This is a genomic window from Streptomyces sp. NPDC054932 (genome assembly GCF_053610205.1).
This window is the reverse complement of record NZ_JBSGXU010000012.1, coordinates 1-56383: the sequence shown is the minus strand read 5'-3', so window position 1 is coordinate 56383 and position 56383 is coordinate 1. Positions and strand designations below refer to the sequence as shown.

Sequence of the window (56383 nt, the reverse complement as noted above, 5' to 3'; positions counted from 1 at the left end):
CGCACGGCGCCGTGCGCTGCTCGCCGGGCTGAAGGAGCTGCGCGGCGAGCTGCGTTCCTCGCGGTGGGAGCGCTGGCAGGACGGGAACCTGTCGAGCCCGGCCCTCGTGGTCGCCGGAGCCGTCTGCAATACGGGGGCGGCGGCCGCGGCCGCCTGGATCGGCGCCTCCGATCTGCGCCGCTGGAGACCGCAGCCGCCCACCGCCGTGCTGCTCGACGTCCTGGCCGGACGGGATCCGAAGTGGCTCGGGGACCTCGCCCACCGGCTGGCCGCCCGGCCCGCCACGGCCCAGCAGGACTACCCGCTGATCAGGGAGCTCGTCGGGCTCGCCGGCTGTCCGATGCCCACCACCGACGGCTGCGTCGAGGGCTGGGCGACGGCCATGGGGGCGTCCCGTTCCGCTCTCGTGGCCGCCCTGCGCGGCGACCCCCACCTCACCACCCTCGTCCCGCGGCTCTTCGAGACGGCCGAACCGGTCCGTGCCTTCACCTGGCGCTGGGAATCGGACGACCCCCGCAACTGGCCGACCGCGCTGGCCGCCCTGGCCGACGAGGGTCGCCTGGACCGTGCCGTCCTGCTCGACGGGTGCACCGCGAGGCTGCTGCGCGGTGGCAAGCCCGCCCAGCTGAGGCCCTACCAGGAGATCCTGGCGGCCCTCGGCCCGACGGCCGAGGAGGAGCGGGAGCGGGCGGCCGACTGGATCGCGCTGGCCGCCGACGCCCCGTCCGCCGTTGCCGGGAGCGCCCAGCAGACCCTCGCCCGGCTCGCCGCGGCGGGTCACCTGACCCCCCGCCAGGTCGCCGAGATGTCGGCCGCCGTCCTCTTCCGCCCCGAGAAGAAGCTGGTCCGCTCGCAACTCGTCCTGGTCGGCAAGGAGCTCGGCCGCAACCCGGCCGCCGCCCCCGAGCTGCTGCCGGAGATCGCCGAGGCATTCGGGCACGCGGACACCGACATCCAGGAGCGGGCGCTCAAGCTGGTCGCCGCCCACCTCACCGACGATCCCGGCCTGCGCGCCGAACTCGCCGACCGGGCCCAGTTGTTGAGTCCGGTGCACCGGGCCCGGGCGGTCGAACTCCTCGGACCGGACGCCGCCCCCGCCGGGGAGTCCGGCCCCTACCGGGAGATCCTGCCGCCGCTCCCGCTCCCGGCTCCGCTCACCCCCGCCCCGGAGACGGTCGCCGAGACCGTGGAGCTCGTCGCGGCGGTCGTCAACTCGCGCGCCGCCACCGTCGAGGAGTTCGAGCGCGCCCTGGACGGGCTGGTGCGGCACGCGTACCGGGACCGCGCGGCCCTCGCCTGGGCGCTGCGTCCCGCGCTGGCGGACCGCTGGTGGCTCGATCCCGAGCAGTTCCGCTACTACACGCACGAGTTGCCCGGTCTCGAGCACGTGGCCGCCTGCGTCCTGGACGCGCTGCCGACCGGCACACCGCAGCCGGCGCTGGTGTCCTGGCGCAGCGACTGTCACCACACCGCGATCGGCTCCGCCGTCCATGCGCGCGTGACGGAGGCCGCGCGGTGCATCACGTCCCGGCCGCTGCCCTTCCTGCTCGCCACGCCCACCGTGGAGACCGGCTCGCTGGATCCCCGTGTGCTGGTCGCACGCCTGGTCGAGTACGGCCGTCTCGGTGCGGAGCCCGCGCCCGCGGACTTCGCCCAGGCCCTGCTGCGGGTCCGCCGCGACGGCTCCGTCGCCCCCGAGGCCGCCGCCCTCGGCACGCCCGCGGGCGACCGGCTGGCCGCCTGGCTCGGCGATGCCGGACAGCCCGTGGCCGTCACCCGCCGTACCGCGCCGGCGGTGACGCACCCGTACGGAGGCGGCACCCCCGAGCGGCTCGTGATGGACACCGGTGACCGTACGACGGTACTGCGCGGCTTCCCGGACGCCTTCCACGAGCTGGCGGGGGCCCGCAAGGCGGCCGACCGCTGCTGGGACAGCCGCGACGACGCTTCGCTGCTCGCGGTCCTGCCCGAGGACCGGGAGACCCTGGCCGCCTGGTGCCTCCCGGTGGTCACGGCCTGCGCCGTCCACGAGGCACGCGAGGGGGCCGCCGCGCTGCCCCTGCTCGCCGCGGCCGGTGGACCGGCCGGCCCGGCCCTGCACCTGGCGGTCGCCACCGGACTCGGCGCCCGGCACCCCGAGGACCGACTGAGGGCCGTGGACGCACTCCTCACCCTCGCCGCCCAGGGGGAGCTGGATGCCGTACGCCTCGGCGCCGACCTGGCCGAGCTGATCGCCCTGGGCACGGTCAAGCCCACCCGGCTCGCCGATTCGATGCGCACCCTGGCCGCGACGGGCGCGTACGCGACTTCCTGGGCCGTGCTGGCGGCCGCGCTGCCCGCCCTGCTCACGGGAACGGCGGATCCCCGCGGCGCCGGGGACCTGCTGGCGACGGCGGCCGAGTGCGTGGAGCAGTGCGGGGCTGCGGCGCCCGAACCGGCCGCGCTCGCCGCCACCGCGGCCCGGGGCGGCAAGTCGCGCACGGTGACCCAGGCCACCCGGCTGCGTGACGCCCTGCGCCGCAACGAGCGGAATCTTCCGGACCGCAAAAACTGTTGAATTTGATCGCACTGGCCGGAAATACTCGGCCAATTTGGTGATTAGTGGACTGATGTTTCATCATCATGACTGCACGTCAGCTTTCGGCGTGCAGTGAGGGAGGCGGGGGCGCCGGGGGGTCCCCCGTTGACACCGGCTCGATCCCGCAGGCGAGTTCCCGTTCTCGCCGCGCCCCGCCGTGACTCCCGTCCCCGTTCCCGTCACCCAGGCAAAGGCTCATGTCCGCCCAGCAGCTCTCGGACCTCATACGTTTCGCCCGCCACAATTCGCCCTACTACCGCGACCTCTACGCGTCCCTGCCGCCGCACGTCGACCGCCTCACCGACCTGCCGGTGGTCGACCAGCAGGACTTCTGGGCGGCCAACGCCCTTCACGACAGCCGTGTACTGACCGGCCCGCTCAGCGAGGCCACGGTCTACAAGACCGGCGGCACCACCGGGTCCCCCAAGTTCTCCGTCTACACCCGCGACGAGTGGCGCACGTTCGTCACCGCCTTCGGCCAGGGGCTCGTGGACACGGGTCTGCGCCCGGGTCACCGCGTCGCCGACCTCTTCTACGCCGGGGAGCTGTACGCCAGCTTCCTCTTCGTCCTCGACTCGCTCGCCCACGCACCCGTGGACAACGTCCGCCTGCCCATCGGCGGCGGCGCGCCGCTGGAGTCGACGATCCCCACGCTGCGCGATCTCGCCGCCCAGGTACTGGCGGGCACGCCCACCACCCTGTGCCGGCTCGCCGAACAGGTCGTCTCCTGCGGTGTCCGGCTCGATTCGGTGGAGCTGCTCCTGTTCGGCGGCGAGGCCCTCTTCGACGACCAACGGCGGCTGCTGGCCTCCGCGTTCCCCGGCGCCGAGGTCCGTTCCGTCGGATACGCCAGCGTCGACGCCGGCCTGCTCGGCCGCCCGGTGCCCGGCTCCGACGCCCGGGTGCACCGGGCCTTCACCCCGTACGGGGTCGTCGAGATCCTCGACGACTCCACCGACGAACCCATCACCGAACCGGGGCGGCCCGGACGGGTCGTCGTCACCAGCCTCTTCCGCCGCCTGATGCCGATCATCCGCTACCCGGCCGGCGACCGGGCCGAGTGGACCGGAACCGGGCCAGGCCACTTCAGGATCCTCGGGCGCGCCGACGAGGGCGTGCGCGTGGGCCCCGTCTCCCTCTACACGCAGGACGCCCAGGACGCCGTGGCCGCGGCGGACACCGCGGGCCGCGTGGTCGGCATGCAGCTCGTCGTCCGCCGCTGGGACGGCCGCGACGGACTCGTCCTGCGGCTGGCGACGGCCCCCGGCGACGAGGCCGGCGGCCGGGTCGCGGACGGCCGTGCGTCGCTGGCCGACGCGGTCGTCGCGGAACTGGAGTCCGTACGGCCGCTGTATCCGGACAGCGTGCGTGCCGGGTTCGTGCACCCGCTGTCCGTGGAGTGGGCACGTCACCGCGACCTCGCCGTCAACCCGCGCTCGGGCAAGCTCGTCCGGGTCCTCGACGAGAGGCCGACCGCATGACCGCCCCACCCGAGGCCACACCCGGGACGAACGCCGGGACCGGGGCCGGGACCGGGACCGGAGCCGGGGCCGGCACCCCTGAACGGGCCGTTGCCCGGCGCCGTCCGCTGGTCCTGCGCAACCGCGCCTTCGGCGCCGTGTGGCTCGGCCAGATCCTCACCCAGGCCGCCGTGCGCATGTTCCAGGTCGGTGTGGCCTGGTGGATCGTCGCCCACGCCGTGCCCGAGGCCCCCGGGCTGGCCTCCGGGCTGTTCCTCGCGGCCTGCACGGTGCCCGCCGTGGCGCTGGCGCCCGTCGTGGCCGGGACCATCTCCCGGTTCGCCCACCGCAGCGTGCTGCGGACCGCCGCCGGGCTGGCCGGGGCCGCCGCGGGCGCCCTCGCGCTGTGGGCCCACGGCGACGGCCCGCCGCTCGCCGGCGTGTACGGCGCCGCCCTCGCCCTGGCGACCTGCCAGGCGTTCTTCGACCCCTGCCTGACCACCTCGGTACCCGAACTCGTCGACGACGCCGACATCGAGACGGCCACCGGCTTCGAGCTGTCCACCCAGTCCCTGGCCGGCCTCGCGGGCGCGCTGCTCGGCGCCCTGACCGTCGACCGGGCGGGCGTGTCCGGGCTGGCCGCCGGCTGCGCGGCCGCCTACCTCGGCGCCGCCGTGCTCGTCGCGAGCGCCCGTTTCCGGACCGTCGCACCGGGTGACGCGGACGGCGCCGCGGCCCCGCCCCGGCCGCGCCCGCTCCGCCGCATCCTGGCCGAACTGCCCTCCGTACGGCGGATCCTGATCTGCTTCACCGCGGCGAACCTGTTCACCGCCGCCGTGTTCGTCGTCATCCCCCTCTACACCCGCTCGGTCCTCTCCGGCGGAGGCGGCACCGTGGCCCTGCTGGAGGCCGCCCTGGGCACCGGAGCGCTCGTCGGCGCCTTCACCGGCACCCGTCTGCCGGGGCGGCCCACGGTCGCCGGTGCCTGGTGCCTGGGCCTGATGGCCCTCGCTCTGGCGCTGCCCGGGCTGTTCGCGCACCGCGCGGTCGTCGCGGGCTGCCTGGCCGTGGCCGGATGGTGTGCCGGGGCCGTCAGCGTCCGTTTCGTCGCCCTGTTCCAGCGGCTGGTGCCGGCGGCGGACAAGCCCGGCTTCTTCGCCGTGATGCAGGCCGTCCTGGGCGCCTCCCTGCCGGTGGCGTCCCTGGTGTTCGGCTCCGCCGGTGATTTCCTCTCCCCGCAGACGCTCTGCCTGGTGCAGGGCATCGGGCTGCTCCCGGCGGCCTGTGCGCTGGCCCTGCTCGGGTCCCGTACGCCCGACCCGACCGTCGCGGAACCCGCCGGAGGCGAGCGATGAGCCCCGTGATCACCCCGGCCGTCCGCGCGGACATCGCCGAACTGCGCCAGCTCTACTACGCCGTCTACGGGCCGCACTACCCCGTGGCCCTCGGCACCGACCCGGCCGAGATGGCCCGGCTCATCGCGGACCCGCACTCCCTGTGGCTCGTCACCCGCTGCGCCGGCACCGGGGCGCTGACCGCGTCCGCCGCCATCCACGGCGAGGCGGGCAGCCGCACCGGCCGCCTGGAGGGCATCGCCGTGCACCCCGAGCACCGCTCGGCGGGCCTGGCCTCCGCCCTCACCGAAGCCCTGTGCGCCGGGATGCTGGACACGGGCCGCCTGGACTCGGTGTACGCGACCGTACGCACCGTCAGTGCCGGTCCGCAGCGCGTCGTGGCCCGCAACGGCTTCCGCCCGCTGGGCATCCTGCCCAACGCGGTGGATCTCAGCAGCCGCGAGAGCCTCGCGCTCTACGCGCGTCACGCCGCCGGTGTGCTCGACCGCCGGATCCCCGTCACCGAAGTACCCGCCCCGCTGCTGCCGTTGCTGCGCACGGCCGAATCCGCGCTCGGCATCGGCTACCCCGGGGTCCGGGCCGCCACCGGCCCGCTCCCGGTCCCCGCGCCGGGAGCTGCGGCCGAACGGCTGGAGGTGATCGAGGCACCGGCCTTCGTCCGCCGCCGCTTCCGCGAGCGGTTCCCGGGCGCCGGGGGCTGGTTCTACCCGCTGCACACCCCGAACGTGCTGCTCACCCCAGAAGACGGCCGGTTCGAGGTCTACGCCTACCTCAACCGCGTCGGCGGGTACGCCTCCCTGCTGACGGCCCACCCCGACCCGGCCGCCGCGGCCGCCCACCTCGAACCCGTCACCCGGGCCCTGGCCCGCGCGGGCGCCGGCTACGTCGAAGCCCTGGTGCCGCTCGCACACCACGAGGCCCTCTCGGCCTTCCTCGCCCAGGGGTTCGTCGCCGGGGCCCTCTACCCGGCGATGCGCGCGGACGTCGACGGCTTCCACGACTACGCCGTCCTGTCCCGTTCCGGCGAGCGCATCGACTTCCGCGGCGTCGCCGTCGAACCACCCCTCCAGCCGTACCTGGACTGCTACGTGTCGGCCTGGGCGTCGGCACACCTGCCCACATCATCCGAGGTTGCCTCATGAGCCCCATGGACCCCATGAACCCCCATCTCGCGCCGGTCTCCGTACCCGACCCGGCCCTGCTGCCGCACGTACAGGAGCTGTGCGACCTGACCGACCCGTACGCCTTCGGGCCCGAGCAGGACGCCCTGTTCGCCGCGGCCATGGCGGAGACCAACGCCTGGCACGCCGAGCGCTCCCCGTTCTTCCGCTCCCTGTACGAGGCCACTCCCCCGGCCGAGCCCTACCGCACGCCTCTCGTCCACGCGAACTTCTTCAAGCGGCACGAGGTGCTCTCCGTCCCCCGCGAGGACGTCGAGCTGCACCTGACCTCCTCCGGGACCACCGGCCAGAAGTCGCAGATGTTCTTCGACCACTGGACCATCCGCTCCGCCCAGCGCATGGTCGCCCGGATCTTCGAGCGCAACGGCTGGATCACCCCCGACCAGGAGGTCAACTACCTCCTCTACAGCTACGAGCCGGCCCCCTCGCTGAACCTGGGGACCGCCTTCACCGACAACTACCTGTGCGACTTCGCCCCCGCGCGCAGCGTCGCGTACGCGCTGCGCAACACCGGCGGCGAGCACGAGTTCGACCCCTTCGGCTGCATCGCCGCGCTGCGCCGCTTCGAGCAGGAGGACGCCCCGGTCCGCATCCTCGGCTTCCCGGCCTTCCTCTTCTTCACCCTGCAGCGGATGCGGGCAATGGGGCTGCCCCCGCTGCGCCTGCCCGAGGGCTCCCTCGTCGTCCTCGGCGGCGGCTGGAAGGGGCACGCCGACCGGCGCATCGGCAAGGAGGAGCTGTACTCCCGCGTCACCGAGCAGCTCGGCATTCCGGGTGAGCGGATCCGCGACACCTTCGGGTCGGTCGAGCACTGCATCCCGTACATCGAGTGCGATCACCACCGGCTGCACGCCCCCGTCTGGTCCCGGGTGACGATCCGCTCCACGCGCACCCTCGAACCGCTGCCGTACGGCGAGCCGGGCTACCTGCACCTCGTGTCGCCGTACATCACCTCGGTGCCGGCGCAGAGCGTGGTCATGGGCGACCTCGCCTCCCTCCGGCCGGGCGACGCCTGCGGGTGCGAGCTCGCGACCCCATGGTTCACCGTCCACGGCCGTGCCGGAGTGAGCCGCAACCGCAGCTGCGCGGTGGCCGCAGCCGAACTGATGAAGGGAATGGCGTGACCGTGAGCGTGCACCACCACTACTGGCAGGGCGAGTTCATCGACGACGAGGAGGCGGGCCGCCGGCTCGCCGGCCTGCCGGCGGCCGTCGGGGCCGCGCTCGCGGAGGGCCTGGAGACCGAGACCGTCCTGGCCGCGTGCGACGCCCTCGCCACCGCCCTGTGCGACCCCGGCCACCCCGTACACGCCCGGCTCGCCGCCCACCTGCCCGAGGGCGAGGACCCGGCGGTCCTGGCCGAGCTCGGCGGCCTCCTCGGCCGGCGGGAGCTCACCCGCAAGCTGCGCCGGGAACTCGGCAGTGCGGCTCCCGGCCGGCTGAACCGGGCGGATCCGCGCGAGACGGTCTACGAGGCCTGGGCGCCCGTCGGCCTGGTCGCCCACATCGCGCCGGGCAATGCCGCGACGGTCGCACCGCTGAGCATCGTCGAGGGCCTGCTCGCCGGGAACGTCAACGTCCTCAGGACCAGCAGCGCCGACACGCTCCTGACCCAGCACCTGATGGCCGAGCTCGCCGCCCTGGACCCCAGTGGCGCCCTGGCCGCCCGGATCGTCGTCCTGCGCTTCCCCTCCTCCCGGCAGGAGTGGCTGCGGCTGATGTGCGCGCCCGCGGACGCCGTCGCCGTATGGGGCGGGGAGGCCGCCGTCGAGGGAGTCGCGGCCCATGTGCCCGCGGGTTGCCGGCTGGTGGAGTGGGGGCACCGGATCTCCTTCGCGTACCTGACGGCCGACGCCTGGTCGGACGCCGGCACGCTCGACGCGCTGGCGGACGACGTCTGCCTGTACGAGCAGGAGGCGTGCTCCAGCCCCCAGGTGGTCTATCTCGACACCGAGGACGAGGACGAGGTGTTCGGTTTCGCCGAGCGCTTCGCCGCGGTCCTCGCGGCCCGGCCGCCGGCCGTGGCAGGCGTACCGGCGGGCGGGCCGGACCCGGCGGAGGAGGCCGAGCTGACCACCACCGAGCTGGTGGCCCGGCTGGAGGAGCACCTGGGCCTGACCCGGGTGTTCGCCGCTGCCGACGGCTCGTGGCGGGTCATGGCCGACACCCGGTCCCCGCTGACCGCCTCGCCGCTGCACCGCAGCGTGTGGGTCAAGCCGCTGCCCCGCAAGCGGCTGGTCGCCACCCTGCGGCCGATGCGCCGCTATCTGCAGACGGCGGGCCTCGCGGGCAGCCGGGCGGACATCGCCGAGCTGTCCCGCACCGCCCTGGCCGCCGGCGTCACCCGGGTCACGCCGGTCGGCGCGATGCTGGAGAGCTACGCGGGTGAGCCGCACGACGGCGTCTACGCCCTGCAGCGCTACAGCCGCCGCGTCGCGGTCCAGGCCGATCCGGCCGCCTTCGCCACCACCGCCTGCCTGGACGACCTGGTACGGCCCGTGGTGCTGCCGCTTCCCGCGGGCCCGCTGCTCGGCAAGGAGGACGTGCAGGAGCCGGCCCGCCGGCTGACGCGGGCCGATGCCGAGCTGTACTTCCACAGCGGCGGCAGTACCGGCGCGCCGGCGCTGTCGGTGTTCAGCTACGACGACTACGACACGCAGATGCACGCCGCCGCCCGCGGCCTGCTGGCCGCGGGCTACGACCCGGCCACGGACCGGACCGCCAACCTCTTCTACTGCGGCGCCATGTACGGCAGCTTCATCAGCTTCTTCTCCGTGCTGGAACGGCTCGGCGGGGTGCAGCTGCCGCTTGCCGCGGGGCCGGACCACGCGGCGACGGCCCGGGCCATCGTCGACCACGGGGCCGACACCCTCTTCGGCATGCCCTCCTACCTGTGGCAGCTGCTGCACGCGGAGGCGGACGCGCTGCGCGCCTACGGGGGCCTGCGCAAGGTCTTCTACGGCGGCGAGCACTTCACCGAGGAGCAGCAGCGCACCCTGAAGGACACCTTCGGCATCGAGGTAGTCCGCTCGATCACCTACGGCAGCACCGACCTCGGCCCGCTGGGCTACCAGTGCACCGAGAGCTCCGGCGGCGTCCACCACCTGCACGCCGATCTGCACACGATGGAGATCGTGGACCTGGCCGAGGACCGTCCGGTGGCCCCGGGCGAGACGGGCCGGCTGGTCTTCACCACGCACGCCCGGCGCGGCCAGCACCTGGGCCGGTACGTGATCGGCGACCTCGGCCGGGAGGTCCCGGGCCGCTGCCCGTGCGGGCGGCACGCGCCCCGCTTCGAGCTGCGGGGGCGCACCGGCGACGTGATGCGGGTGGCGACGTACTCCCTGAGCCACCGCCGTTTCCTGGACCTGGCCGGGGAACGCGGCGGCCACCGCGGCGAGCTGCAGGTCCGGCTCGACTCCGCCGATGCGCGCGAGCGGCTGACCGTACGGGTGGAACGGGCCGCGGCGACGGATCCGGAGCGGCTGAGGGAGGTCTTCCTGGCCGGTTACCCGGAGCTGTGCTCGGCGGTGTCGGAGCGGCTGCTGGAGCTGGTGGTCGAGGCGGTGGACGGCGCGTCGCTGGACCGCAGCCCGACCAGCGGCAAACTCCTCGCGGTGGTGGACGCGCGCCGCTGAGCCGAAAGGGGGCGCGGGACAGCCGTCGGCCTGTCCCGCGCCCCCTTCTTCACGGGGCCGTCAGGTCACGGTGCGCCGAAGGTGAGCGTCAGCTGCGGTGTCCCTTCATTGGCCTGCGCCTCGGAGGACCACAGCCACAGGGCGTCCGTTCCGGTGCTGGTGAGCGCCAGGCCGTAGCTGCCGCCGAGCGCCGCCGCGATGCTCGCGGTGGTCAGCCCGGTGGTGTGCACCGCCGAACCGTCCGGGATCCCGGCGAAGGAGCCGAGCGCCGGACCACCCGGTGCGGGGCGGTTGTTGTACGTCGTCCCGCCCTCGCTCCACGACCCGGTGACCGGGAGGACGGAGACCGTGTCCGTCGTGCCGGCGCCGCTCATCGTGCTCGTCTTCACGCCGAGCACGGCCGATTTCAGCACCGTGCCCGCGGGCGCGGCGGGCAGGTCGAAGCGCAGGTAGCTCGCGTAGAACGAGGTGCCGCGCACCGCGAGCGATCCCGAGGTGCCGTAGTTGGTGGCGGGCGCCCCCGCATTGGCGTAGGTGTCCTCCGCGGCGGTCACCTGGACCACCGAGTCGGCCGGGGCGGTGGCGAGGGCGTAGTGGTTCTGAACCTGCGCCGCGCCGAGGACGGTCGGGTAGACGGCGGTCTCGTCGAGCCGGCCCGCCCAGTACTCGCTCGTGGGACGGTTGGGCCAGCCGCCGAGGCTGTCGCCGCCCGCGTGCCAGTAGCCCGAGAAGTTCTCGTGCGTGGTGACGGCCAGGGTGCCCTTCTGGGCGCCGTCCACGTAGAGGGTCATCCCGCCGGGGCCCTGGGTCGCGACGACGTGGTGCCACTGGTTGTCGTTGTAGGCGCCCGGGGTGGTGATGGTGCGGGTGGCCCCGGTGTAGACGCCGTAGACCAGCCGTCCGTCATTGGTCATGTAGATGTGCTTGTCGTACTGATTGCTGCCGCGTGCCTGGTTGTTCCCGAAGCCGAAGAGCTTGCCGCCCCGGGTGGTGTCCGTCCTGAACCAGGTCTCGATGGTGTAGGTGCTGCCGACCGTCTGTCGCGTGTCCCCGTACACCTGGGTGTCCGTGCCGTTGAAACCGATCGCCGTACTCGCGCCGGAGACCGCGCCGGGCGTCTGCCGCAGGGCGGGGGCGTTCAGGTGCACACCGCTCCGGTTGCCGCCGGCCGAGGAATCGGCGACGAAGGGAAGGGCCGATTCGTCGTAGCGCCAGTACTGCTGGGCCCCGTCGGCACGGACCTGGTTCGGGTAGCCGTCCACGCCGGTCGGGACGGTCACGCTCGCCGTCGCGGACAGGGCGCTGGTGTTGCCGGCCGCGTCGGTGGCCGTCACCCGGTAGGTGTACGACTGGCCGGCTGCGGCGGTGGTGTCGGTCCAGGAGGCCTGCGGCCGCTTGAAGAACAGCGAGTCGGCGGTGACCGTCGCGATCGGGGTGGCCGCGCCGTTCCGGTGGATCCGGTAGGTCAGGGCGCTGTCGTCGAGGTCGAGGCTGGTGCGCCAGCGCACCTGGACCTCGCCGGGCCGGAAGCTGACCGCGCTGACCACGGGCACGGTGGGCGCGCCGGTGTCCCCGGTGGAGGCGAAGCGCGTCAGGCTCTGCTGCGCCGCGCCGTTGACGGTGGTGAACTCGCCGCCGACCCACAGGTACTGGACGCCGCCCTTGGACCCGACCGTCATCACGCGCGGCCCGATGCCCTCGCCGATGCCGTCGTTGGTGTCGGGGGCCCAGCCCAGCTTGCCGGTGCCGCTGGTGGGCTGGGCGAGCAGGTGGTGGCGCTGGCCGTCGGGGAACTCCCCGACACTGGAGCAGTCGTGCGCGTGCGAGGCGCTGTAGAGGACGTCCTGGTGCGGCAGCACGGCCTGGGTGGCGCCCAGGCAGGTGTCGCGCCACCGCTGGCCGAAGTCGCCGAGGTTGAGCGCGATCCGGCCGTCGAAGACGCCGCCGCCCGTGCCCTCGTTGGCGGTGTAGAAGCCGGTCGCGTCGGTCGCGATGTCCTTGACGACGGAGTTCGTCTCGATGAATCCGGCGTACGACTTGGTGAGCGCGCCGCTGGTCGCATCGACGACGGCCAGTGCGTGCGTGTTCGCCCCGTTGACGGTGAAGAAGTCGCCGCCGAGGACCACCTTGCTGCCGTCCGGGGTGACCTCGACGGCACGCCCGGGCTCGTCGGCGTCGGCGGTGAAGGGCTTCAGGGCGCCGTCGGTCGCGCCGACCGCGGCGAAGCGCTGGCGCGGCTGGCCGGCGACGCTGAGGAAGTCGCCGCCCGCGTAGACGGTGTCGCCGGTGACGGCGAGGGCGCGGACGGTGGCCGCGAAGGCCGGGCGGAAGCCCTGCTTCACGGTGCAGCTCGCCACGTCGACGGCGGCCAGGCTGGAGACGGCCGTGCCGTTGACGGCGCCGAAGTAGCCGCCTGCGTAGAGGGTCGTCTTGTCCGGTGAGAGGGCGAGCGCGCGGACCGTGGCGGTCCCCGAGGCGACGGTGAAGGACAGTTTGCAGGACGTCGGGGCACCGGTCGCGGCGTCGAGCGCCACGAAGTTCACGGCCGACTGCTCGCTTCCGGAGCCTCCGGCGGGCGGGCGCACGGTGGAGAAGGTGCCGCCGGCGAAGACCTGCCCGCCGGCCTCGGCGAGCGCCCAGACGACGCCGTTGGGCTGCCAGGTGGACAGCGCGTCGGCGGTGAACGCGACGGGCGGGGTGAGCGCCGCCGCCTGCGGGACGAGGCCGAGGCCCACCCCCGCGCCGGTTCCGGCCAGGGACAGGGCGAGCGCGGCCGCCAGCCCTCGGGATCTACGCATGAATCCCCCAGTTCGGTGTGCGGTACGGCCGTAGGGTGCGGCCGGGCGAGTCATGGCCGAAAACCGCCGAACAGCAGTCCACAACCGTGCCTACGGGCGCACCCTAGAGCGATCTGCGGCTTGATTCATCCCACTTGACACATCGGATGCGAAATCGCGCCGGGCCCACGGCCCCCACAGGTGTTCCGCCGTCACTCCCGGGGCTTGGCGCGGACGTGCATGCGCTCCCCCTGTCTCCCGAAGAGGCTGAGGATCTCCACGGGCCGCCCGTCGGCACTGGTGAACCAGTGGGGCAGCCGGGTGTCGAACTCGGCGGCCTCGCCGGGGCCGAGGACCAGGTCGTGCTCGGCGAGGACGAGGCGCAGCCGGCCCTCCAGCACGTACAGCCACTCGTAGCCCTCGTGCGTGCGCGGGTCCGGCTCGCCGCCCCGGTCGGGGATGAGCATCTTGAAGGCCTGGAGGGGGCCGGGGCCCCGGGTCAGGGGTACGGCCGTGCCGCCGTTCGGCAGGGTGCGGGGGGTCAGCCGTACCCGGGGGTCCCCCACCTCCGGAGCGCCCACCAGGTCGTCCAGGGGTACTTGGTAGGCGGCCGCGAGCGGCAGCAGCAGTTCCAGACTGGGGCGGCGCTGCCCGGACTCCAGCCGGGAGAGGGTGCTCTTCGAGATGCCTGTCGTCTCGGAGAGCGCGGCCAGGGTGAGGCCGCGCCGGGCGCGCAGCCGTCTGAGCCGGGGGGCGACCTCGTCGAGGACCGCCCGGTGCGGCGATGGCTTGTCCATGCGGCCATTCCACTCGGCCGTCCCGGAAACGGCAACAAGGTTTGCCGCTCGCTCCCTGCCGGGTCCACCCTCCCGGCATGAGCCCACACAGTGATTCCAGAACCGGCCCCGGACAGCGCCGCACCTCCCGCCCGGGCGGGACGGCGGGCGGGGCCGCCGGGCGGACGGCCGCGGTCCGGTGGGCGCTCGCCGGTCTCTCGCTCTGCGTACTGCTGTCCGCGCTCGGCACGGGCATCGCCCACGTCGGCCTGCCGACGCTGGCGCAGGTGTTCTCCGCCTCCTTCCAGCAGGTCCAGTGGATCGTCCTCGCATATCTCCTCGCCGTCACCACCCTGGTCGTGGGCGCCGGACGGCTCGGTGACATCGTCGGCCGCAGGCGGCTGCTCCTGGCCGGGATCGCCCTGTTCACCGCGGCCTCGGTGCTGTGCGCCGCCGCGCCCACGCTCTGGCTGCTGATCGGCGCCCGGGCGGCGCAGGGCCTCGGAGCCGCCGTCATGATGGCCCTCACCATGGCCTTCGTCGGCGAGACGGTCCCGAAGGAGCGGACGGGCAGCGCCATGGGGCTGCTCGGCACGATGTCCGCGGTGGGCACCGCTCTGGGTCCGTCGCTGGGCGGGGCCCTGCTCGCCGGGTTCGGCTGGCGGGCGCTCTTCCTCGTCAACGTCCCGCTGGGCATCGTCGCGTTCCTGCTCGCCCACCGTCATCTGCCCGCCGACCGGCACCGGTCCGCCGGGGCGGACCGGGCCCGCTTCGACCACGTGGGCACGCTGCTGCTCGCGCTGACGCTCGCGGCCTACGGGCTCGCCATGACCCTCGGCCGCGGCCGCTTCGGTTCGCTCAACGCAGCACTGCTGCTGGCCGCCGCCTGCGGGGCCGCCCTCTTCGTGCGGGTCGGGGCGAGGGTGGCCGCGCCCCTGGTCGAGCGGGCGCTGTTGCGCGATCCGGTGATCGGTGCGGGTCTGGCCGCGAGCGCGCTCGTGTCGACGGTGATGATGGCGACGCTGGTGGTCGGGCCGTTCTACCTGTCCCGAACGCTCGGGCTCGACGAGGCCCCGGTCGGGCTCGTCCTGTCGGTCGGGCCGCTGGTCGCCGCGGTGACCGGGGTGCCGGCGGGCCGTCTCGCCGACCGGTTCGGGGCGCGGCGCATGACCCTCCTCGGGCTCCTCGCGATGGCGGCCGGCTCCTTCACCCTGGCCGGGACGCCGGCGCTCGGTGTGCTCGGGTACGTCACCCCCCTCGCCGTCGTGACCGCCGGTTACGCCGTGTTCCAGACGGCCAACAACACCGCCGTCATGGCGGACGTCGGCCCGGACCGGCGCGGTGTCGTCTCCGGCATGCTGGGCCTCTCGCGCAACCTCGGACTCGTCACCGGTGCGGCCGTCATGGGCGCCGTGTTCGCGCGGGCGTCGGGGACGGCCGACTTCGCCTCGGCGCCCCCCGGGGCGGTGGCGGGCGGGATGCGGTTCACCTTCCTGGTCGCGGCGGTCCTGATCCTGGTCGCGCTCGCCGCCGCCGCGGGCCGCCGCCGTAGCTAGGGGGCAAGACACCCCCTAGGGAGTGTCCGGCACGGGCAGCGGACGGCAGAGCAAGGCGGCCGGGGAGGGCCGGGTGGCGGCGCGGGTGGTGAAGGCGATGCCCGCCGCGTACTCGGTGGGCAGGCACTGACCCTTGTAGTGCCCGGAGGCGAAGTCACCGCCTGGGCTGCCCGGCGGCCGGTTGTCGCCGCGGTCGAACCACAGCGTCCGGCCGCCTCCGGGAAGGGCCGTACGGGCCGGGGCGCACAGCGCCGCCGAGACCCGCTCGCCGCGCAGGCTGTAGCCGATCAGGAACTGGCCGCCCGGGCACTGGAACTTCGTGTACCCGGTGGCCCAGTCGCCGCCCGCCGGGACGTACCTCTCGTCGCGGACCACGGTGTGCCCTCCCGTCGGGGCGCGCAGGTCGGAGGTGGTGCACAGGCCGCGGCCGCCGGTGTGGCCGAGTCCGGTGAGGCGGGCGCCGTCGGGGCAGACCCCCTTGCGGGCCCCGCTGTCCCAGTCACCGGCCGCGCGGGTGCGCAGCGAGGCGTTGTGATCGCGGTGGTCCGTGGTCAGCTGGTACCAGGCGGTGGTCGCGGGGACCGGCCCGGTGCGGCCGGGGGTGGTGGTGAGCGGGGTCCAGCGGGCGGTGCGCCAGTCCCCCGGGTCCAGTACGCCGGAGCGGCGGCCGGTCGCGTCGTAGCGCAGGACCGCCCAGCTGTCGCCGCCCGGGGCGCCCTGGGCGTTCGTGCTCCAGCCGACGAGGGGCCAGTACGCGAAGTCGGCGTCGGAGCGCGTCAGATAGCCGGTGAGGCGGTCGAACCAGGTGCGCGGGGCGGCGCCGGTCTCGTCGGCCCCGATGCCGAACTCGCTGATCCAGACGGGGGCGGTGAAGTGCGTGCCGGTTTCCGCGGACACGAAGAATGCCTGGTCGTAGAGGGTCTGTTCGAGCTGGGCCGCGGTCATGTCCTGGTAGCGGAGGTCGCTGGTCTCACCCATGCCGGTCGCGCCGCTGTGCCGGGGGCCGGTGTAGCCGTAGAAGTGGGCCGAGTAGACCAGTTTGTTCGAGGTGACCAGGGTGTGGGAGAGGGTGCGTACGGGGGTGAGGGTGGGGCGGCCGTGCGGGAAGCCGTCCACGGGCAGGCCGAACCAGTTGATGCCCTCGACGACGATCAGCAGGTTCGGGTTGGCCTCGGTGAGGATGCGGTCGGCGGCCTCCTGGGCGGCGGCGTGCCAGTCGTGGTTGTCGCCGAGGCCCCAGTTGGGGTCGTCGAAGAAGTCGCGGCGGACCTCGTTGTAGAGGTCGGCGCCGACGACGCGCGGGTTGTCCCGGTAGCGGCGGGCGAGGAAGACCCAGTCGTCGGCCCACTGGGCGGTGGAGCGGCCGCTGTTCCAGCGTTCGTTGCCGTCGAGGCCGCAGCACCAGCGGGTGGTGACGGTGTGGTTGTTGAGGATGACGGCGAAGCCCGCGTCGGTGAGGGCGGCGACCACGGCGTCGTAGACCTGCAGGGGCGTGCGTCCGCGAAGGGCGGGATTGGCGGCGACGGCCGCGTCCGGGACGGGGGTGGTGTCGCGCAGCATCTCGTTGGAGAAGGGCAGCCGGATGCTGTTGAGCCCCAGGGCCCGGAAGTCGGCGAGCAGGGTGGTCAGGGAGACCCGGTCCAGGCCGATCGGGATGCCGTGGGCGTTCTGCCCGCTGTGGTGCGTGGCGGGATCGTTGCGGTCGCCCGAGCCGTTCCAGGAGCCCTGGGCCCCGTCCCAGTTCCCGGAGCGCAGGCGGAAGCGGTTGCCCTGCGCGTCGACGATGTACCGGCCGCGGGTGGACAGCGGCGCTGTCCAGGCCTCGCCGCCGGCCGTACCGGCCGCGGGCTGCGGGGCGGCGTGGGCGGGTGCGGCGGTCGGCGCCGCCAGGGCGCCCGCCACCAGCAGGAGGGCGCACAGTACCGCGCGTAAGAGGCTCTTCATCTTGCTCCTGCCGGGGTCCGGCCGTCCGGGCGGGCGGCTGCCGCCGGGCAGGTTACCGGCGGGTTGCCTCCGGCGGAAGGGAACGCACGGACGTTTTCGGGCGGCGGACGGCAGCCTCCGGACCGGGTCGGTCGGGTACGGGCCGGGCCGGTTCGGCGTCCGGATCGGGCCGGTCGGATCCGGCCGTCCGGCAGTCGATCACGCACTGTCACCCTGCAGAAACGGCCCCGCGCGGGGCCGCGCCCCTCTACCGTGCCCTGAGGTGATTCGGGCACGGCACCGGAGGGCGGGGCGGATGGACGACGAAGAAGACATGCGGCTGGCGGGAATGACGCCGGAGATCTCCCGCCGCACCCTCGTCCTGCTGCGCGGCCTCGCGGGCCTCGAACCGCCCGAGCAGGTCCCCGAGGAGGCCATGGTCGTCGCCGACGCGGTCCTGGCCGAGCACGGCACGGACGGACTCCGGGTGCTGGTGATGACGCTGGCGGCCTGGGCGACGGCCCAGATCGAGAATGTCGCCGAGCTCAGCGGCCGCAGCCACGAGGCGGTCCTGGACGCGATGGAGCTGGCCTGTCTGGAGGCGAACGCCGAAGACACTCCCTGAGGCGCCCTGCCCGGGGCGGTGGGGCCGCCACCCGCACCGGGCGCGAAGAAACCGGGTCCGGTCCGGCCGCGATATGGCGGGCGTCGGCGACACTGGGGAGAGCAGGAGCGTCGTGGGGGGTCGTGATCGGAGGCCGTCGTGAGCACACCTTCCCCCATCAAGATCGCCGCCGTCCTGTCCACCGAGCACCGTGGACGGCTGATGTCCCAGGCCCGTGAGGTCAATTTCCCGGAGGGTGCGCGCATCTTCGACGAGGGGACGCGGGCGGATTCCTTCTGGATCGTGCGTTCCGGCACGGTGACCCTGGAGGTCCCCGTGGCCGGCCGGCGCCCCGCGCCCGTGGAGAACCTCGGCCCGGGCGAGCTGGTGGGGTGGTCCTGGCTGTTCCCGCCGTACGTGTGGCAGCTCGGCGCGGAGGCGATGACACCGGTGCGGGCGTACGAGTTCGACGCCGCGACCGTCCGGATGCTGATGGATGCCGATCCCACCTTCGGGTCCGCGATCGGGCACTGGGTCGGGCGCGTCCTCGCGATGCGCCTCCAGCAGACGCGCACCCGCCTGCTGGAGCTGTACGCCCCGCGCCTGAGCCCCACCGCCTAGGGTTCGGCGACCCGGCCGCGTACGCCCGCCGACCCGACCGCGCTGCTGTCCGCCGGACAGGGGTGGGCCCGGCCTGCCCCCGGGGGGTTCCGGGCGCCGTACAGGCAGATCACAGCGGGGGTCCCGGCATGTTTCGGGGAGGTCTCCCGGTCGGTGTTCGGCCGATTCAGGGGTCCGCTCCCGCACAGGTCAGCCCGCTCGCACGGCTGCGGTCTGCAGTCATTCGTACACGATCGGTGACGAGAAATGGGGGTGCGAACGGGCGTTCCCGGCTCGGGTCGGCAAGACTCTGTCCGCTATCCGAAACACCAACCCAAGGGAGTGTTCGAAATGCGGTCCATCGCAAAGGGTCTCGGGCTCGGTTCCGCCGCCATGGCGCTCACCGCGCTCACCGCACTGGCCTGGCCGGGTACGGCCGGAGCCGCACCGATCGGTACGGAGAGCCTGTACGCGCCGTCCGCGCTGGTGCTCAGTGTGACGGCGGGGCCCAATGCCGACGCGGGCACCGTGCTGCGCGCCGTGACGCTCGTCTGCTCGCCGACTCCCGGCGGGACGCACCCGAACCCGGCCGCCGCGTGCGGCGAATTACGCGCGAACGGCTCGCAGCTCGACCCGCTCGCCGCTCCGGCCGCCGACGCCGCCTGTACCAGGGAGTGGAACCCGATGACGGTGGCGGCCGTCGGGGTGTGGCAGGGCCGCCGGCTCAGCTACACGTACACCTTCGCCAACCCGTGCGGCCTGCGGAACACCAGCGGCACGCTGTTCGACTTCTGACCCCGCGATGAGGTGGGCCGGGCGGCGCCGTGCGACCGCCGTCCGGCTCACAGGGCCCCAGACCACCCAGCCCGCGGTGGCCAGGCCGTCACTGTCGTTGATCCGGCCCAGGACACTGAGCACGGCGGCGCCATGCGCCATCGCCGCAGCAGATACGACGTGCTGTTCCCCCGGAACGGCGCGACGGCGATCGGGCCACGCGCAGTCCAGGTCCCGATCGACCCGCAACTGCCCGGTTCCTTCAGCCCAGTTCGAGGCTGGTCACACCGAACAGCTCGGCCAGGGCCAGGTCCGGGGTCGGGCCGGTGTACATGCGGGCGGTCTCGAAGGCCGGAGTCAGGCCGAGGCCCTCGAACACCGCGGCGGCCGCCGGGTTCGCGTCCGGTGCGTCCACGGACACCAGCCCGTCGGGTGCGTGCCGCGCCAGTCTCCGCAGCAGGGCCGCCGCCACCTCCGGGGTGGCCGCGTACAGTGGGCCGATCCGGTCGGCGGCGCTGGACGGGCGGATCACGCCGAGGCCCTCGATCCGGCCGTCCCGGACGGCGGCCAGGGCCGTCCGCCCGGGCAGCCCGGTCCAGGCGGCCAGGAACGCGTCGCGCGGTGCGGGGAAGAACCGCCGGTCGTAGGCGGCGAGCAGGCCGAAGGGCAGGGTGCCCGCGTCCACGATCTCGATCCCGGCACCGGCACCGGCACCGGCACCGGCACCGGCACCGGCACCATCGTCCCCGTGCGGGGCGTCCTCGCGCGGGGCACCCTCGTAACGGAAGTTGCTCCAGGCCGAACGGAAGCCGGATTTACGGTAGTTGTCCTGCTGATCGACGACCCCGTCCAGGCCCACGAGCCGCCCGCCGAGCCGCTCCATCCCGGCGTGCCACAGCCGGATGCCGTAGCCCTGGCCACGGACGGCGGGGCGGGCGATGTAGAAGCCGATGAAACCGAAGCCGGCGCCGTACCGCACGGCGGAGATGCAGGCCACCGGCTCGCCATCCAGCCGCCCGACGAGGAACCCTTCCGGGTCGGCCACCGCGAACGCGAACCGGTCCGAGTCCCCCGGATTCCAGCCCTCCTCGTCGGCCCAGTCACGGATCAGTTTCATGTCGGCCGCGCTCGCACCGGTGATCTCGAATCCCGTCATGCCGGTGTTGTACCAGATGGGGACGGTGTGCGCAGGAGTGCCTGATCAGTCGTCAAGAGGCTGACGAACGAGGCGGGATCGACCTCCCCATGGAGGTCGCTGACCTGTCCGTCCCCCACTTCGACGACCCGCCAGACCCCGTCCGCGCGCAGCGCGAGGTCGGTGGTCACGAAGGGGCAGCCGAGCGCCCCGACGGCCGCGCGCACCGGTTCGAGGTCCGGTTCCGGGACCTCGGCGAGCGGGCTGTCCGGGTGGGCGGTGACCAGCCGGGGCTCCCCGTCCCGCCACCACACCCGGACCTCCGCGGCCGCCGCCTCCGGCGCGACGAAGTCCTCGAAGGCCCTCAGCACCACGCCGCCCGCCAGGAACTCGCCCTGCAGTTCGACGAAGCGGGCGACGACGCGGTGCAAAGCTTCCGGGTCGCCCAGGTCGGGCACGTAGCAGGCCTCGTCCCACTCGTGCTTGCGGGACTTGACATAGTCCTTGACGACGGCGGCGCCCGGCGGCAGGCCCGCCGCGAGGGCCGCCAGACCCTCCGCGTCCGGGGTCACGCCCTGCCCCGTCGGCAGCCAGCCGCTGACCGGGGTCAGACCCGCGAAGGTCTCGTACCATCCGGGGAGTTCGTGCGCCCGGCCGTACGCCTGCGGGGAGACGGCGAGCGCGCCGCCGCGCCGCCGCAGGGCCGCGTCCAGTTCCGCGTACCGGCCCACGGGGATCATCCAGCCCCGGTACCAGAGAGCTCCGGACCCGGCGGGCACCCGCGCCACCGCCCGCTCGGCGTCCCCGGCGAGCAGCGCGTCGTGGTCGATGAGCACGACCGTGCCCCCGGCGGCGCGCAACTGGCGGGCCTCCGCCGCGAAGTGGGCGTCGGCCCGGCGCCCGTTCAGCGGGTCGGAGCAGTAGAGGACGGTGGTGGTCGCGGTCGTCGTCGGCATGTGCCCACCCTAAGGACCGGCCCGTGGATCACCGTACGGATTTCAGCCCGCGCAGATCACGTCGTCGAGCCGGATGGGCTTGGAGTCGAGGCGTACGTACGCGGTGAAGGTGTCCGTGGTGCCGGAGGCCCAGTGGGTGGTCACCGTGGCCCAGCCGACTGCGGCGGCCTGGGCGACGGTGACCGGGCCGATGCTGATGTCCTGCGGCTCGTTCTGGGCGCAGAGCAGGACGTCGACCTCCTCGTTCTCCTGCTGTCTTTCCTTGAGGACCGGAGAGACGCGGTTCTCCCGGTTGTACGTGGAGGGACCGTGGTCACCGTAGAAACCGGTGAGGAAGTCGCTGATCTGGGCAGCGGTGTGCCCCCGCACGGCGGCGGCCGGCGCGGCGACGGCGGGGACGCAGGGCATGACCGGCAGCGCGAGCAGGGCCGGCAGCAGGGCGGCAAGGCGGTGCGGCTTGAGCATCATGTCCGGTTCTGTACCCGCCGGGCCGGTGGATCGGGAGGGCTGGGCCCGGATCTCACTCCTGCGGGGGTCGGGATTCACCGCAGAAACGACCCTCCCGCCCTCCGTCCGGCCGGTGCGCGGAAATGGGCTCGCGGGCGGCCCGCGCCGCTGCATAGGGTCGGTGCATGGGGAAGCCACTTGTCGCAGTGTTCAGCGGGGCCGGAATGTCCACCGACTCCGGAATTCCGGACTACCGGGGCCCCCAGGGCCTGTGGCGGCGGGAGCCCGACGCCGAGAAGCTGGTGACCTACGAGTACTACATGGCCGATCCGGACATCCGGCGCCGCTCCTGGCTGATGCGCGCCGAGCTCTGTGCGCTCGGAGCACGGCCGAACGCCGCGCACGTGGCCGTGGCGGAACTGGAGCGCGGCGGCACCCCGGTGCGGGTGATCACCCAGAACGTGGACGGGCTGCACCAGCTCGCCGGGATGCCCGAGCGCAAGGTGTTCGAGCTGCACGGCAGCGCCCGGTCGGTGGTGTGCACGGCCTGCCACGCCCGGTCGGGCATGGACGAGGCGCTGGCCCGGGTGGCCGCCGGGGAACCGGATCCCGCCTGCCTGGTGTGCGGCGGGATCCTCAAGTCGGCGACGGTGATGTTCGGCCAGCGGCTGGACCCCGAGGTTCTGGGACAGGCGATGGCGGTGGCCAAGGGGTGCCGGATCTTCATCGCCGTCGGGTCGACCCTGCAGGTGCAGCCCGCCGCGTCACTCGCCGGCATGGCCGCGGAGGCCGGGGCCCGGCTGATCATCGTGAACGCAGAGGAGACCCCGTACGACCCGCTCGCCGACGAGATCGTCCGCGAACCGATCGGCACCGCCCTGCCGGCCCTGCTGGCCCGGATCGCCGCCTAGGCCGTCTCTTTCGGATCTTGCCGGTCGGGCCCGCGTCGTCCGGTGCCGTGCATCTCCCCCAGCTATCGCTGGGAGGTGCCCCCTGGGCGGAGGAGCACAGTTGTACTGGACGTACTGCGGTGCTCCGACAACGCGGCGAGGTGCGGTGCCGGGCGGCGCGGGCCCGGCAAGATCCGAAAGAGACGGCCTGGCCCCTGGCCCTGGCCCGGCCCCCGACCTGTGTCTACCCCGCGTCGGCCGCCCGCCGCATCTGTGCCACGTCCAGCTTCTTCATCTGCATCATGGCGGCGGTGGCCCGGGCGGCCCGGGCCGGGTCCGGGTCGGCGATCAGGTCGATGGCGCCCGGCGGGATGACCTGCCAGGAGACGCCGAACTTGTCCTTGACCCAGCCGCAGACACCCTCCTCGCCGCCGCCTCCGGTCAGCGCGTCCCAGTAGTAGTCGGCCTCCGCCTCGTCCGCGCAGTGGATCTGGAAGGAGATCGCCTCACTGAACGTGAACTGCGGGCCGCCGTTGAGACCGATGAACTTCTGGCCGTTGATCTCGAACTCCACGACCATCACCGAGCCGGACGGGCCGGGGCCCGCGTCGGTGTAGCGGCCGATCCGGCCGAGCCTGCCGTCCTTGAAGACGGACAGGTAGTGGTCGGCGGCCGCTTCCGCGTTGCCGTCGAACCACAGACACGTGGTGAATCCGTTGCCGCTCATCTCTGCCTCCGGGCCGGTGGGTGGACGGTGGGCACCGTCCCTCACATACAGACCGGCCCCGGACCCGAAATTCATCGGTGGGTCCGGGGCCGGTCCGTGTTCAGCCGGAGATTCGCCCGTACGGCTTACTTCGCGGGCGCCGCACCCTGCGCGAGCATGCGCTCGACGACGCGCTCGGTGGCGCTGCCGTCGTCGAGGTCGCAGAACTCGGCGCGGAAGGCAGCCCGGGCCTCGGCGTACTCCGCCCCGACCGCGTCCGCGTTGCGCACGGCCTCGATCAGGCTCGCCGAGTCCGCGAGCAGCGGCCCCGGCGCCTTCGCCTCCAGGTCGAAGTTGAAGCCGCGCAGCGTGCCGCGGTAGTGCTCCAGGTCGTACGTGAAGAGCAGGATCGGCCGGTCGGTGTGCGCGAAGTCGAAGATCGCGGAGGAGTAGTCCGAGATCAGCACGTCGGCGACCAGCAGCAGGTCGGCCGCGTCGGGCCAGCGGGACACGTCGACGACGAATCCGTCGCGGACGCCGTCGCGGACCTGCTCCGTCACGTGGTGGTGGCTACGGATCAGCAGGACGTGGTCCTCGCCCAGCTCACGGCGGGCCCGGTCCAGGTCGATCCGCAGGTCGAGCTTGTAGCCGCCCGAGAAGCCCTCGTTGTTCTCGCGCCACGTGGGCATGTAGAGGACGACCTTCTTGCCCTCGGGCAGGCCGAGCCGGCGGCGGACCTCGGCGATCCGCTGCGCGTCGGGCCGCACCAGGGCGTCCGTACGCGGGCTGCCGGACTCGATGACCTCGCCGTCGTAGCCGAGGGCGCGCTTGAGGAGGGGCGTGGCGTAGGAGCTCGGGGAGGCGAGCAGGGTCCACTGGGCGCTGTCGTGCTCCAGCCCCTCCAGGATCTCCGGGCTCGTGTAGTAGTCGTGCACGAAGTCGTGGCCGATCTCCTTGATCGGCGTGCCGTGCCAGGTCTGTACGACGACCTGGCCGGCGCGGCGCTCGAAGCGCTGCGGCACGTTGTCGTTGGTCACGTAGTAACGGGCGCGGGCCAGCACCTCCCACGACTCCACGCTGTTGTACTGCACGGCGCGGGCGGTCTCCGGGACCTCGGTCCGGCCGTCGCGGACCAGCCAGATGTGCTCCAGCTTCTCGCCGCGGCGCACCAGTTCCTCGTGGATGGCGCGCGGCGAGTCGCCGGAGCTCTGCCCCTGGAAGGTGTCGTAGACGACGATGTCCTTGACCGGCAGGGCGCGCTGCGCCGGGTAGGTCTCGAAGCGGGCGACGCGCTGGGCGTAGTTGGAGCGGTCGTGCGGGCTGATCAGCGGGTCGGCGACCAGCACCATGCGGTCGTGGAAGCGGGTCTCGACCCGCATCCGGCGGCCCTGCACGGTGAGCGGGTGCGGCCCGGCGAAGAGCAGGCCGGGGCCCATCTGCACGGGTGCGCCGCGGTCGACGCCGAGCAGGCCGGCGGTGGTTCCGCCCTGGGCAACCGGGCGCAGCGTGGGCCACCAGCGGCCCTCGGGGAGCGTGGTGCTGCCTGCGTACGCCTCGGGGAGCATGGGCCGGAAGGTGGCCTCGAAGGAGTCCCCGTCGCGGGTGACCGGGTAGACGAACTCCACGCCGTGCGCGTTGTGCAGGACGAACTCGTAGGGCTCGTCGGTCGGCGCGAGGAAGCGGCCGCGCAGGGTGAGGGTGCCGTCCTCGGCGACGACCTCGTCGACCAGCGGCGGCGAGGGCTGCACGGAGAGGGTCAGGTGTCCGGTGTTGCCGCGCTTGGCGAAGAGGGAGCGGCCCGCGTCCTCGCCGGGCAGGGGCAGGACGAGGCCGTCGAACCCGCCGCGCTCGTCGTGGACCATGCGGTGCTCGGTGCCGTCGGGGCCGACGACGGAGAGGCTCCAGGGCTCGGGGGCCCACTCGCCGGGCTCGCACGCGGCGTCCGGTACGGCGGCCAGCTCGGCCAGCGGTACGCGGGCGGTGAAGGAGGTCCGGCCGGCGCCGGACGCGGCGCTCTCCAGCGGGAAGGTGAGGACGGTGCCGGTGGTCACGTGGACGGCCCGCAGCGTGGTGGCGCCGACGGCCTCGGCGGACAGCTCGCCGGTGATCTCGACGGCGTCGTCACCCGAGGGGTGGACGTCCAGCGCGCGGGCGCGGACGATCTCCACCTGGATGGTGAGGGCGCCGGAGACGGACGGGACGATCCGGACGTCGGGGGCGACCCAGTGCGGGGGCGGGTTCTGGCCGGTGTCGTGCTCGCCTCCCCTGAGGCGGGCGCGGTGCAGGCCGCCGGCCCCGGTGACGGCGATCGAAGTGGTCCATATCCCCTGGTTCCACTTGCCGCCCGACTGGAAGATCGAGGGGTCGATGACGGCCGTGAAGCCGGCCCAGTCGGCGTGCCGCAGGGCGAGGTGGGGCGACTTCACCGTGGCCATCGGGGAGGCGACGGTACGGGCGCTGACGACGGAGCGGCGGCGCTTGCCCCCCTCGCGGAAGACCAGCATCTTGCGGGAGCCGAGGCGGCTTTCCGCACCGAGGTGGCCGGGGAGGGCGTAACCGCGCAGCAGCAGCTTGCCGTCGGCCCAGGCGGCCTGTTCCAGGCGGCTGACGACACGGCGTTCGCGCGGGCCGAGGGTGAGGATTTTGGCCGGAACCGGCGGACGGCCCTGCAGGAAGGGATAGTCCGCCTGCGGGCGGGCGAGGCCCTTCACCGGCACGCTGTAGCTGTAGTCGCGCTGGTGGTGCTGGAGCGCGATGAAGTCGTCGACGCGGCCTTCGCCGGCCAGGTACGCCTTGAGCCGGTCGGCGACGGTCAGGTCGGACCAGGGGCCGGTGCCGATCTCGCGGACGAGACCGCCGACCTCCTTGACGAACGCGGCGCGGAAGTCGGGGCCGCCCTCACCGACGTACTTGTAGATGAGCGGGAGTTCCTCGCTCAGCACGTTGTAGTCGTAGTCGCGCAGGTAACGGACGTACTTGGCGCCCTGCTTGGCCTTGAGGGACTCACGGACCAGGCGTACGGACTTCACGCGGTCGATGAGGGAGACCGGGTCGGTGGAGCGCTGGGTGATGGAGCGCTCGCCGGTCTCGCGGACGCGCCAGTGGTAGACGCAGTCGCTGATGATGTCGACACTGGAGGCGAAGTAGTGTGCCGGGATGCTGACCGGGGCGTCCTCGTAGAGGATGCCCTCCGGGTACTGGAAACCGTGCTTGTCCCAGAAGGAGCGCCGGTAGACCTTGTTCCACGCGGTGCGGTCGGTGACCAGCGCCGGGAACTTGGAGATGTGCGTCTTCAACTGGGTCCGGGCGAAGGCGGCCCGGTGGCCCCAGGACTGCTGCATGCCGACGGAGCGGAAACGCTTCACGTTGCCGCCCGCGAAGTCCGAACCCGTCTCGTCCAGCGCCTCGATGAGCCGCTGGTAGGCGTAGTCGGGCATCGTGTCGTCACTGTCGACGAAGGCCAGGTACTCACTGTCCTTGTCGGCGTGGCGGGCGCCCACGTTACGGGCGGCGCCGAGGCCGGCGTTCTCCTGCATCACGACGCGAAAACGCTTGTCCTTGGCCGCGAACGCCTTGGCGATGACGGCGCTGGTGTCCGTGGACCCGTCGTCCACGAGGATGACCTCGAAGTCCTCGAAGGTCTGCGATGCGATGGATTCCAGGCACTCGTCGAGGTAGAGCTCGACGTTGTAGACGGGGACGACGATGCTCAGGCGCGGGGGCATGGGTGGCGGTTTCTCCAGCGTTTTATGCTTTATCGATGATCAGCTGCTCACAGCATCTTACTCTGTAACAGAGTCATAAACTCCACCCATATGGGGCATAGGCAGCCAACCGCCAGGGCGGACGGCAAAGAATTCAGCCGTCCGCCACTTCGACGATGCGGCACGACGCGCCCCGCCGCGCCCGCTGGGGCCGGTCAGACCTCCAGCTCGAGCTCGATCTTCTTCAGTTGATGGCGGGCCATCGCGAGGTTGGCCCGTCCCTTGTCGAGGGCCAGATAGAGGAAGAAGCCCGCGGAACCGCGGCCCTTCAGCAGCCGGATCAGGTGGTACTGACTGCCGAGGGTGATGAGGATGTCCTCGATCTCGTCCTTGAGTCCGAGCATCTCCATCGTGCGGACCTTGGCACGCACCACGTCCGTGTTGCCCGCCGCCGCGACCGCGAGGTCGAGGTCCTTGCCGCCGCCGATCGTTCCGAGGGCCATGCCGCTGCCGTAGTCGACGAGGGCGGCGCCGATCGCGCCCTCGATGATGGTGGTGGCTTCCTTGAGCGCGGTCTCCACATTGACCATGGGGGGAACCTCTTTCTCGTTCTCGTTGTGAGTGGGTTGTGACTGGGATGTAACTGTCTGTAGCCGTGGCGGCGCGTGCCGGACATGTCGGGCCCTGCCGCCGACCGGAGCGCGAATCACCCGGGCGGGACTCCGGGACCCCGTCGCCCGAGGGTGTGGTCGATCAGTTCTGCTATCCGGAGACTGGAGCGCCGGGCCTCCAGGTGGAGGCGCCCGACGTTGACGCGGGGTTCGGCGGTCAGCGTGAGGACGGCCGCCAGGCCCGCGGCGTAGGTGGCGACGTATCCGTCCTCACCGCGCACGAGAAGTTCACGGAAGGCGCCCTGGCCGGTGGTGTCGCTGAGCCGCTGGGCCACCCCGAGGGCGGCGGCGGTCAGCGCCGCGACGGCCTCCGCCTCGGTGGCGGCGCTGTCCTGGGCGAGGACGAAGCCGTCGGCGCTCGCCGCGAGGGCGCCGGTGAGCTGGGGTACCCGGGCCCGCAGCCTGCGGAGCTCGGCGAGTATCTCGGCCTCCGCCTCGGGGGGCACCGTACTCATGTCGGCCTTTCTCCTTTCGGGCTGCCTACGCTCGGAGCGGTCGGCGCGCAGGGCCGGTCGCAGCGGGAGCCTCACAGACTTGCCTCCAGTGCGTCGCGTAACCGGCGGAGCAGCGCCACGTCCGGGGATTGAGCCTCGGTCATCCAGTCGGGCAGGGGCACCTCGGCCGGTGGCGGGGCCGGGGTGTGCGGGGTCTCGACCAGTCCGGCCGCCGCGAGGCGCCGTACGTCGAGCAGGGTGTGGAAGGCGGGCCGGCCCAGGACCCACGCGAGGTCGGCCGGGGTGCGCAGGCCGTCGGCGAGGCCCAGCAGTGCCCGCTGGCGGGCGGTGACCGTCTGGCCCGGCGCGGCCGCCCGGGGTACCACCGGGGAGGTGTCCAGCAGGGGGTACGGCCAGACCGCGTCGAGCAGGTCCTGGCGGCGCCGGGTCTCCCGTTCGACGGCGGCGGCGGGAACGGAGCGGACGGAGCCGATCCAGTGGGTGGCCCCGCGGCGGAACCGGGAGGGGCCGCTGCCCGGGGAGAGTGCGAAGAAGGCGGCGTCGAATATGGCGGCGAGATGGCATATCTCCAGCTCTCCGTCGGCGAGGCCGCCGCTGTCCACGAGGAAGCGGGCCACCTGCCGGCGGGCACCGGCCCGGTCCACGGCCTCCCGCCAGCGCTCGGGGGCGAGGCCGCCGCCGGTGGTGAGCAGTACGTCGAGGCCGGGGGTGGCCGGGCTCTCCGCGTGGACGATGCGGCCGTCCTCCAGGAAGAGGGTGCCGCGGTCGCGGAGCAGGGCGCCGGTGGCCCGCTCCTCGGCGAGTCGGGTGAGGAGGGGGGAAACGGCGGCGAAGGCGTTCGCCGCCGTGGCCGGGGCGGTCATCTGAGCACCAGCTCCTCGGCCAGGGCGCGGAGCCTGTGGCGCGCGAGGGCGAGATTGCCTTCTGTGCGGTCGAGCCACAGGTGCAGGAATACGCTGCTGTCGAAGCTCGTCTCGACGAAGCGCAGTACGTGGTATCCAGTGCGGGTGGTGACGATCAGATCCTCGACGGGCGGGCCGACCGGTGGGCCGACGTACGAACCGGCGGAGGGAACGGCTCCGCCACCGCGTGCCGGGTCGGCCTCCACGGGGGCGAAGGACTCGTACTCGGCTGCCGCCCGAGCCAGTTCAGCGGTCTCGGCGGCGGTGGTCTCGTGGTCGCCCACGGGTGATTCCCCGACGGTGCCGAGGGCCAGTCCGCTGCTCCAGTCGACCAGCGCGGCCCCCCGCGCACCAGGCAGGGCCATGGCTTCGAGCAGGCATTCGTCGATCCCGGGCACGCGGGCTCCCCTCCCGGCCGGACGTGCTGTTTGCACGGTCGTACGGCGCGACAGGAGGGAACTTACTCAACTTCCACAGGGCGAAAGGGCGTTCTGGCATTTTCCGCTGGAACATGCCAGGAAGGCTGCGAGAGCTTGGCCGGAACGCGTCGAAATTTGATCACGAGGCGAGCGGAAGATCGTCCGCGAGACGGAACGACCCTCCCTCGCGCTGGACGTAGCCCTCGTGGCTGAGGGTGCGCAGCAAGTGGTACACGGTCGGCAGGGGGATCCCGGTGAGCCGGGCGAGCCGTTTGGCCGTCGCCCCGCCTTCCGCGGACATCGCTTCCAGGAGGCGCAGTGCGCGCTGCACGGAACCGATCAGGGTGGGTGTGCTGTCCTTCTGACTGTGGTCGGTGCCCATGACTGGTCCCCCTGCTCGGTACGACGCCTGGCAAACCCATCAAAGTGGCTCACCGGACGCAAAACCAAGCGGACGCGCGTAAACCTGAGCATAAGATCACCGCATCCCGGCCCCCGGAGCGCCGGGTGGAGTCGGCCCGACCGCCACGGCACACCCCCTAGCGCGTACTGGTCACGTACGCCGGGAGCGCGGTGTCCGCGATCAGATGGCGCGGCAGGGACAGCGCGAAGCGGCGCTCCACGACGGCGAGGGTGTGGCGGTCGCGGTCCGCCTCCGGTTCGTCGGCCGGGCGGGCGCACGCGCCGTCCGGGGTGAGGACCCCGGCCGCGATCAGCTCCGGGAGCAGGAAGTCCGGCCGGTGGCCGCCGCGCCAGCATTCCTCGCCGAGGCCGAAGCAGCACACCAGCTCGCCGTCCCGGGCGTACGCGAACTGCTTGGGCGGATGGTCGGGCTGCGGGTCGAGGTGGACGGCCTCCACACCGCCCCGGGAGATCTCGGCGAGGCGTTCCGCTCCGGCCGGCACGCCGTGCTCGACGGCGAAGGACCAGCCGCCCCACCTGCCGATCCGGGCCACACCGTCGCCGTCCACGGTCTCGGTGACCATGCTCCAGGCGTCGAGCGCGCCCATCGGTCCGGGGTGCACGCCCGGCAGCGCGCCGAGCCGTGCGGCGAGCTCGTCGGGGCCTATGCCCCGGGCGAAGGTCAGACCGGCGAACCACTGGTCCCAGTCGGCCAGCCACCGGATCCCGTCCGCCGCGCCCTCTGTGATGTCCGCCATGTCCGCACTCCCCACGGTTGCCCCACCCCGCCGGTGCTTGTTCCCCGGCACGATAGTCAGTCCGCGGGCTTCTCCGGGAGGAGGCGCTCGACCATCGTCCGAATGAGCCCCTGCACCGGGTGCGCCTCCAGCATCGCGGGCGCGGTCAGGTCGTCCACGATCAGACCGAGCATGGCCAGGTAGAGGAGGGCCACACCCTGCCGGTCCCCGGGCAGGCCGGCCTCCAGGTGCCAGGCGATGTTGGCCTCCAGCTCGGCGCCCTGGAAGCCGGCGAGCTCCTCCTGGAGTTCGGGACGCCGGGTGCCCTCCAGCCGCAGCTCCAGCATCGCGATGTGCACGCTGCGCTCGCGCCTCATCCGCTCCAGGAGCGCGGTGAGCAGGACCTCGGTGTCCAGCGGGCCGGCGAGGTCCTCCGGGTCCGGGACCAGCCGCTCCCGGGTGCGGTGCAGGATCTGCACGAGCAGCTGGGAGCGGTTGGCGAAGTAGTTCGAGGCGGTGCCCGTGGGCACGCCCGCCTGGGCGTCCACCGCGCGCAGCGTCAGGCCGCGCGAGCCCTCGCGCGCCAGTACTTCGATGGCGGCGTCGAGCAGTGCGGCGCGGCGCTGCGGGTTCTGGCGCATGGGCGGTCCCTGGGTGTCGGTGGGGCACGTCGGGGGATCACTGCAGGTGCAGTGATTCGCACACGGTAGCGGACGCGGCCGGTCCGGGCCCTCCCCACCGCGCCCTCCCCCGTGTCAGGCTGCGCGTCATGGAGCGGATCATCGAGGAGATACGCGAGGACCTGTCCCGCCGGATCGCCGTGGCGGCGGACCGGCTCGCCGACCGGACGCTGGCCGAGGACCCCGCCTACGCCGCCCTGCTGGGCCGGGCCGAGCTGCGCGAGCGGATCCACCACCACCTCCGCCAGGCCGTCGAGGGCCTGGTCCGCAGCTCCCGCGGCCTGCCGCCGGAGCTCTCCGACGCCCGGGCCGTCGGCACGCTCCGCGCCGAACAGGGGCTGCCGCTCCCCTCCCTGCTGCGCACCTACCGCCGCGCCGGCCGGCTGCTCTGGCAGAGCCTCACCGAGGCCGTGACCGCGCACGACCGGGCGGCGCTGCCCCGGCTGCTGCCGGGGGCGGCCGCCCTGTGGGACGTCCTGGACCAGATGACGGACGCCGTGACCGAGTCCTACCGCCGCACGGAAGCGGCGCACGCCGACCGGGACCGGGAGCGCCGGGCCGTCCTGCTGGACGTCCTGCTCGACGGCGTGCAGAGTCCGCCGGCCGGTACGGACGGGCCGGCGGCCACGGCGTCCGCAGGGGCAGGAGCCGCCGAGGCCGCCGCCGGGCTGGGACTGCCGGAGCGGGGCCGTTTCGCGGTGGTCGTCCTGGCCCGCGACGGCTCCGGTACTCCCGCCGCCCCGGTCGGCGTGGACGATGCCGACTCCGCTCCGCGCGTGCTGTGGCGGATCCGCGCCGACGGGGAGGTCGGCCTGGTGGAGCTGGGCCACCATCCGCTGGAGTCCGTACGGGACCTGCTCGCGCCCCTCGGGGTGCGCGCGGGGGTCAGCCCGGTCGTCGGCGCGCCCGCCTCTGTGGCCCGGGCGCACCGGTTGGCCGTGCTCGCGCTGCACACCGCCCCCGAGTCGGAGGGCCCGCGCACCGCGCTGCTGGACGAACGGCTGCCCGCGGCGCTGATCGCGGCCCAGGCCGAACTCGCGGGCCGGCTGCGGCAGGTGGTGCTGGGGCCGGTGCTCGCGCTGCCCGCGGAGGACCGGCGGACGCTGCTGACCACGCTGGGCACCTGGCTGGCCTGCCAGGGCTCGACCACGTACGCCGCGCAGCGGCTGTACTGCCACCGCAACACGGTCTCCAACCGGCTGCGGCGCCTGGAGCAGCTCACCGGCCGCTCCCTGTCCGACCCGCGGCACGTGGTGGAGTTGGCGCTGGCGCACTCCGCGGTACTGCAGCGCGGCGCGGCACCGGAGGCGGCTAACCGTCCTGCGGTGCCCGGTCCGCCGCCTTCGCCGGCTTCGCCGACTCCAGGAGGTACGGCACGTCGATCACCGCGACGCCCGGCGTGAACAGCAGCCGCGCCTTCAGCCGCAGGGCGTTCTGGTTGTGCAGGGGCTGCTCCCACCAGTGGCCCACCACGAATTCGGGGATGACCACCGACAGCATGTCCGTCCGGGAATCGGCGGCCAGTTCCTCGACGTGCGCCAGGATCGGGCCGATGACCTCCCGGTACGGCGAGTGCAGGATCTTCAGCGGAAGGCCGGTGTCGTGCTCGGCCCACGCCTCGCCCAGCCGGGCCGCCTCCTGCTCGTCCGCCGCGACGGTGACCGCCGTCAGGGTGTCGGGACGCAGCCCCTGGGCGTAGCCGATGGCCTTGAGCGTCGGGGCGTGCACAGCGGCGACCAGGACCAGTACGTGGTGGCGTGCGGGTCTGCGCGGGATCGCGTCGGGGGCGACGGCGACCTGCCGGGCAACCTGGTCGTAGTGGCGGCGCACGCCCTTCATGCCGAGGAAGAGCAGCGGCATGGCGATGACGACCAGCCAGGCCCCGTGCGTGAACTTGGTGAGCAGGACGATGACCAGGACCAGGGCGGTCATGGCGGCTCCGACCGCATTGATGGCGAGCCTGCGGTGGATGTGGACCCGCTCCTCGCGCGGGGTGGCCGGTGAGGCGAGCGCCCTCCTCCAGTGCCGGACCATTCCGGACTGGGAGAGGGTGAAGGAGACGAAGACGCCGATGATGTAGAGCTGGATGAGGCGGGTCAGTTCGGCGTCGAAGGCCACGATGAGGGCAATGGCGGCGAGTGCGAGCAGGACGACGCCGTTGGAGTAGACGAGCCGGTCGCCGCGGTTGGCGAGCTGGCGGGGCGCGTAGCGGTCCCTGGCCAGGATCGAGGCGAGCATCGGGAAGCCGTTGAAGGCCGTGTTCGCGGCGAGGATCAGTACGCCCGCGGTGACGGCCTGGAGCAGGTAGAAGAGGAAGTGCCAGCTGCCGAAGGTGGCGCGGCCGATCTGGGCGAGGGCGGTGGAGGTGGCGGTGCCCGGGGGCAGCCCCAGTTCGGTGGGGTCGGCCGCGACGTGCACCTGGTAGGACATGGCGAGGGCGGTGATGCCGACGAACATGGTCACGGACAGCACGCCCATCGCGGCGAGCGTGGTCGCCGCGTTCCCGGCCTTGGGCTTGCGGAAGGCGGGAACGCCGTTGCTGATCGCCTCGACGCCCGTGAGGGCGGTGCATCCGGAGGCGAAGGCGCGCATCGCGAGGAACACCAGGGCGAGCCCGGTGTAGGTGCCGACGGCGTCGATCGGGAGGTCGGCGGACTCGGCGCGGATGGTGTCGCCGGTCCCGAGCCGGACGGCGGCGACGGCGAACATGAGGTAGATGACGAGGACGAAGCCGTAGGTGGGGATGGCGAAGACGCGGCCCGACTCCCGTACGCCGCGCAGGTTCATCAGGGTCAGCAGCACCACGAAGGCCACGGACAGGGCCACTTCGTGGTCGCTCAGCGAGGGGATGGCCGAGGTGATGGCGGAGACGCCGGAGACGACCGAGACGGCGACGGTCATCACGTAGTCGACGAGCAGGGCGCTGGCGGCGGTGAGGGCCGCGGTCTGTCCGAGGTTCTCGGAGCTGACGACGTAGGCGCCGCCCCCTCCGGGGTAGGCGTGGCAGGTCTGCCGGTACGAGGCGATGACGACGATGAGCAGGAAGACGATGGCGGCGGCCGCGTACCAGGTGAGGTGCAGCAGTGCGACGCCGCCGAGGGCGAGGATCAGCAGGATCTCCTCGGTGGCGTACGCCACGGAGGAGAGCGGGTCGCTGCAGAAGATCGGCAGGGCGAGTCGCTTGGGCAGCAGGGTCTCGCCCAGACGGGTGGTGTCGAGGGGCTCGCCGACCAACATCCGTTTCGCATTGATACGCCTCATTCAGGCATGATCGTGCATTTATTTCACCTCACACCCCTTCTGGGGCTTGTGTCACTCTGCGAGCTCCTCCGCCCGGTGCGCCAGCCACAGGTCGTGGCGGGCACTCGGGGACTGCAGCAGGGAACGCTCCAGGAGCGCCTCGATACGGGTCAGCCGCTTGCGGGCGCCGGGGACGGAGACGCCCAGCGCGGCGGCCGCCGGGACGAGTTGGGCGTCGTGCGCGAGCCAGACGCGGACCGTGTCGCGGGCTCCCGGCGGCGCGTCCGGGCCGGTCAGCCCGCTCAGGTGGGTACGGGCCCAGTCGGTCAGGCGCGGATCGCGCAGCACGCCGTCGAGATCGGGGACGGCGGCTGTGGCCGCGGCGGCCGCGGCGCTCCCCTGCCGCGCGCTCGGGGTCAGCCGCAGCGCCAGCGAGAGCGCCGCCTGGTCCGCGAGGCGGGCCAGGTCCATGCCGAGCAGCGTCTCGACCAGGCGGAGCCGGGCGGCCAGGGTGTTGCGGTGGACCTTCAGCAGCCGGGTCGCGTGCGAGGTGAAGTTCAGCCAGGCGTGGGCCGTGGCGCGCAGCTCCTGCCCGCCGGGGTCCTGGGGGCGCCTGGGCTCGTACGCGTGCAGGGGCGCGAGCAGGGCCTCGGCCCAACCGGCCCCCGCTTCGTGCGCGGCGAGCGCCAGCTCGGGTCCGGGTCCGAAGCGGGCGTGCCGTTCCTGCCGGCCCCGGGCGACGGCCAGCGCGTGGAAGGCCTGGGTGTACGCGGCGGGGGCCTCGCTCAGGCGCGCCTCCCCGCTGACCCCGACCGCGCAGTCCGGGGCCACTCCCACCAGAGCCCCGGCCAGGGGATCGGCCGCGGCGGACACGGCGGCGGGGCCGGCCGGGACCAGCACGATGAGGTGGTGCACGTAGACCGGGCAGCGCACGATCCAGGCCCGGCCGCCCGTCAGCTCCCGGCACAGCCGCGCCACTTCGTCGCGCCGGCCGGTCCGGCATTCGACGACGTACATCCGCATCGGATCGGGCAGCGAGGGGCCCAGTGCCCCGGCGACCTGGTGGGCGGTGGAGACCAGGCCGTTCATCAGCAGGTGGAGCACCGCCTCGCGGGCCCGCGCCTCGGCGCGCCGGGTCCGCTCCTCCCGCCGTACGGCATCCTCCGCGCGCAGGACGAGGGCCAGCGGTACGGCGGCGTCGGCGAGCAGTGCGGGCGCGTCGGGGTGGTGCGGCCGTTCCAGTACGGCGGCCAGCGCGCGCGGGCCGTCCAGTGCGAAGAGCAGCGTCGCGCGGTCACCGTCGTACAGGACGGCCGACCGCACGCCGCGGGCGCCCAGTTCACCGGCGCCGCGCACGGCGCTCTCCGGAGCCTGCGCCTGGCCCTGCACGTGCCCCTGCCCGTGTCCCTGTTCGGCGTCCACCACCCCGACCCAGCCGCCGAGGTGGGCGCCGAGCCACTCCAGGAGCGCGGCCGATCCCCCGGCGTGGGCGAGCCGGTGAACCTTGAGGACGTCGTCGGACCGGGACACGGCCGCATTGAACCACCCGGCGCACACTGTGCGCTGTGATACCCGTCTCGCGCCGTCACTGTGCGCGGCGAATCCTGCGAACGCCCCGTCCACCGCATAGCTTTGGTGACGAGCGGCAGGGTCCCGGCGGCTTCGAGTCGATCGGACACGGGGGAGGCCCCCGGGATCCCGCCGCCGCTCACATCCGGCGCGCCGCGCTGCGGATCGCCTCCCGGATGCGGAAGTAGGTGCCGCAGCGGCAGATGTTGGCGATGGCGTCGATGTCCTCGTCCGTGGGCTCGCTCGTGCGCTTCAGCAGGGCGACGGCGGCCATGATCTGGCCGGGCTGGCAGAAGCCGCACTGGGCGACATCCTGTTCGAGCCAGGCCTCCTGCACGGGGTGCAGGTCGTCCCCGTTCGCCAGGCCCTCGATGGTGGTGACCTCCTTGCCCGCGCATGCGGAGACGGGCACCACGCAGGGGCGGACGTCGGCGCCGTCCAGGTGGCTGGTGCATGCCTTGCAGACGTCCACCCCGCAGCCGTACTTGGGGCCGCGGACACCCAGCATGTCGCGGAGCACCCACAGCAGGGGGAGGTCGTCGGGCGCGTCCACGGTGACGCTGCGCCCGTTGACGGTGAAGGTGTGCGAGGGCACGGGGGTACTCCTGGATCCGGGGGGCTAGCGGGGGTAGGGGGTGAAGTCGACGTCGAAGTCGAGGGGGAAGCTGCGCGGCTTGGAACCGGTGGCACGGGCCCAGGCGTTGGCGATCGCACCGACCGCGGCGGGCACGCCGAGCTCGCCCGCGCCCCCCGGCTCCTCACCGGTGGCCGGCAGCACGAAGACCCGTACGTCGCGCGGGGTGTCGCGCTGCTTCGCCCAGTGGAACTGGCTGTAGCTGCCCTCCAGCGGAAGCCCCTTGTCGAGGTGCAGCCCGGCGCGCAGGGTGGTGGAGATCGCGTCGGTGAGACCGCCGATCATCTGGGCCTCCAGTCCGCGCGGGTTGACCGGCAGGCCCACGTCCACGGCGATGACCGCCCTGGTGACGCGTACGTGCTCCGGGTCCCGGGTGTCGATCTCGACGAGACACGCCGTACGGGACTTGTACTCCTCGTGGAAGGCGATGCCCTGCGCGCACCCTGCCTCCATCGGCCGGCCCCAGTCGCCTTCCTGGGCCACCTTGTCGAGCACGGCGCGCTGGGCGTCGGTCTTCAGGAAGGTGCGCCGGAAGCGGTACGGGTCCCGGCCCGTCCGGGCGGCGAGTTCGTCGACCACGATCTCCTCGGCCCCGCGAGTGTTTGCGGAGTACACCGAGCGCCAGGAGCCGGTGGGGATGCCGGTGGGCACTTCGGTCAGGGCCTGGGTGGTGAGTCCGAAGTGGTACGGGGACTTCACCGTGGTGTGGAAGAGGGTCTGGGCGAGGGTGGCGTTGCCGATGCCGAGCGGCAGGTGGGCGGCGGTGGCGGTGATGATCTCGCCGAGCCCGTGCCGGAAGTCGGTCTCGGCGGCGGCGACCCGGTGCTCGAAGCTGAGCACCTCGCCCAGGAGGTGGGTGGCGCGGATCTTGTGGTGGGTCGCGGGGCGCATCCGGCCGTGGCGGGTGTCGTCCACGCGGGTCCACATGAGCCGGACCGGTCGGCGGCAGGCCTTGGAGATGCGGGCCGCCTCCAGGGCCGCGTCGAAGAAGAGCCGCCGGCCGAAGGAGCCGCCGGCCTGGACCACGTGCACGGTGACCTTGGACAGGGGAAGGCCGAGCTCGGCGGCGATGGTCTCGCGGGCCACGATCGGGGACTTGAGGCCGGACCAGATCTCGGCCCGGTCCTCGCGCACGTCGGCGATGGCGGAGTTGGTCTCCATCGGGGCGTGGCTGACGAAGGCGAAGTCGAACTCGGCGTCCACGTACGGGGTCAGCAGGGGCGGGACCAGCAACGGCGGGGTCGCGGCGCGCAGTTCGGTACGGATCCGGGCGTCGGAGAGCTGGTCGGCGGGGCCGGGGCCCCAGGTGACCTGGAGGGCGGCCTTGGCGTCGATGGCCTGTCCGAAGGTCTCGGCGACGACGGCGACGCCGGTCGGGACCGTCACCACGTGCAGGACACCGGGCATGGCCCGGACGGCGGCGAGGTTGGTGACGGTGCGGACCGTGCCGCCGAGGGTGGGCGGGCGGCGCACCACGCAGGGCTTGGCTCCGGGCACGTCCAGGTCGAGGGTGTACTGGAGGGCGCCGGTGACCATCGCGCGGGCGTCGACGCGACCGGTCGGCTTCCCCACGAGGGTGTGCCCGGCCCGCTTCTTGGGGGTGGCGCCGAGGACGACGAGGCCGGGGTCGGCGGCGGCAGCGGCGAGGGAGCCGTAGTCGGCGGTGCGGCCGTCGGGGGCGCGGACGGCGCCGCCCTCGGTGGTCAGCGACGCCGGGTTCAGGCTCCAGCGGCGGGCGGCGGCAGCGACCAGGCGGGCCCGGGCGGTGGCGGCGCACTGGCGGACGGGCCCGTAGAGGGAGCGGACGGAGTTGGAGGATCCGGTGAGCTGGTTGAAGAGCAGCTCGGGCCGCGCGTCGTCCAGCTCCACGCGCACGTCGGCGAGCGGGGCGTCGAGTTCCTCGGCGACGAGCATGGCCACCGCGGTGGTGAGGCCCTGGCCGACCTCTTCGCGGGGCAGCCGGAAGCGGATGGTGCCGTCCGCCTCGACGGCGAGCGCCAGCAGGGCGGAGGTGGGTGCGCCGGCCAGGATGAAGAGGTCGCCGAGGTCGATCACGTCGGCGATGGCCGGCAGGGAGGGCACCACGGCGTGTGCGGTCTGTGGGGCCAGCGCGTCCGCGCCGGCCCGGGTGACCAGCGCCAGGGTCGGCGCGGCCACGAGGTGGGTGAGGAAGGAACGGCGGCTCTGTCCCGCGGCGTGGTCCTGCCCGGTCATGTTGTGTGTCCCCACGCTGCGCGGGTCCGCCCTCGCAGACCTCCCCCGGCTTATTACCGGCACGTAGAGTAGCCATTCGTCGGTGCCGTGGGAAGCCCTGATTCCATCCATCACATCAGGTGACATCACTCGTTCGGGGGTATCCGAGGGGGTCGTCTTGATCCGTTCCTTACGCGATTCCCGTGACGGGCGGGGCTCGTACACCTCGGTCGTACGATCGACCCGCGGTCGCCGGACAGCCTGATTCCGGCCACTCCCGCCACACCGCCGTGACCCCGACCGGCCACTGCCGGACGCTCACCCCGAAGCCCCCCTGACCGGATTCGTTCGCACGCGGCGGACGGGTCGTCAGGCCCGAGGCATATACCAGAAGCAAGAACGTAGCGGATGTTGCCAAAGGCCTCACACACCGTCGCGCCCTGTGCAACAGTCGTTACCGGTCCTTCCTTCAGACTTGGCCGTGCCGCGCCTGTATCGGAGTTCTCATGCCGTCCCACCTGTTCGCGGACCGTCCCGCGCAGCCGCCCGAGCCGGGGTCGGTGGACGCGCTGATCTCGCAGACCCGGCGGCTGCGGGGGGAAGTCGACGCGGTTCGCCGCGACACCGTCGTGGACGACGACGACGCCCAGGGCCGCTGGCAGCGCGCACTGTGCGATCTCGCCGTCCATCACCTCGACGACCTCCGCGAGCACCTCGGTCAGCTCAAGGAGGGCCTGCCGCCGGCGCCCGAGGCCATCGAGTACCCGCAGGCGGCGCTCGAGGCCGGGCCCGAGGCCCAGACCCGCGTCGGCAGCGCCGAGTGGAACCTCCTCACGGACGAGGTCAGTTGGTCCGACGAGCTGTTCCAGATCTTCGGCCGCTCGCCCGAGTCCGGCGCGCTCCCCCTCGACGAACTGGGCTCGACCCTGTTCTCCGAGGACCAGCCGCTGCTCACCGCGTGGGTCACCGCCTGTCTGGTGGACGGCAAACCGATCGACGGCGAGTTCCGCATCGTCCGGGCCGACGGCCGGGTCCGGACCTTGCACATGAGGGGCGAGCCGGTACTCGACTCCGACGGCTGTACGGCCTCCATGTGGGCCGTGCTGCGGGACGTGAGTGAACTGCGCCGGAGCCAGCGGGCGGTGCGCGAGTCACGTGACTCGCTGCAGCGCCAGCGGGAGATCGCGCAGACCGAGCACCGGCTGGCGGTCGAGCTGCAGGAAGCCGTGCTCCCCCCGTGGCGCGGCTCCCTGCGGTTCCCGTACGGCAGCGCCGGCACGCTGGACGTGGCCGCGCACTACCTGCCCTCCGCGACCAGCGCACTGATCGGCGGCGACTGGTACGACGCACTCGAACTTCCCGACGGCTGCTCGATGCTGACGGTCGGTGACCTGACCGGGCACGGGGTCACCGCCACCTCCGGAATGGCGATGATGCTGGGCGCCCTGCGCGGCATGGCCATGGCGGGGATCGAGCCGGGCCCGCTGATGGGCTGGCTGAACCAACTCCTGGAGACCTCCGTACAGCCCGCGCTCGGCTCGGCCGTGTGCTGCCGCTACGACCCCGCGCGCCGGGTGCTGTCCTGGGCGCAGGCGGGCCACCCGGCGCCCCTGCTGTTCCGCCGCGGATCCGCGCGCGCCCTGCTGCCGCCCGAGGGCGTCCTGCTGGGCGCGACCTCCGGAGCCTCGTACGGGCAGGCCGAGGAACGGCTCGAAGTGGGCGACCTGCTGGTCCTCCACACGGACGGACTCACGCCGCGCAGCATCGAGTTCAGCCGGGCGGACGGGTCCGAGCGGCTGCTCGCGCTCGCGCCGCGGTTCTCGGCGGCGCGGTCCGCGCAGGACTGCGTGAGGATCGTGATCGAGGAGTTCGGCGAGAGCGAGCGGGAGGACGACGCCTGCGTGCTCGTCGCCCGGGTCGGCGGGTAACGGGCGCCGGCTGTACGGGCTTCAGGGCCGCGCCGGAAGGCGCGGCCTTTCTCGTCTCCGTGCAGGTCTCGTCGTGCAGGTCTCGTCTCCGTACAGGATGCCGCCAGGACGCCCTCAGGATTCCGTCCACGGCGTGCTGCCACGCGTGCCGCGGGCCGTGCGGGGCCGGCCGCGCGGGACTACACCCCCGTACCGCGCGGGCCGCGCGGCGCCGGGGTGTCGGGGAGGGCCAGCTTGATCTCCTGGCGGAGGTCCTCGATGCGCGCGTACCCGGAGTACTGGGCGGTGAGCCGGTACATCTCGCGCAGCCGGTCCCAGGTGCGGTGCGAGGAGGTCTCGTTCATCGAGACCAGGGCGAGGCGCGCGTACCGGTCGGCCTGCTCCGGCTCGTCGGCGATGAAGCAGGCCGAGGCCATGGAGATGTAGTCGAAGATCTGCGAGCGCTGGTAGCCCTCGCCGCGCAGCCGCAGGGCCTCCTTGGCGTGGCGCGCGGCGATCGGCGCCGCCGCGGCGTCGTGGTCCGCCAGGGTGCGGTAGGCGAGGGCCTGCATGCCGTGCAGGTCCGCCTCGTCGAAGTGCTGCATCCAGCTCGGCGGCGGCACGTCACCCTTGTCGGAGACGAACAGTTCCTCCGCCTCGCCCAGAGTGCGGCGCATGGCCTGGCCCTTGCCCATGGCGGCCTGGGCCCATGCCTCGATGGTGTGCAGCATGGCCCGCGTGCGCGGCAGGGTCTGCTCGCCCGAGCCGGACTGGGCGAGCTTCATCAGGTCCAGGGCCTCGTTCGGCTTGCCGAGGTGGACCATCTGGCGGGCGGCGCGGGACAGCGCCTCGCCCGCGCGCGGACGGTCGCCCCCTTCGCGGGCCGCGTGCGCGGCGATGACGAAGTACTTCTGCGCGGTGGGTTCGAGGCCCACGTCGTGGGACATCCAGCCGGCCAGGACCGCCAGGTTGGCCGCCACCCCCCACAGCCGCCGCTGGAGGTGGTCGGGGTGGTGGTAGGCGAGCATTCCGCCCACCTCGTTGAGCTGGCCGACGACGGCCTTGCGCTGGAGCCCTCCCCCTCTGGAGGCGTCCCAGGCCCGGAACACCTCGACGGAGCGCTCCAGGGCCTCGATCTCCTGGGAGCCGATCGGGGCGGCCTCGTAGCGGTCGTAGCCCGCTGGGTCGGCCTGGAAGGAATCCCCGAAGTTCCGGGCCTCCTTGGCCAGGGCGGGGTCGGTGTGCAGCCAGTCGTACATGGCGTTGCTGAGGGCGGAGCCGGCGGTGAGCACCGCTCCCGCGCCCATCAGACCGCGACGGTTGAGCATGAGGTCCATTCCCGTGAATTCGGTGAGGACCGCGGCTGTGCGTTCGGGCGCCCACGGCATTCCGTCGGGGTTCTCTCGAGCCCCGTCCGGCTGCCGTCTGGAGGTGCGCCGCTGCCGTACGAACCCGAGGTCCTCGATGGTCACGACACGACCGAGCCGCTCGGTGAACAGTGCTGCCAGTACCGTGGGCACCGGTTCGCGGGGGGCCTCCCCCATGTCGATCCAGCGCCGCACCCGCGAGGTGTCGGTGGCCAGCTGCGGGTGGCCCATGGCCGCCGCCTGCCGGTTCACCATCCTCGCCAGTTCGCCCTTCGACCAGCCGGCCAGGCCGAACAGGTCGTTCAAGCGGGTGTTTGGACCTTTGCTCACGTCAAGCCCCCAGGTTCTCGGCTGAGTTGACAGTAGCCCGCCGTCAGATGCCCAGCGACTATTCGCCAGGCTTCGCCAGGGCACGCCCGATGGTTCGCCACCTTGCGCCGGGTGTCAGGTAGGAATGCGCCTCCCCGACCCGGTCACCGGCGGAACTCCCCAGGGTGAAGCACGGGATCCGGCGGGGCGGCGTACGCAACTCGTCGGCGCACGAAGGGATCCGTATCACCATGTACGCAGCAACGTCCTCCGTGTCCGCACCGGTCCGGTCGCACCGCACGCTCCCGGCGGGAGGCGGTTCCTACCTCGAACCCGGCCGCCCGTCGGTTCCGGCGCAGGGCGCCGTCCGGGCGCGCCGGATGCCGAGTACCGGATCACTGCCCGTCAGCGGAAGAATCGATCTCTCGGGGCCGCAGGGGGCGCAGCTGCGCACCGCGCTCGCCTCGGTGCAGCGGATCTGTCCGGAGTTCGCCCCGGTGCAGGTGCTGCGGCGCAGCGGCCGCTCGGTCCTGCTGGTGGGCACCACCGGACGGATGACCGCCGTCGCGAAGGTTTTACTGGATCACTCGCCCGAGTGGCGTGAGCGGTACCGGCACGAAATAGCGGCATACCGGGCCTTCGTCCGGCACCGCCCGCCGGTCCGGGTGCCGCGGCTGATCGCCGCGGACCCCGAGAACTGCACGCTGGTGGTGGAGCGGATGGCGGGCCGGGTCGCGGCACTGCAGCGGCACCCGGTGGAGGCGCCGGCACGGGTGGACCTCCGGGCGGCCCTGGGCGCGGTGTGCCGGGTCAACCAGTGGAGGCCACCGGCGGAGTTGTTCGGCACCCCGATGAACTACGCGCGGCGGATCGCCCGGGACTACGAGCTGGGCCTGCTGACCGACCGGGACCTCGGGGACCTGCAGAAGCTGCTGCACGGCGTGAAGCTGTCGGGCACGGCACTGCAGTTCAACCACGGCGACGCCCTGCTGTCGAACCTGCTGCTGTCGCCGGCCGGTCCGGTCCTGCTCGACTGGGAGCACGCCGGCTGGTACCTGCCGGGCTACGACCTGGCCACGCTGTGGACGGTGCTGGGCGACGCCCCGGCCGCCCGCGCCCAGATCAGCCGGCTCGCCCAGTCGGCCGGTCCGGCCGCGCGGGACGCCTTCCTGGTCAATCTGATGCTGGTACTGACCCGGGAGATCCGGATGTCCGAGACGGCGGTGCAGCGCTCGATGCTGGCGACCGCCCCGACCCAGCCGCTGCCGGTGGGCGCCCTGTCCTCCGGTGAGGAGCAGCGGCTGCTGCTCCGCCGCCTGCACGACGATGCGGGCATGGCGCGCCGAGCGGTCCGTGCGGCGGTCGGCACGCGCTGACCGTCCCCCGTACGCGAAGTCCCGTGGCCCCACCGCCACGGGACTTCGCTCGTTCACGGGTGCACAGGCGCCAGGGGTGCGGGTGGTACCCGCACGGCGCGGTCTTGCCCCGCGTGTTCCTCCGGGCTCCGTTAGCGTGGGGAAAGGATCGACGGGAGGCGCTGATGAAGTCCGGAGTGCGCAAGTGGGAGGCGGTGCGGGAGTTCGCCCTCGGCCTTCCGGAGGCCGTGGAGGATCACCCGTGGGGGCCCGAGGACTGCGTGGTGAAGGTGAACAAGAAGATCTTCGTCTTCCTGGGGAACACCGACGGGCCCGGGCAGCCCGGGCTGTCCGTCAAGCTCAAGGACGAGGCGCTGCACGGGCACGCGATGACCGCGCCGGGGGCGGAGCCCACCGGGTACGGTCTGGGCCGGTCCGGCTGGGTGTCCCTCCCGCTGGCCGAGAAGGGGTCGCCCTCCGTGCAGGTGCTGTGCGAATGGGTGGAGGAGAGCTATCGCACCGTGGCCCTCAAACGGCACGTGAAGGAGCTGGACGCCCGGATCCGGGCGGAGGGCTGAGCGCTCGCTGCGGTGCCCGGGGCGCCGGATGCCTTGACATCACATGATCCCCCGAACACCTTTTCTGACTCAGCATCAGACATGCTGGAGGCATTTCCCCTCCTCCCCACATCGCTGGAGCCTGCCCATGTCCGCAAGCGCTTCACGCACCTCCCCCGCCGCCACCCTCCCGTCCAGACGCGGGGTCCTCGCCGGTACGGGGGCCGGGGTGCTCGCCGCCACCGTGCTGCCCTCCGCCGGGGCCCGTGCCGACAGCGCCCAGGACGGACCACCGCTCGGCGAGTACGACGTCGTCGTGGTCGGGTCCGGGGCCGCCGGGATGACCGCCGCGCTCACCGCCGCCGGGCGGGGGCTGAGCGTGCTGGTGGTCGAGAAGGCCCCGACCTTCGGCGGGTCGGCCGCCCGGTCCGGGGCCGGCATCTGGCTGCCCAACAATTCGGTGATCCTGGGCGCGGGGGTGCCGGACACCCCGCAGAAGGCGGCGACGTACCTCGCGGCCGTCGTCGGGCCGGGGGTGCCCGCCGACCGGCAGGCCGCCTTCCTCGCCAACGGGCCCCGGATGCTGGACTTCGTGATGGCCGGCAGCCCGCTGAGGTTCCGCTTCATGGAGGGCTACAGCGACTACTACCCCAACCTGCCGGGCGGTCTGCCGAACGGCCGCTCCATCGAGCCGGACCAGATCGACGGGAACGTCCTGGGCGCCGAACTGGCCCGTCTGAACCCGGCGTACATGCCGGTCCCGGCCGGAATGGTGGTCTTCAGCCAGGACTACAAGTGGCTGAACCTGGCGGCGGTGAGCGCCAAGGGGCTCGCCGTGTCCACCGAGTGTCTGGCGCGCGGCACCAGGGCGGCGCTGCGCGGCGAGAAGCCGCTGACGATGGGCCAGGCCCTGGCGGCCGGGCTGCGCGCCGGGCTCCAGCGGGCCGGGGTGCCGGTGTGGCTGAACAGCCCGCTGGTGGACCTGGTCCAGGAGGGCGGCGCCGTCACCGGCGTGGTGGTGGACAAGGAGGGCGTGCGGGGCGTCGTGCGGGCCAGGCGCGGGGTGATCATCGGTTCGGGCGGTTTCGAGCACAACGCTGCGATGCGGGCGCAGTACCAGCAACAGCCGATCGGCACCCAGTGGTCGGTGGGTGCGAAGGAGAACACCGGCGACGGGATCCGGGCGGGGCAGCGGGCCGGGGCCTCGCTGGCTCTGATGGACGACGCGTGGTGGGGGCCGTCGATCCCGCTGCCCGGGGAGCCGTACTTCTGCCTCGCCGAACGGACCCTGCCGGGCGGGCTGATCGTGAACGCGAACGGCGCGCGGTTCGTCAACGAGGCGGCGCCGTACAGCGATGTGGTGCACGTGATGTACGAGAGGGACCGGGGTGCGGTCGGCTCGCACATTCCGGCGTGGCTGATCGTGGACCAGAACTACCGCAACAAGTACCTGTTCAAGGACATCCTGCCGACGCTTCCCTTCCCCGATGCGTGGTACCAGGCGGGCGCGGCGAAGAAGGCGTGGACCTGGGACGCGCTGGCGGGTCAGATCGGGGTCCCGGCGGGTGCGCTGCGGGCGACGCTGGGGCGGTTCAACGCGCAGGCGTGGAGCGGCAACGACGCCGACTTCCACCGGGGTGACACGGCGTACGACCACTACTACACGGACCCGAACGTGCACCCGAACTCGTGTCTGGCACCCGTCTGGGCCCCGCCGTTCTACGCGTTCAAGATCGTGCCGGGGGATCTCGGTACGAAGGGCGGCATCGTGACGGACGCACGGGCGCGGGCGCTGCGGCCGGACGGCTCGGTGATCCCGGGCCTGTACGCGGCCGGCAACGCGAGCGCGGCGGTGATGGGCCACAGCTACGCGGGGGCCGGATCGACGATCGGCCCCGCGATGACGTTCGGCTACGTGGCGGCGAACGCCATCGCGGACGCGTGAGGCCTGCGCCCGCGCCGGCGTCCGGAGACGATCAGCCCTGCTGGAAGAGCTCGGCGGGGAGCGGCTTCAGGAGCGCGTAGAGGTCGTCGGTGATCGGGCGGTCCCAGCTGGCGATGGTGACCAGCACGTTGTCGCTGCGGTCGAACTGGACGCAGGAGATGCGGGACTCCGACAGCTTGATCTTCCGGACGATGAGGAGGTTGTCGCCCTGCATGACGGGGCAGTCCTCGACGCCGGTGACCTCGACGTCCTCGTCGTTCTCCAGTGCGTCGAGGAGCTGGGCCACCTCGAAGGGGATCTGGCCGTCGGAGAGGTCCCGGGCCGGTGAGCCCTCGGGGAGGTTTCCGATGATCATCGCGGGGCCGCGTCCGCCGAACAGGTCGTAGCGGAGGAAGACACCCTGGCAGCTGCCGTCGGGCGCGGGCAGCAACCCGGCCCCGAGATTGCCCGGCCAGTCCCCCGGGTCCATGGCCAGGACATCGAAGTCCGGGCCGGCGGGTGTGGCGGCGCGGTGGCGGCGGAGGAAGGACATGCGGCCATGGTACGTGGCCGCGCGGGTTTTCCGGCCCGGGGGCCCGCATCCGGGCCGGGGCCGGACCCGCCCGCAGGCCCGGCCCGCAGGCCCGGCCCGTCAGACCGGCGGGACGAGGGTGAACCAGTGCGGGAGCAGGGCCGCGTCGCCCGTGACGCGCAGGGCGCCGGGCGGGAGGCGACGCCAGAGGAAGAGGGCGAGGTCGCAGGCCCGGCCCGCGGCCTCGACGTCCACCGGAGCGGTGGAACCGGGCTCCAGCAGGACCTGGTCCCCCGAAAAGAGGACCGTCCAGGATTCCGGACCGTCGGTACGCCGGAAGCGGTACCTCTCCCCCGCACCCGGCGGTGCCTGCTGCCAGCTGCGGCGGGCCGGGGCCATCACCTCGATGGTCTGGGTCACGGCGTCCGCGGCTACGGCCGGGTCGAGGGGGCCCGGGGTGCCGGTCGCCGATTCGGCGTCCCAGCGGTGGACGGTCAGCTCGATCAGCTGCATCCGCATCCAGAATCCCGAGGTCTGCTCCGCCGACCACGTCAGGACGGTCGTGTCCGGCCCCAGCTCGCCGAAGAGCTCCGCCAGCTCCCGGGCGCCCTGCACGAACCAGTCGGTCAGCGCGTCGGGGCCGTCCGGAACCTCGGGGAGGGCGAGGTCGGCGGGGTCGGGCGGGGCCGTGAGCCGTTCGCGCAGCACGTGCGCGAGGGAGCGGTGCACACCGCCCAGGTGCCGGACGAGGTCGGTGACCGACCAGCCGGGGCACGAGGGAACCGCCGGCCCCGGCTCGCCGAGGTCGAAGCCCCGGCGCACCGCCTTCTCGAACGCCGCCGTCTCGGCCCGGAAGGCGGAGAGTCTGTCGAGGTGATCCATACGGTTCACCCTTCCCGGCGGGCGGCCTCTCCGATCACGTTGAGCTACGGGCGAACGCCTCCAGCGCCGCAGGCAGACCGGGCCGGTCGGTGCCCAGCTTGCGGCAGGCGGCGGACAGATCCCAGTCCGGCCCGGATCCGTCCGGCCCGGGGAGCGTTCGCGGGGCCCGTACCGACTCCCGTACGGGCTCCCGGGCGGCAGCCGCGCCGGAGCCGGATGCGGCCGGGTCCCCGCCGGCCGGTACGGCCCGCGCCGACCGCGCCGCCCGTTCCGCCGCCCGCAGCTCCTCCCCCGTCGGCTCGTCCTTCCACGACGACTTGCACGGCAGGTCACCGGCGCCCAGTCCCAGCAGGACCTCGGTCGCCCGCGCCACCAGCCAGTCCGCACCGCATTCCCGGGCCGTCACGACAGCCCGCCGCAGCAGCTCCGCGTCCTGCAGTTCCGCGCCCAGGGCGGCCAGCGCGCGGGCCAGCTCGTACCCGGCCGGGGAGGCGCACAGCAGGGCCACGGCCTCCCGCAGCAGCGGTACCCGCTCCGCCCCGCCGCCACCCGCAGGGCCTGGCCGATGCCCGACGCGGCGCCGAAGGCGCGGGCCCGCCGGACGGCGTCGTCGGCCAGTGCGCGGGCCCGCTCCGGATCGTCCGCGGCCACCGCCCGGGCCAGGTGCAGCTGCCACGGGCACCACGTCGGATTCTGGATTCCGCGCGGGGTCAGCCGCCGGTCGACCGCCTCCAGTTCCGCGACGGCCGCCTGCACCTCGCCCCGGGACAGGAGCAGTTCGGCGTACACGGTCTGCGAGTCGGGGAAGACCACGGCCGCCGGGAAGGGGCTGCCGTACTCGTGTTCCCGTGCCAGCTCCCAGGCCTCTTCGGGCCGGCCCCGCGCGAGCAGGGTCGTGAGGAGGATCGCTATGGCGTACCAGTGCACGGGCGTGCGCCGGCCCACCCGTTCCGCGAGCCGCAGCCCGGCCCGTGCCAGTTCCTCGGCCTCCACGAGCCGTCCGCGCCGGTAGCGGACGTAGGCCCGCAGGCTGTAGGCGAAGGAGAGGTGCGCCCCGCGCCAGCCGTGCCGCTCGAACTCGGCGGTGCCCGCCTCGAACAGTTCCTCGGCGCGTCCGGGCCGGTCGGTGTACATGTGGGCCATCGCGACCAGGACCGGGACCTCGAAGCCGCGGTCCTCGTGGGCCCAGCTGAAGGGCCGCTCCAGCACCCGTCCGGCATGGTGCAGCACCACGTCGACCGACTCGCCCCGCAGGCAGGCGTCCCAGGCGCGCAGCCCGATGATGTACCGCTCGGTGAGGTCGCGCCCGGTCAGCCGGTCGGCGAGGCGGGTCAGGCGCCGGGAGCGGGCCGGGGAGTCGGTCTCGGCGGCGTTGAAGGCGTCCCACATGAACTGCTCGGACTGCAGGCGCAGCCGGGCGCGTACGTCCTGGGTGTACGGAATCTCCCGCGCGAGCGATTCCGAGGCCTCGGCGAGCCGGTCGCTGTGCGCGAGGACCTGGGCGAGCCGGATCACGATGCCCTGGCGCAGGGCCGGGTCGTCGGAGGGCTCGGCGAGGGCGGCCCGCAGGTGGTTGACGGTGTTGGCGGGCTCGGTGAGCAGGGATGCGCAGCCCAGTTCGTACAGGACGGCGGCGCGTTCGTCGAAGTCGGGGGGTTCCAGGAGCGCGCGGGCGAGCTGGCGGCGGGCGGCCTCGGGGGCGCCGGCCCGGAGGTTCTCCCCGGCGGCCTCGCGCAGGGTGCGCACCACCCAGGGGTCGTTCTCGGGGTGGGTCTCCAGCAGGTGGCGGGCGGCTGCGGAGGCGCCCAGTCCGGCGTCCACGACGGCTGCCGCGGCCTTGCCGTGCAGGGCGACGCGGAGCGCGTCGGGGATGGCGCGGTAGATCGCGGTGGCGATGAGCGGGTGGACGAACTCCAGCCCGGCGTCCGGTTCCTCGGCTGCGGCCGCCGAGAGGATGCGGGCGTCCCGCAGCCGCCTGGTGGCGTCCAGGGCCTCCTCGGCGCCGAGGGCGGCGACCCGGGCTGCGATGTCCTGCGGGATGGCGGTGCCGAGGACGGCGCAGGCCCAGGCGAAGCGGACGGTGGAGGGCCCGAGGCGTTCGAGGCGGGCGACGAGGCCGCTGCCGCGCTGGGCGGCGGCGAGGTCGCGCAGCTGCGGGGCGTTCGCCTCGACCGGAGGCAGTCCCTTGCCCCGGACCTTGGCGGTGAGTTCGACGGCCTCGAAGGGATTGCCGGTGGTGACGGCCCAGGCCTCCTGGCAGAAGGCGTCGTCGGCGTGCGCGCCGACGGCCTCGCGGACCAGGGTGGCGACGGCGGCCGGGGTGAGCGGGGCGAGGGGCAGCGGTCGCTGTCCCGCCCGGCCGGGCAGCGTACGGAACGCTTCGGCGTGCGCGGGCAGTTCGTCGGGGCGGTAGGCGACGACGAGGAGCAGCGGGAGGTGTTCGGCGCGCGGGGCGAAGGCGGCGAGCCAGCCGAGGGACTCGGGGTCGGCCCAGTGGGCGTCGTCGAGGACGAGGACGACGGGGGCGCGCTTGACGACGAGGTGGGTGAGGACCCAGTCGAGTCCGTCGCGCAGGCCCTGGGGGTCGGGCGGGACGCCCTGTTCGGGGGCGCAGAGTCCGAGGGCCGGGCCGACGATGGAGTACCAGCCACCGAGGGCCGCGCGCAGCTCCTGCTCGGAGGTGCCGGCCAGCTGTGGCTGGATGAGCTGGCGGGCGACGTGGAAGGGCTGGCTCTGCTCCTGTTCGCCGCCCCGGGCGGCGAGGACGGTGCAGGAGCGGGCGTGGGCCCGGCGGCGCAGTTCGGCGAGAAGGGTGGTCTTGCCGAGGCCGGCGGGGCCGGAGAAGGCGAGCAGCGCGCCGCCTGCGTCGGGCCCGGGACCGGTGAGCTGGTCCAGGGCCTCGTCGACGATGGAGAGTTCGGCATCGCGTTCGACCATCGTGCGCCGTGTGCGGGTCCGGCGGTCCGTCATGGCTGGTACCCCCCAGGCCTGTTCGGGGGTTCAGCGTACGCCCGCGCGCAGCGCGGGGGATCCCAGTGCGGAAAAGAATCCGATCTTCTTTATTCGGCGGGGATCAGCCCTGTGCGGAGCGGGTCGCAAGGGCTTCCAGGACGGCCACGGCCTCGGCGGCCCGGTCGGCCGCCACGAAGAGGTGGTCGTGGTGGTATCCGGCGATGACGTTGCAGCTCAGACCGTGTGCGCCGAGCTCGGCGGCGAAGGCCGCGGTGAGCCCGACGGCGTCGAGGGCGGAGTGGATCCGCAGGGTGATCCAGCCGGCGGTGTAGTCGTAGGCGAGGCCGGCCGCGTCGGCGTCCTCCTGGCGCAGCACCAGGGTGAGGCCCTCGGGTTCGAGGACGGTGGCGACCGGGGAGGTCCCGGCGGGGACGGTGGTCCCGGCGACGGTGCAGAAGACGTACCGCCCTTCGTTCAGTACGGGCCGCATCCCGCTCAGCAGTTTCCGCAGGTCCTGCTCTCCGCTCATGCGGCCACCCTACCCATCGCCCCCGCTGCGCCCGGTTCGGGTGCGTGCGTGCGGGGTGTCCGGCTCATGCGAGAGCCTCGGGGTGGTGTGCGGAGTGGCCCCACACCTCCGCCATTTCTTTGCGGTCGCCGGCCGCCAGACGCGCCGCGAGGCGATCCGCCTCGGCCGCCGGGTCCCCGTCACCGACGTCCAGGGTCACCCCGAGCTGCAGCCACGGCCGGCCCTCCCGATCCGCTTCCGCATCGGGGTGGACGAGTACCAGGTCCAGACGGCTCCGCGCGGCCGGGTCGGTCCGGACCGCGTCCACTTCGCACTCCCACCGTCGCGACCAGGCGGCGTCCTCCCGGAGCCGCTGTGCCAGCAGGCCCGCCACCCTCCGGGCCGGCCATTCCCAGGCGTGGTCCTGATCCGCCCGGAGGACCTCGGCCGCGTACTGCGCGGCGTCGAACCGGAACTCCGGCAGATCCGCATTGCCGCCGGCCGGGTTGCGCCAGCCGTCCCAGACGACCTCGTCGCCCTCCCGGCGCACCGTCACGTACAGCGCCCCGCAGCAGATCTCCGTGCAGGGGATCCGCGCCAGCCGTACCTCGTGGGGCCCGTCCTCGGTGGCTGCGATGCCGCCCGGCCCCAGCACGACCCACGGGTCCTCTCCCGCCCACGCCGTCCACAGCTCCGCCAGGACGTCGCGCCCGTCGGCCACCGGCCGGACCTGCACCCATCCCGCCTCCGGCACCACGATCCGCAGCTCCAGTTCCTGCCGCCGTCGCCCACTCATCGCGATCCTCCCGCTACGTCCGGCTTCCCAATTACGCACCTGCGCCAGCCGCTTGCGCATCACGCGTCCTCGTAGAGCCGCCGGTGCCACCACGGGCGCGGTCTCCCCCGCCGGTCCGTGGTGGCGGCGTCCCGGTCGAACGCCGTCCGCCTGCGGAACTCCGCGTCCAGGGGCCGCAGTACGCGACCCAGCGCGCGCCGGGCGCCGGGCGGCAGCGCCCGGTACGCGTCGGCCAGCTCGTCCCGTACCACGGCGACGTCGTCGAGCTCGCACAGCGGAGCCGGGCAGACGGCAGCGGTCAGCCGAAGGTGGGGCCCGGGGGTCCGCAGGAACGCGCGGTAGCGTCGCAGCAGGTCTCCGAGCGGGTAGCAGCGGCCGGTGGCCGTCCAGTGGACCTCCGCGCTCGCGGAGGGCGACAGCCGGTCCACGGGCGGCAGTTCGCGCGCCCAGGCGGACGGCCGCCGACCGGCGTGGGTTCCTCGTACGGCGCGCAGCGCGCCGGGCCGTCTACGCGGCATCGCCCTTTCGGCGGATGATCGTCACGGGCCCATCCTGCCGGAGGGCGCGGCGGAGAGCAAAGGAATTCGGCGGCCCACCGGGGCGGCGGCTCCGCGCCCGGTGGTGCGCCATGTGCGGGACACCGTGGTTCGGTTCCCCATCCCTAGGTCAGGTCGAACTCACCGCCCCGCGCGTTCAGCACGAACTTGTGCCACTCGTCCGGCGAGAAGATCAGTGAAGGGCTCTCGGGACGCTCGCTGTTGCGCATCGCGATGAAGCCCTCGACGAAGGCGATCTGGACGTCGCCCACCCCCCGGCTGCTCGACTGCCAGTCGGCCTCGGTGAGATCGAGGTCCGGCTTCCCCCAGCCAGCGAGGGGCTGTGAAGTCATGCTCTCGGCCACGTGCGTGCTCCTCCCGGTACGTCGTCCGGGGGCAAGGTTAACCACCGCGGCGGGTGCCGGACAGGCCACGGTGAGTCACCCGTGGCCGGTCCGGCTCCCCGGCCGGCCCCTCCGTCGTCGGCCGGGCCTGTGATCAGGAGGTCGGTTCCTCGGCCCCCACCAGCCACATCGCAAAGAACTGCGCGCCGCCGCCGTACGCGTGCCCGAGCGCCCTGCGGGCTCCCGGAACCTGGTGCTCCCCGGCCTGGCCGCGGACCTGGAGGGCCGCCTCCGCGAAGCGGATCATGCCGGAGGCGCCGATCGGGTTGGTGGAGAGCACCCCGCCCGACGGGTTGACCGGGAGGTCCCCGTCGATCTCGGTGACCCCGGCCTCGGTGAGCTTCCAGCCCTCGCCCTCCGCCGCGAAGCCGAGGTTCTCCAGCCACATCGGCTCGTACCAGGAGAACGGCACGTACATCTCGACCGCGTCGATCTCCCGGCGCGGGTCGGTGATTCCGGCCTGGCGGTAGACATCGGCCGCGCAGTCCTTCCCGGCCTGCGGCGAGACGAAGTCCTTGCCCGCGAAGAGGGTGGGCTCGCTGCGCATCGCCCCGCCGTGCACCCAGGCGGCCGGTTTCGGCGAACGGGCCGCGCCCGCCCGGTCGGTGAGGATCATCGCGCACGCACCGTCCGAGGAGGGGCAGGTCTCCGAGTAGCGGATCGGGTCCCACAGCATCGGCGAGGCCTGGACCTTCTCCAGGGTGATGTCGTGCTCGTGCAGGTGCGCGTACGGGTTCTTCAGTGCGTTGCGCCGGTCCTTGTACGCCACCAGCGAGCCCACCGTGTCCGGCGCGCCGGTGCGCCGCATGTACGCGCGCACGTGCGGGGCGAAGAATCCGCCCGCTCCGGCGAGCAGCGGCTGCTGGAAGGGGACCGGGAGCGACAGGCCCCACATGGCGTTGGATTCGGACTGCTTCTCGAAGGCGAGGGTGAGGACCGTGCGGTGGACGCGGGCGGCCACCAGGTTCGAGGCGACCAGGGCGGTGGACCCGCCGACCGAACCGGCCGTGTGGACGCGGAGCATGGGTTTGCCGACCGCGCCGAGGGCGTCCGCCAGGTACAGCTCGGGCATCATCACCCCCTCGAAGAAGTCGGGGGCCTTGCCGATGACGACGGCGTCGATGTCCGCCCAGGTCAGCCCGGCGTCGGCGAGGGCACGTGCCGCGGCCTCGCGGACCAGTCCGGCGATGGACACGTCGTGGCGGGCCGCCACGTGCTTGGTCTGACCGATCCCGACGATGGCCACGGGCTCTTTACTCACCTTGCGTCCCCTTCCAGGACGGCGACCAGGTTCTGCTGGAGGCAGGGGCCGGAGGTGGCGTGGGCGACGGCCCGGTTCGACTGACCGCGGTGGATCCGGGCGGCCGCCTCGCCGATGCGGATCAGACCGGCGGCCATCATCGGATTGGCGGCGAGCGCCCCGCCGGAGGGGTTGACGGCCACGTCGTCGGCCAGCCCGAGGGCCTTGCGCAGCACGACCTCCTGGGAGGAGAACGGCGCGTGCAGTTCCGCCGTGTCCACGGGGGCTTCGAAGACTCCCGCGCGTTCGGCGGCGATCCGGGTGGACGGGGAGTCGGTGAGGTCGCGCAGGCCCAGGCTGTGGGCCTCGATGCGGTGGTCGATGCCCGTGATCCAGGCGGGGCGTTCGCACAGCTGCCGCGCCAGGTCGCCCGCCGCGAGGACGACGGCGGCCACGCCGTCGCCGACGGGCGGGCAGTCTCCGGTGCGCAGCGGCCGGACCTGGTAGTCGCCCTGCGGGAGGTCTCCGCTGAGCTGGGCGTGCGGGTTGGCCCCGGCCGCGGCCCGGCTGCGTGCTCCGATGGCGGCCAGGGCGGGCTCGTCGGTCTCGCCCGCGTCGATCAGGGCCTGGGCCTGGAGGGCGGCCAGGGCCACCGAGTCGGGCCAGAGCGGGGCGACGTAGTACGGATCGAGCTGGCGGGTGAGGACGTCGCGTACGGATCCGGGCGAGGACTTCCCGTACGAATAGACGAGCGCGGTGTCAGCCTCGCCGGTCTGGATCTTGACCCAGGCCTCGTAGAGGGCCCAGGCGCCGTCCATCTCGACGTGCGACTCGGAGATCGGCGGCCAGGCGCCGACCCCGTCGAGGGTCATGGTGAAGGAGAAGGCCCGGCCGGCCAGGTAGTCGCTGGAGCCGGAGCAGGTGAAGCCGATCTCGCCGGCCTTCAGGCCGGTGGCGGCCAGCACCTGGTGGAGGACCGGCATGACCATCTCGACTTCGCTGAGCTCGTCGGTGCGGCGCAGGTGGTCGCTCTGCGCGAAGGCGACCACCGCGACCTCGCGGGCGTATCGGGCCATCAGATGAGCTCCTTGTACGCGTCGTAGTCCGCGTCCGGTTCGCCGGTGGGGCGGTAGTGGTCGGGGTAGCGGCCGCCCTCGGTCCATACGGGCTCGACGCGCAGCCCCATGCGGACCTGGTCGTAGGGGATGCCGCCGATCCGGCCGTGGAGGGCGAGGCCGGCGCCGTCGAGGGCGATGTGGGCGTAGACGTAGGGGACCTCGATGTCGAGGTTCCTGGCCTTGATGTTGACGATGCAGTAGGTGGTGACCGTGCCGGCCGGGCCGACCTCGACCTGGTCGGTGGTGGCCACCCCGCAGGTGGGGCAGGCGCCGCGCGGCGGGACGTACACCTTGTGGCAGGAGGGGCAGCGCTCGCCGACGGTCCGCCGCTCGGAGAGGGCGTTGATGTACGCGGTCTGGGCGCGGCCGGGGCTGTAGACGTAGTCGAGGCGGGCCTCGGCGACGATGCCGGTGACGGCGTCCTCGAAGAGCCCGTCGTGGGGGACGGGTTCCCCGCCCCCGGGGCCGTCGTACGGTTCGAAGCAGGCGATGTCGGTGATGGCGCCGGTGCGTTCGGCCGCCCAGCGGACGCGTACGCGCATCCCGGTGCGGACGGTGTCGGGTCCGGGCGCGTCGAGGGCGTGCAGCAGGGCGGTGTCCGCGCCGTCGAGCTTGACCAGCACCCAGGCGAAGGGGGTGTCCAGGGGCTGCTGGGGGCGGGGAACGCCGTTCCACGCCCAGGTGGTGACGGTGCCGGTGTCGGCGACCTCGACGAGCTCGCGGATCTCTTCGGCGGTGACGGGGTCGTACTCGACGGGCGGGACCATCACCTTGCCGTCGGAGGTCTTCACGCCGAGGAGGGTTCGCTCGCGCAGACCGGTGAGGAAGGCGCTCTGAACGGGCCCGAGGGACCGGGTGAAGGGGAACTCGACGATGAGGGGCGCGCGGAGCACCTCCGGTGGGGAGGCAGCTGTCATGGCGGTTCTCCGATGCGATCGATTCCGGTACGAGCGGGACCCGGCTCCTGCCGGGGATCTTGCAGCCCCGATGGCGCTTCTTCAGCCCCGCCGGCGTTTGAGGCGCGGGGGTCCGGGG

General features: G+C 73.2%; 46 protein-coding genes and 1 pseudogene (1 of these 47 cut by a window edge). 16 read left to right on the top strand and 31 right to left on the bottom strand.

What is annotated here, in order from left to right; genetic code table 11:
* From ACWGE1_RS05735 to ACWGE1_RS05710, 6 genes are all read left to right on the top strand, one after another.
* Positions 1-2557, top strand: the 3' portion of a protein-coding gene (locus ACWGE1_RS05735; protein ID WP_453419282.1) for a DUF7824 domain-containing protein. The gene continues 107 nt to the left of window position 1, outside the view; 2557 of the gene's 2664 nt are visible here — the last part of the coding sequence; the start codon falls outside the window, past its left edge; it ends in the stop codon at positions 2555-2557.
* Between the two features lie 218 nt (positions 2558-2775).
* Positions 2776-4059 (top strand): phenylacetate--CoA ligase family protein, encoded by a 1284-nt coding sequence (locus tag ACWGE1_RS05730; protein ID WP_453419281.1) that lies wholly within the window; start codon positions 2776-2778, stop codon positions 4057-4059.
* A complete protein-coding gene (locus ACWGE1_RS05725) occupies positions 4056-5393 on the top strand; it encodes an MFS transporter (RefSeq protein ID WP_453419280.1) in 1338 nt (445 codons plus the stop codon). Before ACWGE1_RS05730 ends, ACWGE1_RS05725 begins: the two co-directional genes overlap by 4 nt.
* Positions 5390-6535: a GNAT family N-acetyltransferase gene (locus tag ACWGE1_RS05720; protein WP_453419279.1), complete on the top strand. Its 1146-nt coding sequence runs from the start codon at positions 5390-5392 to the stop codon at positions 6533-6535. Before ACWGE1_RS05725 ends, ACWGE1_RS05720 begins: the two co-directional genes overlap by 4 nt.
* A gap of 14 nt (positions 6536-6549) precedes the next feature.
* Positions 6550-7698 (top strand): LuxE/PaaK family acyltransferase, encoded by a 1149-nt coding sequence (locus tag ACWGE1_RS05715; protein WP_453419309.1) that lies wholly within the window; start codon positions 6550-6552, stop codon positions 7696-7698.
* Positions 7695-10211 (top strand): acyl-CoA reductase, encoded by a 2517-nt coding sequence (locus tag ACWGE1_RS05710; RefSeq protein WP_453419278.1) that lies wholly within the window; start codon positions 7695-7697, stop codon positions 10209-10211. Before ACWGE1_RS05715 ends, ACWGE1_RS05710 begins: the two co-directional genes overlap by 4 nt.
* Before the next feature lie 65 nt (positions 10212-10276).
* Here the strand turns inward: ACWGE1_RS05710 and ACWGE1_RS05705 are convergent, their stop codons facing one another.
* Both ACWGE1_RS05705 and ACWGE1_RS05700 read right to left on the bottom strand, forming a co-directional pair.
* Complete coding sequence (locus ACWGE1_RS05705; RefSeq protein ID WP_453419277.1) at positions 10277-13009, bottom strand: DNRLRE domain-containing protein; 2733 nt, start codon at positions 13007-13009, stop codon at positions 10277-10279.
* 191 nt (positions 13010-13200) lie between these two features.
* On the bottom strand, positions 13201-13785 hold the full coding sequence (locus ACWGE1_RS05700) for a helix-turn-helix domain-containing protein (RefSeq protein ID WP_453419276.1): 585 nt from the start codon (positions 13783-13785) through the stop codon (positions 13201-13203).
* 77 nt (positions 13786-13862) lie between these two features.
* On the opposite strand from ACWGE1_RS05700, the gene ACWGE1_RS05695 reads away from it, so the two are divergent.
* Positions 13863-15320: an MFS transporter gene (locus ACWGE1_RS05695; RefSeq protein WP_453419275.1), complete on the top strand. Its 1458-nt coding sequence runs from the start codon at positions 13863-13865 to the stop codon at positions 15318-15320.
* A gap of 15 nt (positions 15321-15335) precedes the next feature.
* Here ACWGE1_RS05695 and ACWGE1_RS05690 read toward each other — a convergent pair whose 3' ends face one another.
* The gene (locus ACWGE1_RS05690) at positions 15336-17264 is read right to left on the bottom strand and encodes a glycoside hydrolase family 5 protein (protein WP_453419274.1); all 1929 of its coding nucleotides are present in this window, start codon (positions 17262-17264) and stop codon (positions 15336-15338) included.
* A gap of 295 nt (positions 17265-17559) precedes the next feature.
* On the opposite strand from ACWGE1_RS05690, the gene ACWGE1_RS05685 reads away from it, so the two are divergent.
* The 3 genes from ACWGE1_RS05685 to ACWGE1_RS05675 all read left to right on the top strand — a co-directional run bounded on the left by ACWGE1_RS05685 (position 17560) and on the right by ACWGE1_RS05675 (position 19242).
* Positions 17560-17868 carry a hypothetical protein gene (locus ACWGE1_RS05685; protein ID WP_453419273.1) on the top strand — a complete coding sequence of 103 codons (309 nt, stop codon included), beginning with the start codon at positions 17560-17562 and terminating at the stop codon, positions 17866-17868.
* A gap of 138 nt (positions 17869-18006) precedes the next feature.
* A complete protein-coding gene (locus tag ACWGE1_RS05680) occupies positions 18007-18468 on the top strand; it encodes a Crp/Fnr family transcriptional regulator (RefSeq protein ID WP_453419272.1) in 462 nt (153 codons plus the stop codon).
* 330 nt (positions 18469-18798) lie between these two features.
* Entirely contained in the window at positions 18799-19242 is a 444-nt protein-coding gene (locus tag ACWGE1_RS05675) for an SSI family serine proteinase inhibitor (protein ID WP_453419271.1), read from the top strand.
* Between the two features lie 241 nt (positions 19243-19483).
* Here the strand turns inward: ACWGE1_RS05675 and ACWGE1_RS05670 are convergent, their stop codons facing one another.
* From ACWGE1_RS05670 to ACWGE1_RS05660, 3 genes are read right to left on the bottom strand one after another with little or no spacing between them, the layout of a single operon-like run.
* Entirely contained in the window at positions 19484-20377 is an 894-nt protein-coding gene (locus ACWGE1_RS05670) for a GNAT family N-acetyltransferase (protein WP_453419270.1), read from the bottom strand.
* Positions 20374-21312 carry an ATP-grasp domain-containing protein gene (locus ACWGE1_RS05665; RefSeq protein ID WP_453419269.1) on the bottom strand — a complete coding sequence of 313 codons (939 nt, stop codon included), beginning with the start codon at positions 21310-21312 and terminating at the stop codon, positions 20374-20376. The genes ACWGE1_RS05670 and ACWGE1_RS05665 overlap by 4 nt, the downstream gene beginning before the upstream one ends.
* A 42-nt stretch (positions 21313-21354) precedes the next feature.
* Positions 21355-21780 (bottom strand): hypothetical protein, encoded by a 426-nt coding sequence (locus tag ACWGE1_RS05660; protein ID WP_453419268.1) that lies wholly within the window; start codon positions 21778-21780, stop codon positions 21355-21357.
* Between the two features lie 164 nt (positions 21781-21944).
* Here ACWGE1_RS05660 and ACWGE1_RS05655 point away from each other — a divergent pair, with 164 nt between their 5' ends.
* Entirely contained in the window at positions 21945-22670 is a 726-nt protein-coding gene (locus ACWGE1_RS05655; RefSeq protein WP_453419267.1) for an SIR2 family NAD-dependent protein deacylase, read from the top strand.
* A 223-nt stretch (positions 22671-22893) separates the two neighbouring features.
* Here ACWGE1_RS05655 and ACWGE1_RS05650 read toward each other — a convergent pair whose 3' ends face one another.
* The 9 genes and pseudogenes from ACWGE1_RS05650 to ACWGE1_RS05610 all read right to left on the bottom strand — a co-directional run bounded on the left by ACWGE1_RS05650 (position 22894) and on the right by ACWGE1_RS05610 (position 31286).
* Positions 22894-23376, bottom strand: coding sequence for a VOC family protein (locus tag ACWGE1_RS05650; RefSeq protein WP_453419266.1), 483 nt, complete (start codon positions 23374-23376; stop codon positions 22894-22896).
* Between the two features lie 125 nt (positions 23377-23501).
* Entirely contained in the window at positions 23502-27080 is a 3579-nt protein-coding gene (locus tag ACWGE1_RS05645) for a bifunctional glycosyltransferase/CDP-glycerol:glycerophosphate glycerophosphotransferase (RefSeq protein ID WP_453419265.1), read from the bottom strand.
* 194 nt (positions 27081-27274) lie between these two features.
* A complete protein-coding gene (locus ACWGE1_RS05640; RefSeq protein WP_453419264.1) occupies positions 27275-27649 on the bottom strand; it encodes a hypothetical protein in 375 nt (124 codons plus the stop codon).
* A gap of 116 nt (positions 27650-27765) precedes the next feature.
* Positions 27766-28185 (bottom strand): roadblock/LC7 domain-containing protein, encoded by a 420-nt coding sequence (locus ACWGE1_RS05635; protein ID WP_453419263.1) that lies wholly within the window; start codon positions 28183-28185, stop codon positions 27766-27768.
* A 71-nt stretch (positions 28186-28256) separates the two neighbouring features.
* Positions 28257-29048: a transcriptional regulator gene (locus ACWGE1_RS05630; protein ID WP_453419262.1), complete on the bottom strand. Its 792-nt coding sequence runs from the start codon at positions 29046-29048 to the stop codon at positions 28257-28259.
* Positions 29045-29485 (bottom strand): hypothetical protein, encoded by a 441-nt coding sequence (locus ACWGE1_RS05625; RefSeq protein ID WP_453419261.1) that lies wholly within the window; start codon positions 29483-29485, stop codon positions 29045-29047. Before ACWGE1_RS05625 ends, ACWGE1_RS05630 begins: the two co-directional genes overlap by 4 nt.
* Before the next feature lie 181 nt (positions 29486-29666).
* A pseudogene (locus tag ACWGE1_RS05620) lies at positions 29667-29888 on the bottom strand (helix-turn-helix domain-containing protein); the annotation flags it as partial.
* 157 nt (positions 29889-30045) lie between these two features.
* On the bottom strand, positions 30046-30666 hold the full coding sequence (locus tag ACWGE1_RS05615) for a DUF6461 domain-containing protein (RefSeq protein WP_453419260.1): 621 nt from the start codon (positions 30664-30666) through the stop codon (positions 30046-30048).
* Positions 30667-30722: 56 nt separating this feature from the next.
* Complete coding sequence (locus ACWGE1_RS05610) at positions 30723-31286, bottom strand: TetR/AcrR family transcriptional regulator (protein ID WP_453419259.1); 564 nt, start codon at positions 31284-31286, stop codon at positions 30723-30725.
* Positions 31287-31414: 128 nt separating this feature from the next.
* On the opposite strand from ACWGE1_RS05610, the gene ACWGE1_RS05605 reads away from it, so the two are divergent.
* Positions 31415-32728, top strand: coding sequence for a helix-turn-helix domain-containing protein (locus tag ACWGE1_RS05605; RefSeq protein ID WP_453419258.1), 1314 nt, complete (start codon positions 31415-31417; stop codon positions 32726-32728).
* Here ACWGE1_RS05605 and ACWGE1_RS05600 read toward each other — a convergent pair.
* From ACWGE1_RS05600 to ACWGE1_RS05585, 4 genes are all read right to left on the bottom strand, one after another.
* Positions 32637-34586: an APC family permease gene (locus ACWGE1_RS05600; protein WP_453419257.1), complete on the bottom strand. Its 1950-nt coding sequence runs from the start codon at positions 34584-34586 to the stop codon at positions 32637-32639. The two genes, ACWGE1_RS05605 and ACWGE1_RS05600, sit on opposite strands and share 92 nt — an antisense overlap.
* 51 nt (positions 34587-34637) lie before the next feature.
* Positions 34638-36095, bottom strand: coding sequence for a helix-turn-helix domain-containing protein (locus ACWGE1_RS05595; RefSeq protein WP_453419256.1), 1458 nt, complete (start codon positions 36093-36095; stop codon positions 34638-34640).
* Between the two features lie 178 nt (positions 36096-36273).
* A complete protein-coding gene (locus tag ACWGE1_RS05590; protein WP_453419255.1) occupies positions 36274-36729 on the bottom strand; it encodes a (2Fe-2S)-binding protein in 456 nt (151 codons plus the stop codon).
* A 24-nt stretch (positions 36730-36753) separates the two neighbouring features.
* Positions 36754-38982 (bottom strand): molybdopterin cofactor-binding domain-containing protein, encoded by a 2229-nt coding sequence (locus ACWGE1_RS05585; RefSeq protein ID WP_453419254.1) that lies wholly within the window; start codon positions 38980-38982, stop codon positions 36754-36756.
* A gap of 485 nt (positions 38983-39467) precedes the next feature.
* Between ACWGE1_RS05585 and ACWGE1_RS05580 the strand changes: the two genes are divergently transcribed.
* Positions 39468-40889, top strand: a complete 1422-nt coding sequence (locus ACWGE1_RS05580) for a PP2C family protein-serine/threonine phosphatase (protein WP_453419253.1) — start codon at positions 39468-39470, stop codon at positions 40887-40889.
* Between the two features lie 179 nt (positions 40890-41068).
* Here ACWGE1_RS05580 and ACWGE1_RS05575 read toward each other — a convergent pair whose 3' ends face one another.
* The gene (locus tag ACWGE1_RS05575) at positions 41069-42565 is read right to left on the bottom strand and encodes a DNA-binding protein NsdB (protein WP_453419252.1); all 1497 of its coding nucleotides are present in this window, start codon (positions 42563-42565) and stop codon (positions 41069-41071) included.
* A 230-nt stretch (positions 42566-42795) separates the two neighbouring features.
* On the opposite strand from ACWGE1_RS05575, the gene ACWGE1_RS05570 reads away from it, so the two are divergent.
* From ACWGE1_RS05570 to kstD, 3 genes are all read left to right on the top strand, one after another.
* Positions 42796-43920 (top strand): aminoglycoside phosphotransferase family protein, encoded by a 1125-nt coding sequence (locus tag ACWGE1_RS05570; protein WP_453419251.1) that lies wholly within the window; start codon positions 42796-42798, stop codon positions 43918-43920.
* Positions 43921-44084: 164 nt separating this feature from the next.
* On the top strand, positions 44085-44477 hold the full coding sequence (locus tag ACWGE1_RS05565; RefSeq protein ID WP_453419250.1) for an MmcQ/YjbR family DNA-binding protein: 393 nt from the start codon (positions 44085-44087) through the stop codon (positions 44475-44477).
* Between the two features lie 127 nt (positions 44478-44604).
* Entirely contained in the window at positions 44605-46401 is a 1797-nt protein-coding gene (gene kstD / locus ACWGE1_RS05560) for a 3-oxosteroid 1-dehydrogenase (protein ID WP_453419249.1), read from the top strand.
* Between the two features lie 31 nt (positions 46402-46432).
* On the opposite strand, the gene ACWGE1_RS05555 is transcribed toward kstD, so the two are convergent.
* From ACWGE1_RS05555 to ACWGE1_RS05505, 11 genes are all read right to left on the bottom strand, one after another.
* Positions 46433-46933, bottom strand: a complete 501-nt coding sequence (locus ACWGE1_RS05555) for a hypothetical protein (protein ID WP_453419248.1) — start codon at positions 46931-46933, stop codon at positions 46433-46435.
* A gap of 99 nt (positions 46934-47032) precedes the next feature.
* A complete protein-coding gene (locus ACWGE1_RS05550) occupies positions 47033-47794 on the bottom strand; it encodes a maleylpyruvate isomerase family mycothiol-dependent enzyme (RefSeq protein WP_453419247.1) in 762 nt (253 codons plus the stop codon).
* Between the two features lie 34 nt (positions 47795-47828).
* The gene (locus tag ACWGE1_RS05545; protein WP_453419246.1) at positions 47829-48302 is read right to left on the bottom strand and encodes a hypothetical protein; all 474 of its coding nucleotides are present in this window, start codon (positions 48300-48302) and stop codon (positions 47829-47831) included.
* The gene (locus ACWGE1_RS05540) at positions 48197-50731 is read right to left on the bottom strand and encodes an ATP-binding protein (protein ID WP_453419245.1); all 2535 of its coding nucleotides are present in this window, start codon (positions 50729-50731) and stop codon (positions 48197-48199) included. The genes ACWGE1_RS05545 and ACWGE1_RS05540 overlap by 106 nt, the downstream gene beginning before the upstream one ends.
* A 136-nt stretch (positions 50732-50867) precedes the next feature.
* A complete protein-coding gene (locus tag ACWGE1_RS05535; RefSeq protein ID WP_453419244.1) occupies positions 50868-51275 on the bottom strand; it encodes an ACT domain-containing protein in 408 nt (135 codons plus the stop codon).
* Between the two features lie 64 nt (positions 51276-51339).
* Positions 51340-52050, bottom strand: coding sequence for a hypothetical protein (locus ACWGE1_RS05530; protein WP_453419243.1), 711 nt, complete (start codon positions 52048-52050; stop codon positions 51340-51342).
* A 59-nt stretch (positions 52051-52109) separates the two neighbouring features.
* The gene (locus ACWGE1_RS05525; RefSeq protein ID WP_453419242.1) at positions 52110-52568 is read right to left on the bottom strand and encodes a hypothetical protein; all 459 of its coding nucleotides are present in this window, start codon (positions 52566-52568) and stop codon (positions 52110-52112) included.
* Positions 52569-52711: 143 nt separating this feature from the next.
* Complete coding sequence (locus ACWGE1_RS05520; protein ID WP_202505543.1) at positions 52712-52939, bottom strand: DUF397 domain-containing protein; 228 nt, start codon at positions 52937-52939, stop codon at positions 52712-52714.
* Positions 52940-53084: 145 nt separating this feature from the next.
* Complete coding sequence (locus tag ACWGE1_RS05515; protein ID WP_453419241.1) at positions 53085-54251, bottom strand: thiolase domain-containing protein; 1167 nt, start codon at positions 54249-54251, stop codon at positions 53085-53087.
* Positions 54248-55306 carry a thiolase domain-containing protein gene (locus ACWGE1_RS05510; RefSeq protein WP_453419240.1) on the bottom strand — a complete coding sequence of 353 codons (1059 nt, stop codon included), beginning with the start codon at positions 55304-55306 and terminating at the stop codon, positions 54248-54250. Before ACWGE1_RS05510 ends, ACWGE1_RS05515 begins: the two co-directional genes overlap by 4 nt.
* Positions 55306-56265, bottom strand: coding sequence for a Zn-ribbon domain-containing OB-fold protein (locus ACWGE1_RS05505; protein WP_453419239.1), 960 nt, complete (start codon positions 56263-56265; stop codon positions 55306-55308). The genes ACWGE1_RS05510 and ACWGE1_RS05505 overlap by 1 nt, the downstream gene beginning before the upstream one ends.
* Between the last annotated feature and the right edge of the window lie 118 nt (positions 56266-56383).

Coding starts and splice junctions, on each gene's coding strand:
- ACWGE1_RS05610 (WP_453419259.1), bottom strand. CDS start 31,286: ATGCGCCAGAACCCGCAGCGCCGCGCCGCACTGCTCGACGCCGCCATC.
- ACWGE1_RS05690 (WP_453419274.1), bottom strand. CDS start 17,264: ATGAAGAGCCTCTTACGCGCGGTACTGTGCGCCCTCCTGCTGGTGGCG.
- ACWGE1_RS05540 (WP_453419245.1), bottom strand. CDS start 50,731: ATGGTCGAACGCGATGCCGAACTCTCCATCGTCGACGAGGCCCTGGAC.
- ACWGE1_RS05640 (WP_453419264.1), bottom strand. CDS start 27,649: ATGGTCAATGTGGAGACCGCGCTCAAGGAAGCCACCACCATCATCGAG.
- ACWGE1_RS05655 (WP_453419267.1), top strand. CDS start 21,945: ATGGGGAAGCCACTTGTCGCAGTGTTCAGCGGGGCCGGAATGTCCACC.
- ACWGE1_RS05635 (WP_453419263.1), bottom strand. CDS start 28,185: ATGAGTACGGTGCCCCCCGAGGCGGAGGCCGAGATACTCGCCGAGCTC.
- ACWGE1_RS05555 (WP_453419248.1), bottom strand. CDS start 46,933: ATGTCCTTCCTCCGCCGCCACCGCGCCGCCACACCCGCCGGCCCGGAC.
- ACWGE1_RS05685 (WP_453419273.1), top strand. CDS start 17,560: ATGGACGACGAAGAAGACATGCGGCTGGCGGGAATGACGCCGGAGATC.
- ACWGE1_RS05645 (WP_453419265.1), bottom strand. CDS start 27,080: ATGCCCCCGCGCCTGAGCATCGTCGTCCCCGTCTACAACGTCGAGCTC.
- ACWGE1_RS05530 (WP_453419243.1), bottom strand. CDS start 52,050: ATGAGTGGGCGACGGCGGCAGGAACTGGAGCTGCGGATCGTGGTGCCG.
- ACWGE1_RS05730 (WP_453419281.1), top strand. CDS start 2,776: ATGTCCGCCCAGCAGCTCTCGGACCTCATACGTTTCGCCCGCCACAAT.
- ACWGE1_RS05565 (WP_453419250.1), top strand. CDS start 44,085: ATGAAGTCCGGAGTGCGCAAGTGGGAGGCGGTGCGGGAGTTCGCCCTC.
- ACWGE1_RS05550 (WP_453419247.1), bottom strand. CDS start 47,794: ATGGATCACCTCGACAGACTCTCCGCCTTCCGGGCCGAGACGGCGGCG.
- ACWGE1_RS05720 (WP_453419279.1), top strand. CDS start 5,390: ATGAGCCCCGTGATCACCCCGGCCGTCCGCGCGGACATCGCCGAACTG.
- ACWGE1_RS05585 (WP_453419254.1), bottom strand. CDS start 38,982: ATGACCGGGCAGGACCACGCCGCGGGACAGAGCCGCCGTTCCTTCCTC.
- ACWGE1_RS05630 (WP_453419262.1), bottom strand. CDS start 29,048: ATGACCGCCCCGGCCACGGCGGCGAACGCCTTCGCCGCCGTTTCCCCC.
- ACWGE1_RS05675 (WP_453419271.1), top strand. CDS start 18,799: ATGCGGTCCATCGCAAAGGGTCTCGGGCTCGGTTCCGCCGCCATGGCG.
- ACWGE1_RS05525 (WP_453419242.1), bottom strand. CDS start 52,568: ATGCCGCGTAGACGGCCCGGCGCGCTGCGCGCCGTACGAGGAACCCAC.
- ACWGE1_RS05505 (WP_453419239.1), bottom strand. CDS start 56,265: ATGACAGCTGCCTCCCCACCGGAGGTGCTCCGCGCGCCCCTCATCGTC.
- ACWGE1_RS05660 (WP_453419268.1), bottom strand. CDS start 21,780: ATGATGCTCAAGCCGCACCGCCTTGCCGCCCTGCTGCCGGCCCTGCTC.
- ACWGE1_RS05695 (WP_453419275.1), top strand. CDS start 13,863: ATGAGCCCACACAGTGATTCCAGAACCGGCCCCGGACAGCGCCGCACC.
- ACWGE1_RS05570 (WP_453419251.1), top strand. CDS start 42,796: ATGTACGCAGCAACGTCCTCCGTGTCCGCACCGGTCCGGTCGCACCGC.
- ACWGE1_RS05725 (WP_453419280.1), top strand. CDS start 4,056: ATGACCGCCCCACCCGAGGCCACACCCGGGACGAACGCCGGGACCGGG.
- ACWGE1_RS05670 (WP_453419270.1), bottom strand. CDS start 20,377: ATGACGGGATTCGAGATCACCGGTGCGAGCGCGGCCGACATGAAACTG.
- ACWGE1_RS05615 (WP_453419260.1), bottom strand. CDS start 30,666: ATGGCGGACATCACAGAGGGCGCGGCGGACGGGATCCGGTGGCTGGCC.
- ACWGE1_RS05510 (WP_453419240.1), bottom strand. CDS start 55,306: ATGGCCCGATACGCCCGCGAGGTCGCGGTGGTCGCCTTCGCGCAGAGC.
- ACWGE1_RS05700 (WP_453419276.1), bottom strand. CDS start 13,785: ATGGACAAGCCATCGCCGCACCGGGCGGTCCTCGACGAGGTCGCCCCC.
- ACWGE1_RS05600 (WP_453419257.1), bottom strand. CDS start 34,586: ATGAGGCGTATCAATGCGAAACGGATGTTGGTCGGCGAGCCCCTCGAC.
- ACWGE1_RS05705 (WP_453419277.1), bottom strand. CDS start 13,009: ATGCGTAGATCCCGAGGGCTGGCGGCCGCGCTCGCCCTGTCCCTGGCC.
- ACWGE1_RS05605 (WP_453419258.1), top strand. CDS start 31,415: ATGGAGCGGATCATCGAGGAGATACGCGAGGACCTGTCCCGCCGGATC.
- ACWGE1_RS05650 (WP_453419266.1), bottom strand. CDS start 23,376: ATGAGCGGCAACGGATTCACCACGTGTCTGTGGTTCGACGGCAACGCG.
- kstD (WP_453419249.1), top strand. CDS start 44,605: ATGTCCGCAAGCGCTTCACGCACCTCCCCCGCCGCCACCCTCCCGTCC.
- ACWGE1_RS05520 (WP_202505543.1), bottom strand. CDS start 52,939: ATGACTTCACAGCCCCTCGCTGGCTGGGGGAAGCCGGACCTCGATCTC.
- ACWGE1_RS05580 (WP_453419253.1), top strand. CDS start 39,468: ATGCCGTCCCACCTGTTCGCGGACCGTCCCGCGCAGCCGCCCGAGCCG.
- ACWGE1_RS05715 (WP_453419309.1), top strand. CDS start 6,550: ATGAACCCCCATCTCGCGCCGGTCTCCGTACCCGACCCGGCCCTGCTG.
- ACWGE1_RS05665 (WP_453419269.1), bottom strand. CDS start 21,312: ATGCCGACGACGACCGCGACCACCACCGTCCTCTACTGCTCCGACCCG.
- ACWGE1_RS05535 (WP_453419244.1), bottom strand. CDS start 51,275: ATGAGCGGAGAGCAGGACCTGCGGAAACTGCTGAGCGGGATGCGGCCC.